Here is a 56,577-nt window from a genome sequence, read left to right on the forward strand (position 1 = left end):
GGCGCCACCCCGCGCCAGTACGCCATCGGCGCGTCGTACGACCTGGAAGTCGTCAAGCTGGCCGCCGCTTACGGCCGCACCACGGACGGCTGGTTCGTTGGCCAGGACCTGCCGGCCGGTACGCCGTTCAGCGATGAATTCGGCATCAACCGCTTCGTGGACGGTTTCAAGGCCAATTCCTACATGCTGGGCGCAACGATCCCCGTCAGCGCAGCAGGCAGCCTGTTCACGTCGTGGCAGCACGTGGCCCCGTCCAACGACAAGCTGACGGGCGGCGACGCCAACATGAACGTCTACAGCGTGGGCTACACCTACGACCTGTCCAAGCGCACCAACCTGTACGCCTATGGTTCGTACGGCACGGACTACGCGTTCATCGACGGCGTCAAGAGCACCGCCGCCGGCGTGGGCATCCGCCACCAGTTCTAAGCGTGTGCCGGGCCGGTCCGCCTGCGCGGCGCCGGCCCACCCCGCCGCCCGGGCCGCTACCGCGCCCGGGCGCGCTCCAGCATCTGGACGATCTCTGTCTGCCCGCGCTGGCGGGCGTGCTGCAACGGCGTGCGGCCGTCCTTGTCCGGCAGATTCACGTCCGCGCCCCCCTCTATCAGCAGCGCCACGATGGCCTGATGGCGTGGTCCCCCGTCACTCAGGATGATGGCTTCCAGCAGCCCGGTCCAACCCAACCGGTTGACATGGTTCGGATCCACCCCGGCCTGAAGCAGACGTTTGACGACCTCGACATGGCCCCGCTCGCAGGCAGGTATCAGCGCCGTGCCGCCGTAGCGGTTGGTGCTTTTCAGGTCCGCGCCGTGCGTCAGCGTCAGTTCCAGGATCTCGCGATACCCCTGCGCGCCCGCCAATAGATAGGCGCTGTCCTGCATGCCGTTCTTGGCGTTCACGTCCGCGCCAGCCTGGATCAGCGCCGCCGCGGCCGCTTCGTGGTTGCCCTGCGTGGCGCGCAGGAGCGGCGTGTTGCCCTGCCCGTCCCGCGCCTCGAGCGGCGCGCCTGCGGCCAGCAATTGGCGCACACGCGCCGTGTCGCCCTTGCCGGACGCCTCCAGCAGTTGCGCGCCCCGGTCGTCCGCCGCCGCACCGAAGCCGATTGCACTGAGCGTCAGCGCGAAGCAGATGCGCCAGAAGTTGATATAAGCCATTGCCGGCAGCCTCCCTGGTTTTTCCGGTATCGCGCCACGGTCCTGCGCCGGGCGCGCTGCCATTATCTCCCTGCTGCGGGCCGTGCAAGCTATGCTCGGTCAGATTCATGGTGACGTGCAATGCGCAGGAAACACGCGTCCGGCATGATCGGCCTCCCTCACTGATCGCAGCCCCCCACGAACTGTCATGCCTTCTCGTTCCCCTTCCGCGTTCTCGCCCGTATTCCGTCCGCAAACGCGCCTTGCCCGCGCGCTGGCCCTGGCGTTGCTGCCGCTGGCCCTGGCCGCCTGCAATGGCGGCGGCGACGATGACGATGACGCCGTCCAGCCGCCTGTCGCCGAAACCCCGGCGCCGCCGCAGACGCCCGCCCCGGAACCGCAACCTGAGACGCCCCCGCGCAATACGGCCTACCTGCAGACCAAGCCGGGCGACGTGATCCAGGTCCGCATCGAGGAACTGCACCCCACCCAGGCCGCGATCGGCTATGACCAGATCTATTACAAGCTGGGCCGCTGGCAGGGCGATTTTGACCGCGCCACCTGGGCGGCCGATCCGGTGCTGCAGCTGGATTACCTGAACCGCACAGTCGGCAAGAAGTTCGACGATTACTGCGAAGACGTGGGCGGCGCCGAGCGCGCGCAGAAGTTCCAGAGCATCGCCGAGGCCCGCGCCGCCCGCCTGGACCAGCCCGACACGTTCGCCTGCCTGGACGCGCCCGGCACGAACACGGCCAACCTGAAGACGGTGGTGGTGGGCTGGGACGGCAACCTGTACCTGACCGACGGCCACCATACGTTCTCGTCGCTGCGCGAGATCTTTGACGGCGGCCCCAAGCTGCCGGTGTGGGTGAAGGTCGACGCCAACTACAGCGACCTGACGACCGCGGCCGCCTTCTGGCAACGCCTGGTGGACGAGCGCCGCGCGTGGCTGCGCGACGGGCAGAATCAGCCCATCACCGTCGACCAGCTGCCCACGCGCCTGGGGCTGTCCCATGCGCAGGAACCCGGCGGCATGCAGGAAGACCGCTATCGCTCGCTGGTGTACTTCACCCGCGACATCGCCTACAGCAACGGCAACCTGCCCGAGTTCGCGGAATTCCTGTGGGGCGACTGGCTGCGCCGGCAGGCCGCGGCGGGCCAACTGCCCGGGTTGGATCAGTACAAGATGCAGGCGCCGGCCACGCCCGCCGAGATCCTGGCGGTCAGCACGCTGAACAAGGACATCCTGCCGACCGGCGCCAGCGACAGCTACGCCGCCGCCGTGCGCGATGCCTCGTTGAAGATGAGCGCGTTGAACGACACGGATATCGTGTTCGAGGACCGCGATGCCGCCAGCCTGGGCCGCATCGTGCTGGCGCCCAACGCGGCCAGCGGCTCGCCCACCAAGACCGCGCGCGACACCTTGGAAGAACTGCCGCGCAACGACGTCAAGACGTCAGACCGCACGCCGCGCGGCGCGGGCAAGCTGTGGTTCGCGGTGAATTACCGCACCTGCGGCAAGCCGGCGGCGGGCACCTGCTGGGGATGGTGATGTGAAAAAGGCCCGCGCAGGCGGGCCTTTTCGCATTGGGCCGTCAGGACCTCAGAGCACTTCCTTCGTATTTTCGGCCTTGGCTAGCTGCTGCATTGCCAGGGACACCTTCTGGGCGACTTCCAGGCGTTCGGCGGCAGACATGGCGTCGTACTCTTCCTTGGAAATGCCCAGGCTTGCCAAGGCCGCGTAGAACATCTTGTCCTCGATCGACATCGCGGCGTAGTCCATGAACTCCTGCTCGGCCTGCGACGGCGCGGATTGCGCCGCACCCGAGACGCCACGGCCCATGGCCGAACGGTTGCGCTCGGTGGCGTCGGCGAACGCCGCGCGAAAGCCCTCGCCGGCAGTGGCGTTGGCGTTGCGGGCGGACGCGGGTTGGCCGGCGCCGGCATTGATACCCAGGAAATTCACGCTACTCATGGAGGCTCCAAAGGGAATGGCGGTCAGGGTGCCAACATACTCGCCGGACGCCGCCCCGGAAGGCCCGGTCAGGCGCCCGAACGGCCCGCTTCTCGCGGGATTGCCGCGCGACCATTTTCAGCGTCCTTCGAGTATCTTGTGCCTCTTGCAAACCTTTCAGAGATCCCTCTCATGAGCATCGACCCCTCCGCCGCCAGCCAGCCTGCTGCCGCCGCACCCACCGCGGACGCCTTCCTGCAGTTCCTGGTCAACCTGGTCAACAACGGCAGCCAGATCGAAAGCATTGGCGTGACCTTGCAGATGGGCGGCATGCTGGTGTCCGGCTCGATCGTTTCGGGCGCCGAGTACTTCGACACCTTCGCCGCCAGCTTTTCGGGCTCGCTGGCGTCGATGGACGATGACACGCGCCAGACCGTGCACGCTTCGCTGGCCGAGCTGGGCGATGTGTTCCGCCTGCCGCAGCCCGTCGACCCGCTGCCCAACTACATCCACCTGGCCGACGCGCTGTTCTTCACCGCTGACGGCACGCCCATTGCTGGACAGCCGACCCTGTGGCGCGGCCGCACCAGCGCCGTGGACGGATTCATCCTGGGACGCATGCAGTCCGACGCGTCGGCCTGATCCGCATGACGCAAACCGTACCGCCACCGATCGAGAGCCAGGACATCGACCGCAAGGCGATGCAGGCCCTGATCGAGGCTGCCCCGGGCGTCCCGCTGTCATTCGTGGATTGCGACTTCCAGGAGGCGGACTTTTCGCGCCTGGACCTGCGCGGCTTTCAATTCAGCGGCTGCGCGATCGCCGGCGCCTCCTTCCAAGGTGCAGACCTGACCGACACGCAATGGCTGCGCTGCCGGGGCGGGTCGGCCAATTTCGCCTCGGCCGACGCCAGCGAGGCCTCCTTCCAGAACTGCGACCTGAACAATGCCAACTGGCGCCGTGCGCGGCTGGCCAGCGCGCGCTTGCGGGCATGCAAGCTCACGGGTTCGGATTTCGATGGCATCGCGTGCCTGGGGTGGTCGCTCGAGGAATGCCTGCTGGTCGGCGCCCTGCTGCGCGGCGTGTCGTTTCGCAAGTGCAACCTGCTCCAGCTCGATTTCTCGGACGCGGACCTATCGGGCAGCGATTTCCGCGAGACGGTCTTTCACGGCGGCAGCCTGCGCAACGCCACCCTGAAAAACGTTCACTTCGAAGGCGCGGACCTGCGCGAGGCCGATCTGGGCGGTCTGGATCTGACGGCCGCCGCGCGGCTGGCGGGCGCCACCATCTCCAAGACCCAGGCGGCGGCGCTGCTGGCTGAACTGCGGATCAGCGTGGTCTGACGCCTTTCCGGTGCTCCGCGCGCTTGCGCGGGCGCGGGCCGGCGTTGCGGCGCGTTGATTCAGCCGGGTCGCCGGAAGCGCGCCCGAGCCGCCTCGATCTGCCCGTGGCAGACGCAGCCGCTCATGTGCTCGTTCACCATCCCGACGGCCTGCATGAAGGCGTGGATGGTGGTTGGCCCGACGAACGTCCAGCCGCGCCGCTTCAACGCGCGCGAGAGTTCGATCGACGCCTCGGATGTGGGATTGTTGTCCCAGTAGTGCCGGTCCACGGCCGCCGGACGCGTCTGCGGCTGCGGCTCGTGCGACCATAGCCAGCCGGCGAGCGACCCGGTTTCATCGGCCAGTTCGCGCGCGCGCTGCGCGTTGTTGATGGCCGACACGATCTTGGCGCGGTTGCGCACGATGGCGGCATTGCCCATCAGGCGCTCCACGTCGCGCTCGGTATAGCGCGCCACGCGTTCCATGTCGAAATCGTCGAACGCCTCGCGGAACGCATCGCGCTTGCGCAGGATGGTGATCCACGCCATGCCGGCCTGAAAGCCTTCCAGGCAGATCTTTTCGAACAGCCGCCGGTCGTCCGCCACGGGCCGGCCCCATTCATGATCGTGATAGTCCGGCATGGACAGCTGCCAGAAGCAGCGCGGCACGCCGTGCTCGTCGACGATCAGGCCAGGGTCGGGGCTACCGGCGTCCGGGGTGCCGGCGTCCGGCTTGAGCGGATCCCCGCCAGTCTGCCTGGCAGCGCTCATGGCTTGCGGGGTACCGGGCAGCTGGTGTCGCCTTCCTCGCACGCGAGGTACGCGCGCAATTCCTTGGTGCGGGCCTGCGTGAGCTTGTCCAGGCACTGGCTCAGCACCATCGGATACGCGCTGCCGCCCGTAACGCCTGCTGACGAAAACGCGCATTCGGCATCGCGAAAGAAGAGCCACGCCTTCTGCGCGGCCTGCAATTGCGTCAAGGCAGCCTTGCTGTCTTTCAGACGCTCGGTCACTTCCTTGTACGCGGCGTTCAAGTCGGCGTCGGACTTGCGATAGGCCTGGTCCGCGCACAGGTTCATGTCGGTCTGGGTCGAGGCCTGGTCACACTTGAGCACTTGGGCCTGCGCCCCCGCTGCAAGCAGGAGCGCTGCGGCGGCAAACACGATACGCATGGGAGTTCCTCCTGTATCCGGTGGGTGGTGGGTGTGGGTGATTGCCGTTAGGTCGGCAAATGCCTGGGGGAAAGTGTCGCACGGATGCCGGCCCGGCGCAGCGCCGCCGCTCGTCGCCTAAGATAGGGCCCATGAAGATCCAATTGCTTTCCGATTTGCATCTTGAAACCGATCCCACCTTCGTGGCACAACCTTCGCCCGGGGCCGACCTGCTGGTGCTGGCCGGCGACATCGGTTCGTATCGCCAGGGCTCACGGCTGGAGCGGGACGATTTCGGCCTGGGCGACTATTCGCCCCGCCAAGGTTGGCCCACGCCTGTTCTCTTCGTGCCGGGCAACCACGAATACGACAACGTGGATTTCGACGAGACGCATGAGCGCCTGCGCGACCTGTGCGAGACCCTGGGCATCCAATGGCTGGAACGGGAGACCACGGTGATCGGCGGCGTGCGGTTCGTGGGCACGACGCTGTGGACGGACTTTGACGCGCTTGCCGCGCCGGACGACGCGCTGGGGGAAGTCCTGAAAAAACGCGCCAAGGCTTTCCGGGCTGCGGATTTCTATCTGGAAAAGGCCGAAATGCGCCGCCACGGCGCCCCCTTCATGGCCGAACAGATGCGTGAGCAGGGCCTGGCCTGCCAACAATGGCTGGACACCGCGTTGCGCGTGCCCTTTGACGGCACGACGGTCGCGATCACGCACTTTGCGCCCACCCTGGCCAGCGCCGATCCGCGCTACGGGGTCACGCCGGGGACAGCGGGATTTTGCAACGCGCTGGATGGGTTGCTGCCGCTGGCCGACGTGTGGATACACGGACATCTGCACTGTCCGCAGGACTACGTGAAGGACGGCTGCCGGGTGATTGCGAATCCGCTGGGGTATGCAAAGAAGGGGGAACAGGACGGCTTCGCGCCGGGAAAGTTGTGGGAAATGCCGGCCTATCGCCGGCCGTGATCGGCAACCTTGCAGGGCTCACTTGGCGACGTGAAGCGCGCGAAATACGCGTGCCTTGTCTGGGCGCTGAACCGTGCTTGCGCATCGATGCACACATCGACGCGACTGAACTTGCCGTGGATTTGCTGACTTTTGAGATGGACGGATGGCGTGCTTACATCGATCCATGAATTTGGCGACGCGAACATCGCGGTCGGAAAGATGATTGACTCGCCGGGATGCATGATCTCCCGTCTGATGCGATCGTTGTCATTGAAGAAAACCAGCACCGGCGCTTCGGCGTCTTGCGCGTAGTGAACGACAACAGGAGGCGCCAGAAAACCCCAAAGGATAAGACTCGCGCATAGCGTTGCCAATAAAGCACACAGGGCGGCACATAGCTTCAGAAGAACGCGCCCCGGGTAACCGGCGCTAATCGCCTTCATCTACCCGGACTACCGTTGTCGTTCGGTTCGTGCGCCGTAGGCTCGCAGGGTTCGCTTGGCTCGCTAAACCGCGCAAAAAAGCCATGTCGAATGGTGGTTCGTTGTACCTTCGCACCCGGACCCACGTACACATCCACTCGGCTGAACGGGCCGTTTACTTCCACATAATCCCCGCTTTCCGCTGGCAAGCTGACCGAGGTCCAGTAGTCGGAAGCGTGATGCCAATCGGTGTAATACATCGCCGACTCACCGGGGTGTAGCGTTCTTCTAGCGAGGTACACGTCGGTATCGTAGACATAGCCTATCGGGGAACCTCCCGCAGCCGAATAGTGAATAACCACGACCGGTCGGCAGAAATACCAAAACAGCGTCAGCGCGCAAAGCAATCCTGCCACCGTGGCGCAGCCGATCTGGATGTAGGACGAAAACCCCTCCATCACCGTGCCGCCATGGGTGGTCTTGTCGCCTACACGAATGATCGGGCGCCCTGTCATCATGGCTCCTGGCAATTGCTGATGCATCGGAGTTTGAGCGCCGAAGAAAGCGGCTTGAATCAGATAAACACGAAAATGGCCTGACGCATTGGCATCCCTTCATGCAAAGCAAAAAGCCCACCGCTTTCGCAAGTGAGCTTTTGCACGTAGACCGCTGCGGACATCAATAGCGTCCGATCAGGGCATTGAGTTCTTTCTGCCCTGCACGCCTTGCTCGCCTTGCTCGTTCAAGGCGCCGGATTCGGATGCCGCGCGTGGATCTGATTGATCGCGTCCAGCACGTCCGCCGGCAAGGTCACGTCGACGCTGTCGATGTTTTCCTTGAGCTGTTCCAGCGACGTCGCGCCGATCAGGTTGCTGGTGACGAAGGGGCGCTGGTTGACCCAGGCGAGCGCCAGGTGCGTCGGCGAGATGCCGTGTGCGCGGGCCAGTTCCACGTATTCGCGCGTGGCGGCTTCGGCCTGGGGGTTGCTGTAGCGGGTGAAGCGCGAGAAGACCGTCAGGCGGGCGCCGGCCGGCTTGGCGCCGTCCAGGTACTTGCCGCAGAGCATGCCCATCGCCAGCGGCGAATACGCAAGCAGGCCCACGCCTTCGTGGTGCGTGAATTCCGACAGGCCGATCTCGAACACTCGGTTCAGCAGGCTGTAGGCGTTCTGGATCGAGGCGATGCGCGGCAGGTTCTGGTTTTCGGCGTGGCGCAGGAACTGGCTGACGCCCCACGGCGTTTCGTTGGAAACGCCCACGTGACGCACCTTGCCGGCGCGCACGAAGTCCTGCAGCACGGACAGGGTTTCCTCGATCGGCACGGTGTGCTCGTCTTCGACCCACGGGTAGTTCAGCTGGCCGAACGTGGCCGTGGTGCGGTCGGGCCAATGGAGCTGATACAGGTCCAGGTAGTCCGTCTGCAGCCGCTTCAGGCTGGCGTCCAGCGCCTCGGTCAGGTTCTTGCGGTCCAGGAAGGTCTTGCCGTCGCGGATGTGGCCGGGACGCTTGGGGTCGCGCACGGGGCCGGCGACCTTGCTGGCCAGCACGATGTCTTTGCGGCGGCCCGTCTTGGCCAGCCACGTGCCGATGTAGGTTTCAGTCAGGCCCTGCGTTTCGGGCTTGGGCGGCACCGGGTACATTTCGGCCACGTCGACCAGGTTGACGCCGCGCTCCAGCGCGTAGTCCAGTTGTTCGTGCGCCTGCGCTTCAGTGTTCTGCTCGCCCCAGGTCATGGTGCCCAGCCCGATCAGGCTGACGTCCAGGTCGGTACGGCCGAGTTTGCGGTATTTCAAGTTCTGCTCCGTGCGGGGTCTTCAAGTTGGGAAGCGACACCTTACTCCAAGATGTTGGCATTTCGCTGACGGGCGGGGCGTCAGGGCCACGCCCGATTGCCGCCGCCGCGCAATCGGCTTACGCTGATGCGCACATCCAAACCGGGGGAAGACGGCATGCTGCGGGAAGTTGACGAAGTCATCATCTTTTTCGTCGTGCTCATCATTTTCCTGGCCGTCATCGAGCTTGCCTACCGGCTCGGCCGCCGGCTGCGCAAGCCGGCCGACGAGGCCGCCAAGACGCACATCACCGCGCTGCAGACCGCGCTGCTCGGCCTGTTGGCGTTGCTGCTGGGGTTTACGTTCGCCATGTCGGTCACGCGTTTCGAGACGCGCAAGAACCTGGTGCTGGAAGAGGCCAACGCCATCGGCAACGCCTATTGGCGATCGCAGCTCATTCCCGCCGAACACCGGCCTGCGGTGGCCAAGATGCTGCATGAATACGCCTCGGCGTCGCTGGACTACCACCTGGCCGATCAGGATTCGCCGCGCTTTGCCGCCGCCAACGCCACCGCGCGCCGCATCGAACGCCAGATCCGGGCGGCGGTCGCGGCCCGGGCAGAGAACCCGCCGACCATCTCCACCATCATGTTCATCCAGGCCATCAACGACATGGCGCAGATCAACGAGAAGCGGCGCGTTGCGCTGGAAAACCACGTGCCGGAGCCGGTGTACTACCTGCTCTTCATCGTAGCCGCCGGTTCGATGGCCTACATCGCCTACGGCACCGGACTGTACGGACGGCGGCGGCCCGTGTCGACCGGCATGTTCGCCGCGCTGATCGCGCTGGTGCTGACCTTCATCCTGGACATCGACCAGCCGAGCGGCGGCTTGATCGAGGTGGGCCAGGAAAGCATGGAGCGCATGCGGGACACGCTGGCCGACGAAATGCGGCAGCAGCCCTAGCCGCGTTCAGGGCCGGTCGATGACCGCCATGTTTCCTCAATCGAAGAAAGGCCGCAGAAACTGCGCCGTGACGCCGGCGTTGCCGCGGCTGACCGCCTGCGGCGTGCCGGCTGCCACGATCGCGCCGCCTGCCTCGCCGGCGCCGGGTCCGACGTCCAGCATCCAGTCGCTGCCCGCCACCACGCGCAGGTCGTGTTCCACCACGACCACGGTGTTGCCGGCGTCGACCAGGCCGTGCAATTGCGTCATCAGTTTGTCCACATCCGCCGCGTGCAGGCCCGTGGTGGGCTCGTCCAGGACGTACAGCGTGTTGCCGCGCTGGCTGCGTTGCAGCTCGGTCGCCAGCTTGATGCGCTGCGCCTCGCCACCGGACAGTTCCGTGGCGGGCTGGCCCAGGCGCAGATAGCCCAGGCCGATTTCGGAGAGCAGCGTCAGGGGACGCGCCACGACGGCTTCGTCCTTGAAGAACGCGCGTGCCTCGTCCACGGTCATGTCCAGCACCTGCGCGATGTTGCGGCCATTCCATTCGACTTCGAGCGTCTTGGCGTTGTAGCGGCTGCCGTGGCACGTGGGGCACGGCGCATACACGCTGGGCATGAACAGCAATTCGACGTGGACGAAGCCTTCGCCCTCGCAGGTCTCGCAGCGCCCTTGCGCGACGTTGAAGGAAAAGCGGCCGGCGCCGTAGCGCCGCGACCGGGCGGCCTTGGTGCCGGCAAACAGCTTGCGCACGTGGTCAAAGAGGCCGGTATACGTGGCGAGGTTGGACCGCGGCGTGCGGCCGATGGGCTTCTGGTCCACATTGACCAGCCGCTTGATGGCTTGCGCGCCGGCATGGAGGCGGCCCGTCGTGCGCGGCAGGTTGCCGGGCTGTGGCAGGTCGCTGTCGGGTTCCTCGGCGGGCAGCGCCTGGCCCAGATGTTCACCCACCAGTTCGACCAGCGCCTGGCTGACCAGACTGGATTTTCCCGACCCGGACACGCCCGTCACCGCCGTGAATGCCCCCAGCGGAAAGCGCGCGTCCACGCCATGCAGGTTGTTGCGGTGAATGCCGCGCAGCTCAAGCCACCCGGTGGGCTCGCGCGGCGTGCGCCGGCTGGCGGGCCGGGCATCGAACAGATATTTGGCCGTGACCGATTCCTTGACCTTGCGCAGGCCGTCTGGCGGACCGCTGTACAGCACCTGCCCGCCATGCTGGCCTGCGCCGGGTCCCACGTCCACCAGCCAATCGGCGCGGCGCAGCGTGTCCAGGTCGTGCTCCACGACGAAGAGCGTGTTGCCGCCCGCCTTGAGCTGGTCCAGCGCGCGGTGCAGCGCCTGGCCGTCCGCAGGGTGCAGGCCCGCCGAGGGCTCGTCCAGCACGTACACCACGCCAAAGAGGTTGGAGCGGATCTGCGTGGCCAGCCGCAAGCGCTGCAATTCGCCGGGCGACAGCGTCGGCGTGGACCGGTCCATCGCCAGATAGCCCAGGCCCAGCGCCTGCAGCGTGCCAATGCGCTCGACCAGGTCGTGCGCGATGCGCTGCGCGGCAATGCGTTTCTCGGGCGATGCGTCCGGCGTACGGCGCACGTCGCTGCTGCCCGCATGCGACAGCCCGCCCGCCGCCACGCGGCGCGCGTTGGCGCGCACCCCGGCGGCCTTGCTGCGGGTCGTGCCCGCCGTCCCGGCCTGTTCTTCGAAGCGCCCTTCAGCGGCGGGCGTCAGGATCTCGGCGATGCGGGCCAGCGGCAGTTGCGACAGGCTGCCGATGTCCAGGCCCGCAAAGGTCACGGACAACGCCTCGCGCTTGAGACGCCGGCCGCCGCATTCCGGGCAGGGCGCGCCGGTCATGAAGCGGGCCACGCGCTTTTTCATCATGGCGCTTTGCGTGGTGGCGAACGTGTGCATGACGTACCGGCGCGCGCCGGTGTAGGTGCCCATGTAGCTGGGCTCGGCCTTGCGGCGCAGCGCGGCGCGCGTCTCGGCGGGCGTGAAGCCGGCGTAGACGGGCACGGTGGGCTGCTCGTCGGTGTACAGGATCCAGTCGCGATCCTTCTTGGGCAGGTCGCGCCACGGCTTGTCCACGTCGTAGCCCAACGTCACCAGGATGTCGCGCAGGTTCTGGCCATGCCAGGCGGGCGGCCACGAGGCAATGGCCCGCTCGCGAATGGACAGCGACGGGTCCGGCACCATGGACGCCTCGGTCACGTCGTACACATACCCCAGGCCGTGGCAATGCGGGCAGGCGCCCTGCGGCGTGTTCGGGGAAAAGTCCTCGGCATACAGCATGGGCTGGCGCGCGGGATACGTGCCGGCACGCGAGTACAGCATGCGCAGCATGCTCGACAGGGTCGTCACGCTGCCCACCGTGGAGCGCACGTTGGGCGTGCCGCGCTGCTGTTGCAGAGCCACTGCGGGCGGCAGGCCGTCGATGGCGTCGACGTCGGGCACGCCCACCTGATCGATCAGGCGGCGGGCATAGGGCGACAGCGATTCCAGGTAGCGGCGCTGCGCTTCGGCATACAGGGTGCCGAACGCGAGCGAGGATTTGCCCGACCCGGACACGCCGGCGAACACGACGAGCGCGTCGCGCGGGATGCTGACGTCGACGTTCTTCAGATTGTGTTCCCGCGCGCCTCGCACGCGGATGCAGGCATCGGGGCCCGGCTTCGAAGGTGTCTTGCGCTGGCTCATGGCCCAAATAGTAATAGACCGAAAGGCGATTGACGCCGGCAACGCGCTGCTTTAATTTCGCATCACGCGAATGGGCACGAGCGGCGCAACAGGCCGCCCTTGCCGGGCTACCGGCTCGTTCGGCGGGACCGCGCTGCTTCCGACTGCCGGGCAGGCTGCATCCCATGCGGCAGGACACGAGGACCCCATTTCCAAGGGCAAATCATGGTGATCCCGATAACCGTCCTGGTCGTGGGCGCGGGCCCGGCCGGCCTCTTGACCGCCGCCGAACTGCAGCGCCGCGGCGTCGACTGCCTGCTGATCGATGCGCACGAACGTCCGCTGGACTGGGACCGCGCCACCGTCGTACATCCGCGTTCCCTGGAAATCCTGGATACGCTGGGCATCGTCGATCCCCTGCTGGCCGCGGGCGTGAAACAGCGGCGCGCCCGCATTCATGCAAACGGCAGCGAGCTGGGCGTGATCGACCTGGAACTTGCTGGCAGCCGCTATCCCTTCAACATCGGCATCTCGGAAGAAGTCACCGAAACCGTGCTGGCCGACCATCTGGAGCGGCTGGGCGGCAAGGTCACGCGCGCCACGAAGCTGGTGGGATTGCAGGAACGGGAAGACGGCGTGCTGGCCACGGTGGAGCGCGGCGGCAAGCTGTCGCAGGTGCTGGCGCAATGGGTCGTTGGATGCGACGGGCATCACAGCACCGTGCGGATGCTGACCGGCATCGCGCAGGACGGCCACGACATCAACCAGCCTTGGGCCGTGTTCGACGCCGCCATCCGAGACTGGCCAGAGGCCTTCGAGGCAAATTACGCCTACCTGGACGAGATTCCCGTCATTCTGACCGCCCTGCCGGGCGAGCGTTGGCGCGTCTACCTGCGGCCCAGCTCGGCAGAATCGGACCTGGTCGCGGACGCGCTGTCGACGCTACGGCGCTACCTGCCCGGCGCGCAATTTGACGACGTCTCGCACCCGGCGCGCTTCGAATGCCACACCAAGGTCGCGCGCGCGTTCCGCTCGGGCCGCGTGCTGCTGGCGGGCGACGCCGCGCACACGTGCAGCCCGGCGCAGGGGCACGGCATGAACACCGGCCTGCAGGATGCCTTCAACCTGGGCTGGAAGCTGGCGCTGGTGTGCCAGGGACATTGTTCGCCCGCGCTGCTGGACAGCTATCACGCGGAACGGCGGCCGGTGGCGGACATGGTGATGGCGTCGGGCGATGCGGCCGAGAGCGCGCAGATGACGCATGGCCAGCAGGCGCGGCGCGCGCGCGACGGGGCTATCCGCGCTGCCTTCGGCAACCCCGAGGCGCGGCATCGCGAGGCCGTGTCGGAAGCCGAACTGGATATCGACTACGCCGGATCACCGATCGTCATGGGAGACCGGCACGAGGCCATCTGGCCGGGACAGCGGCTGCCGGACCACATCGACGTGCGGTATTCCACTGGCGGATTGGGCAAGCTGCATGACTACGCCAAGCGGCGCGGCCACACGGTCCTCCTGATTGGCGGACCCGGCACGGCGCAGCAAGCGCTGTCGGACCTGCGCCGCGACCTGCAGGCGCTGTCGGACGGGCACATCATCGAGGTGGTCGTGGCCCTGACCGCCAGCCAGGCGGTTACGGAGGTGGACGCTTACCTGGATCCCGCCGCGGCGGACCGCCTGGGCGTGGCCGACATGGTGCTGCTGGCGGTGCGGGCAGATGGGCATGTCGGCCTGCGCGCCGACGCGCGCCACGCCGAGACGCTGTCGGCTTACATCGAACGGCTGCGGGCCTGATGGGAAAGCCCATCGCGACCTAGGGAAATCCCCAGCAAAATGCTTGTCGATCCGGGTGTTGGCGGTTCGTCGTAGTCATGCACCCACCCTCACTTCAAGGCGGACTACACCATGACTACCGGAACCGTACGACACCTTCGCGTCCTGCGCACAACCCCCGAACGCGTCTATCGCGCCTTCATCGAGCCCGATGCGATAGCCAAGTGGCTTCCGCCCTATGGCTACACCTGCTCGGTCCAGGAACTGGACGCGCGCGTGGGCGGCCGCCACAGGATGGCGTTCCACAACTTTGCCACCGGCCACGAAGAGCCGTTCGGCGGTGAGTACCTGGAGCTGGTTCCGGGCGAGAAGATCCGCTACACGGACCGCTTCAACGATCCCAACCTGCCGGGCGAGATGACCACCACCGTCACCCTGCGGCAAGTGTCGTGCGGCACGGAACTGGTCATCGTGCAGGAAGGCATACCCGAGGTCATCCCGACCGAGATGTGCTACCTGGGCTGGCAGGAGTCGCTGCTGCAACTGGCGCAGCTGGTCGAGTCCGATGCGCCCGACGGCCCCGTGCGCGACTGACGCCGCCGCAGCGGGCGGCGTCGACTCCGATACGTTTGTTCATGTTTTGACACCATCAGGTCGCGCGTAACGGTGCGACTGCCTACAAAATGTGGCGCGCCCCCGGAGGGCGTTGCGCGGGGCCGTAACATACGGCCCCGCGCGCATCCCACAAGAAGGAAGAATCGTGTCAAAAGTGCTTGCCCTGCTGCTTTGCGCCGCCCTGCCCGCCGCGGCAATGGCCGCCCCCGATACCGAGCCCTTGAAGCTCAACGCGGACAACAAGCTGTACTGCAACGCCCAGACCGACTGGTGCGTGGGCATCAAAACGGATGGCGCATTCGGCGAAAACGGTCCCTTTGCCACCAGCAGGACCCTGCGTGCCGACTACCGGTTCTGGGATTCGCCCGACATCCCGGACTTCAAGGATTTCACCGTGTGGCCGGAACTGATCCGGCTAAGCGAAGAACGGGCGCTGGTGGGCGTGGTCGGTCCGGCCGAGCCGGACTTCGAGGCGTCCACGCCGTTCTCAGGCGGCGGCTTCTCGCGCCGCGACCTGTATCTGTACGACGTCAACCTGGGCGAACAGACCGGCGCCAGCCTGGTGCTCGTCATGCCGTACACGGCCGACGCGTCGATCCGCGCGTGCTTCAACGAGGCCGACCCGCAAAAGCGGGCCGGCCAGTGCAGCGACATCTACGAGTTCAAGGCGTCGCTGAAGGCCGTGCCGGGCAAGGAACTGCCCGATCTGCAGGTCAAGACGCAGGCGACGCGCTCGCCGGCGGGCGCCAGCCGCTACGAGGACTCCAGCACGCGCCCCGCGCTGACCCAGGCCCAGCTTGCGCCGCAGACCGACAGCCAGTGCAGCTACACCGTGACCTACGCGTGGCAACCGGGCACATCGTCCTACGAGCCGTCCAAGCCGCTGCCTGACTGCACGGAATTCCTGTCCGCCGACCCGACCGCGAAAAAATAGTCGCGCTTACTCGGCATACCCCGGATTGCGCCGGTCCAGCCGGCGCAGCAGGCCCGGCCACGCAAGTTGGGCCTTGCGGGCACGGTCGGCGGGCGACTCCACCGCCGCGCGCGCCAGGATGTCGGCCGGAATGTGGGTCAGTTCGCCGCCCGCCTGCGCGCGCACCTGCACCATGCAGGCCGCTTCCAGGCGGTGCATGGCCTGAAAGGCTTCCGCCATGCTCTGCCCGACGGTCAAGAGGCCGTGATTGCGCAGGATGAGGTAGTTGTTGGCGCCCAGGTCGCGCACCAGGCGCGGCTGCTCGTCGGGGTTGAGCGCCAGGCCCTCGTAGTCGTGATAGCTGAGCGAGCGCAGCACGATGAACGCGAATTGCGACAGCGGCAACAGGCCGGCCTTCTGCGCCGACACGGCCACCCCGTTGATCGAATGCGTGTGCAGCACGCACATCGCGTCCTTGCGGGCCGCATGGATACAGCTATGGATGGTGAAGCCCGCGGGGTTGATGTCGTATTCGGACTCCATCACCTTGTTGCCGTGCAGGTCGATCTTGACCAGGCTGGACGCGGTGATTTCATCGAACATCATGCCGTAGGGATTGATGAGGAAATGCTCCGTGCCCGGCACCTTGGCCGTGATGTGCGTGAAGATCAGATCGTCCCACCCGAAAAGCGCCACCAGCCGGTAAAGCGCCGCCAGATCCTTGCGGACCTGCCATTCCGTTTCGCCGACCTGTTCGCGCACGCTGGCGCCCTGCTTGCCTGCCGTATCCATCCTGTCTCCGTATTGTTGGTGTCTGCCCGAGGCCACTGCCCCGGGATCCGTCATGCACTGTATTCCTTTTCGCGCGCAACGCGCAGCGGGGCGCCGGACACGCGTCCGTCTGGTGAAACAGCCCCGGACCCATTAACCTGTGAGCCACGCCCCAGGAGACGTCGAGCATGCTGCCTGCACTTTACGGTCATCCCTTTTCCTCGTACACCCAGAAGGTGCTTGTCGCGCTGTACGAAAACGCGACGCCCTTCGAATTTCGCGGCATCGGGCCGGACTCGCCCCAGCATGGCGCCGACTGGCTGCAGCGCTGGCCGCTACGCAAGTTTCCGCTGCTGGTGGACGGCGGCCGCAACATCGCCGAATCCAGCATCATCATCGAATACCTGCAGCTCGCCCACCCCGGGCCGGTCCGGCTGATTCCCGACGACCCGATGGCCGCGCTGGACGTGCGCTTTCTGGACCGCTACTTCGACCTGCACGTCATGTTCTGGATGCAGCACGCGGTCAACGGCGCGCTGACCGGCGACCCCGCCAAGCGCGACGAGGCGCTGGCGCTGACCGCGCAGAAGCTGGAACCGGCGTACGCCTGGATCGACGCGCTCCTGGCCACGCGCACGTGGGCGGCGGGCAGCGACTTCACCCTGGCGGACTGCGCGGCGGCGCCCGCGCTCTTCTACGCCGACTGGACGTATCCGATCGCCGATGCCTATCCGCACCTGCGGGCCTACCGCGCCCGGCTGCTGGCGCGGCCGTCATTCGCGCGGGCGGTCGATGAAGCGCGGCCGTACCGCCCGCTGTTTCCGCTGGGCGCGCCCGACCGCGATTGAAAACGCCGCGCCCCCCGCGGCAACATGCGAGAATCCCCGCCATTCCCTCCCCGATGAGGACGCACCGTGCAGCAGACCTTGCATCGACACCTGCCTTCCTTCTTCCGGTCGCACCTGGAATCCCTCTCCGGCGTCGGCCTCATGCTCGGCACGTTGTTCTTCGCCGCGGCGCTGACGCCCACCCTCATTCCCCGAACGCACGTCACCCAGGGCGTCCTGGCGGGCGCCTGCCTTGCGGCCGGGTATGGCCTGGGCGTGCTGTGGCATTGGCTGTGGACCTACCTGGAACTGCCCTCGCCCCGCGGCCGTGCCGCGTGGGTCATCAATGCCGTCATCGGCCTCTTGTGCGTGGCGGTGGCGATCGTGTTTCTTGGCCGCGCCGCCGAATGGCAGAACACCATCCGCGCGCTGATGCAGATGGAGCCCGTGACCAGCGCCCATCCCATCAAGGTCAGCCTGATCGCCCTGGCCACGTTTGCCGTGCTGCTGGCGCTGGCGCGGCTGTTCAAGCTCATCGCCCGCTATCTTTCCCGGCAGGTGCGGCGCGTCGTGCCGCGGCGCGTGGCCAACGTGACGGGCGCGCTCATCGCCATCCTGATCTTCTGGCTGCTGGCGACCGACGTGTTCTTCCGCGGCGCGCTGCACGTGCTGGACGCCTCGTTCCGCGAGTTCGACGCGCTGCTCGAGCCCGAACGCCCGCAGCCCACCGCGGACCTGAAGACGGGCGGCCCCGCCTCGTTGATCCGCTGGAACGAACTGGGCCGCGCCGGCCGCGAATACATCGCCTCCGGCCCCACCGCCAGTGAAATCCAGACGCAGTCGGGACGCGAGGCGCTGGAGCCCATCCGCGTCTACGTCGGCCTGCGCGGCGCGGCAACCCCACAGGCGCGCGCGCAGCTCGCGCTGGACGAGATGAAGCGGGTGGGCGCCTTTGACCGCTCGGTGCTGGTCGTGATCACGCCCACGGGCACGGGGTGGGTCGACCCCGCGGCCGCGGACTCGCTGGAATACCTGCTGAACGGCGACGTGGCCAGCGTGGCCATGCAGTATTCGTACCTGTCCAGCCCGCTGTCGCTGCTGGCGCAACCCGAATATGGCGCGGAAGCCGCGCGCGCCCTGTTCCAGGCGGTGTATGGCTACTGGACCACGCTGCCCAAGGACCGGCGGCCGCGTCTGTACCTGCACGGCCTGAGCCTGGGCGCGAAGAATTCCGCGGGGTCGGCCGAACTGTTCGAGATGATCGGCGACCCGATCCAGGGCGCGCTCTGGAGCGGCCCGCCCTTTGAAAGCCGCGTCTGGCGCACCATCACCGATGCCCGCAATCCCGGCTCGCCCGCCTGGTTGCCCGAACTGCGCGATGGCGCCTTCGTGCGCTTCATGAACCAGAACGGTTCGCCGGTGCCGGCTGACGCGCCGTGGGGGCCGATGCGCGTCGTCTACCTGCAATACGCGAGCGACCCGGTCACATTCTTCGACTATCGCGACCTGTATCGTCCGCCCGCGTGGATGAACGCGCCGATGGGCCCGGACGTGTCGCCGGAACTGCGCTGGTATCCCGTGGTGACCATGCTGCAGCTTGCGCTGGACATGGCGGTGGGCACCGCGACGCCGATGGGGTATGGACACGTCTACGCGCCGCAGCATTATGTCGACGCCTGGGTCGCGGTGACCGGCGTGTCCGGCTGGACGCCCGACGCACTCGAAGGCCTGAAGGCCTATCTGCTGGAGCGCGCGCAGGCGGCAATGGAAGACGAAGACGGCGACGAAGGCGCCTACGAGGGACGCGGAGGCTAGGCGCGGCAGGCGCGGCTCATGAATCACCCCATGCAGGATCGATTGACGTCGTTCTTCTTTTCGCGCGATGACGCCTTGCGCAGCCGCAGCGTCAGCGCGCGCCTGCTGGCCGCGAACCTGGACGTGCCCGCGCCGCCCGCGCGCCTGACGGCCGATTGGGACCGCGAGATCCGGACCCGGCTGGCGCTGGAGCCGGGCGACGTCGAGCAGATGCCGCTGTCGCGCACCCGCGCCCGCTGGCCGGAGTTCGGCCTTTGCGTGCAGGCCATGCGCGACTGGACGCGCGCGCTGGGATTGGGCGACGTCCTGGCGGCCAGCGACATGGCGCTCATGGCCTGCCGCGGCGCGCGCTATCACCACGACGGCAGCCAATACGGCGGCGCCGCGTTCTGCAATCTGTTCCTGTCCGACGACAAGGGCCTGGACGTGCATTTTCCCGGCACCGGGCACCGCATCCCGCTTACGCGCGGCGTCGCCATCGTCTTCGACACCTGCCAGCCCCACGCCGTCATCGCCCGCCACGCCAGCGGCTACGACGAAGCGGACTTCCCGGATGCGCGGGATCTGTCGCAACTCTTTCTGACCTGGGAACTGCCCATCGAAGACCCGGCGGTGGCGCAGGCGCTGGGGATCGCCTTCGATATCGAGCCGGCAATGGCGTCGCGGCTGGACGAAGAAGCGGTGTGGGCGGGCGGCCGCCGCGTCAGCGTGGACCCCGAGCGCGGCCATTGGCAACCCGCGGCGCGGGCCCCCTGACCCGTCGGGTATATTGACCGGCCCACGTCTCAGGGTCTCCACGCAGATGTCCTTTCCCTTTGCACGCACGCGTCCGTTCCGGTTTGGCGTCCTGATGCTGGCCATGCTGTGGCAGGCAAGCAATGCCGGCGCCGCCGAGCGCACCGTCTATACCGGCACGCTGCAAGGCGTGGGCGACATCGTGATGGAGCTGGACAGCGCCACGGCCGGCAACGCACTCACGGGCCGCTACTTCTATCCCAAACATGGCGTGGACATCCCGCTGAAAGGCAGCGAAGCCGCGCTGCAAGAGCCCATGACCATGGCTGCCGCCTCGGCGCCCGGCGCGCTGCCGGCCGCCACCTGGCAAGGCAAGCGTGACGCGCAGGGCTATCACGGCGTGTGGATCGACACGCGCACGGGCAAGCAGCGCCCCTTCACGCTGCAGCGGGTCGCGCAATACGACGCCGGGGCGTTGGCACGCGATGGCAGCATCGGCTTTGACGAAGACATCGACGCGGCCCGCGTCCCCTACGACACGCTCAAGCTTGCCGGTCACGCCGTGCCCGTGGGCGCCGACGTGGGCAGCGCCACCGTGGCATATCGCATGTGGCGCGACCCGCGCACCCAGTTCAGCTATCCGCGGCTGTCGCGCCATCCGGACGCGCAGGTCATGGCGCGCGTCAATCACCTGCTCGAGCAACGCCATTGGCGCATGAGCCACGCGGCCTTGGCCTGCAAGGCCTCGGCCTACACCAGCGGCAATCCGTCGGCCGGCACACTGGCCAACTACGAGGAAGAAGTCGTGGCCGTGCCCTGGCTGTCCCGCGCCATGATGACGGTGACCGAATCCGGCAGCCTGGATTGCGGCGGCGCGCATCCGAACAACCACTTCGACCCCTACACGTTCGACCTGCTGCGCGGCGAAACCCTGGATTGGAACCGCGTGTTCGATGCCTACCAGCCGGGCAGCCGCGAGCCTCGCCCCGCGCTGACGACGCTGGTGGGCCAGGTGCAGAAAACCCTCGCCGCGCGCGACGAGGCCGGACTGACCGAGGACCGTTCCAAGGAAGGCTGCTGGGACCTGTGGCCGGCCTACCTTGCGTTGGGCGCGACGACCCCCGGCGCGCTCAGCCTGTCGGTATCCGGCGTGGGACATGCGTCGGGCGTGTGCCTGGGGACGCTGGCGCAGGTGCCTTTTGGCGACCTCGCGCCGTACCTGAAGCCGGGCGGCGAGGCGTATCTGGTGCAGGACTGAGCGAGACGCTCAGCGCCTGAATCCGCCGCCGCCCCTGAATCCGCCAAACCCGCCGCCAAAGCTGCGGCCCTCCATCCCGCGCCCCTGCCATCCGCCTTCGCCACGGCCTTGCCAGCCGCCCGCGGATTCGCCCATGCGGTTCTGCCAGCCGCCGTTCATGCCGCCCGCCGGCTGCGTCGAATAATCGCGCGCCTGGCGCTGCGCGTTCAGGTAGTTGGACTGCGTGTTCGGCTGGACCGGCTGCCAGCCCGAGGACGTGTGCTGCTGCCAGCCGTTGTCGTTGTGTTCGTACACGTTGCCGTTGTGGTCCGCATACACGTTGCCGTTGTTCCACGCCATGCCGCTGCCGGTGTCGCGGTTGTAGGTGGCGCCGCGCCGGTCGACGCTGTCCGCGCCCTGTCCCGCCGTGCCGGTCGCGCCGGCGGCGGAATACGTGGTGCGGCCGGTATCGGCATTGGTGCGCACGTTCTGCCGGCCCGCGGCCCATTGGCCGTCGTCGTTCTCGACCGCGCCTGCCCGGCCCGCGCCCGAGGCGCCGGTGACCGGGTCGGTGTAGGCGCCCCGGCGGCCCGCCGCGGCATTGCCCGTGTATTCGTTGTAGGCCGCGCCGCGCGTGCCTTCGAAGGCGGCGCCGGTTTGCGGGTTGTAGCCTTCCGCGTGCGCACCCTGCCATTCGGTGCCCGTCCAGCCATTCCACCCGGCCGCGTGGGTGACCGTGCCGGAACCGCCCCACGCGCCGTAGACGTCCACCTTGTTCACGTCGACGCCGCCCCAATAGGGCGCGCCGTAATACGGGCCCCAGTAAGGCGCCGCCCCGCCCCAGGCTTCGGCCGCGGCAAACCCGAAGGCAAAGCCCGCCGCGGAATCGAAGGCGGCGTTGTAGCCATAGCTGGGCGGATAGCCGACCCAGGTGTTTTGCACAATCGTGGGCGGGTAGGAATAGCCCGTGCCGTAGACAACCGTGCCGTCGGGCGCGACGACCACGCCCATGTAGCCCGGCGAATAGCCGAACACCACGCTCTGCGGCGTCGAGCCATAGACCTGCACGTAGGTCACGTAATGCAACGGCGAAGTGGCGGGAATGGCGTAGATGGCCGCGGGCACATGGTCGGCCACGCGCCACGGTCCGGTGGGCGAATCCGACACGAACCACACCGCATGCGACAACGCGTAGTAACGGCCTTCGGCCTGGATGACCGGCACCTGCGAATTGGCCGCGTAATGCAGCGTGGTGCCCTCGATGGGCCGCAGCACCGGCGCGCCGCCGGCGTATTCGACCTGCAGCCGGGCAGCGCTGCGCGACACGGTTGCGGTCTGCGGAATGGTCGACGCGATGACGGCTTCGCGGGCCTGCGGCGTACCGGGCACCGACACCAGCACCCCGCCCTGCGGATCGCGCGCCGGGATGCGCGCGAAGTCGCGCGGCAGGTCCTTGCCGGGCACATACGACCACGGTCCTTCCAGCCGGGGGCCGCGGAACCAGCGGCCCGACACAAGCAGGTAATAGCGGTTGTCGCCCGGATTCATGAACACGGCGTGGTCGGCATTGGTGACCGACAGCAGCGAGGTCCCGGGCACCGGCCGCAACTCGGCCTGGCCGATCGTGATCAGAAGCTCCGCCGGCACCGTGGACACTTCGATATCGGGCGCGCGATGCGGCGCCTTGCCGTCATGCGGCATCAAGGGGTCCGCCGCAGGGCCGCGCCGCGCGGCGTCGGCGGCGGCCAGCAGCGCGGGCGACGGCTGCGCCACGGTGCGCCAGGGCCCGTTGATGTCGCCCGCGTCATACCAGTGGCCTGCCGCCTGCAGGTACAGACGTCCGGCGTTGTCGCCCAAGATCAGGGCGCGCGTGTTGACGACCCGGCGCCAGCCCGGCGTGCCGGGCAGCGCCGTCCACGCGGGCGGGCCATCGACCAGCACCAGGATCGCCGGGACCGTGCGGTAGATGATGCGCGGCGGCGTGTTGTTCACGGGCACCGTCTTGGTAGCCGGGTTGTTCTGCGACAGCGCATAGCTCAGCTGCAACCCGTCCAGCGGCGTCACCACGCCATTGGGCGGAATGCGGGCCTCCAGCTCGCCGCGCAGCCGCGCGGCCTCTTGGGGCGCCGTTGGCACCTGCACGCGTTCGATGCGGATGTCCGACAGGCGCACCAGCCCCGCGGGCTTGTTCACGTCGGCGCGCGCGGAGAACTCCGCCACGCCGTAGGTCGGGTTGCCCTTGGCCGGCCCCACGGCGACGGCCATGCGGCCGGTCAGGCGGTCGGCGGTCCAGGTGTCGATTTGCGGCTGGTAGAGCTCGACCCGCGCGCCGTCCGGCGCGGTAAAACTGCGCGGCCATTGAAGCGCGCGCGCGGCGGAAGAATCGGGTTGGGGTTGGCCGGCGCCAGGCTGCGCGGCGGCGGACTGGAACGCGCCCGGCGGGGTCGCGGCCGAGGCGCCGGACTGGCCCGGACTTTGCGGCTGCGCGGCGGCGCCGAAGGCCAGCGTCGTGCCTGCCGCCACGCCCAGCATCAGGCGTGCGATGCGCCGGCGGCGGCCGGTAGCGCGGGACGCGGCGGGCAAGCGGAAAAACCAGGCATGCAGGTGCAGCAATCGGGACACGCAATGCATATCACGCTCCTTGAGGTTCGGACCGCCTGCACAGCCGGCCGGGGTGTCCCGCTGCGCAAATGAGCAAGCGAGAAAGCGAGTGCCGCCGCTTCGGGTTATACGCCAGCGGGCCCCGGCATTCAATTGCCGGAAGACCCGAGCTGACCACACCCTGAATAAGAAACAGATCGTTAATGCCGTTAAAAAGCTATTGATCGCATCAGGCAGAAATTCTATAACTCGTTCCTACCAGGGCTTGCTGCTTTTGCCCGATTGCCTTTCCGCTGCAATCCAACTAGAGCGGCGCAACGCCCGCCAACCCGCGCAAGCCTCGCGCGAATCGCCAGCCCTTTCTTGCCCCTCTCCCGGGCGCGCTGGCGGCTCTCTAAGCCTCTCCTGCGGCAAGGACGTCCCGTCCGGACAGCCGCGTGAAGGAGCAGCTCATGGCCCTTACCCTGTCCCATCCCGGGGTTTACATCCAGGAAATCCCCAGCGGCGTTCGCACGATTGCCGGGGTCGCCACCTCGGTCGCCGCCTTCCTGGGCGCGGCCCCGCGCGGTCCCGTCAACAAGGCGGTCCGGATATTCAGCTTCTCCGACTATGAGCGCGCCTTTGGCGGGCTTGCCGACGATTCCGAGCTTGGTTATGCGGTGCGCCAGTTCTTCGTGAACGGCGGCACGGATGCCTGGGTCGTGCGGGTGGTCAAGGAAGCGTCGCCCGCGCAGCGCGTGCTGCGCAGCGCCACGGCGGTGGACGTGCTGACCGTGCGGGCGCTGGACCCCGGCGTGTCCGGCAACAGCATCCAGGTGCGGGTGGACTACGCCACCGCCGTGCCGTCCAGCACCTTCAACATCCAGTTCATCCGCGGCAGCGACGGGCGGGCGGAAAGCTACGCCAACGTCTCCCTGAACGCCAAGGATCCGCGTTATCTGCTGGATCTGGTGCAGGGCGTGTCGCAGCTGGTCAGGCTGGAGCGGATGCTGTCGCAGGGCGCGCTGGACGCGCTGCCGGCGGGCACCAGCGTCAGCGGCTCGCTGGGCGACGTGCAGACGCTGCTGGACGCGACGCACACCGATTTCCGCGTGGCCGTGAACGGGCTGGAGCCCGTCGGCGTCAGCATCGCGCTGCCCGGCGACATTGCCGGCGGCACGGCGACGCAGCGCCTGACCGCACTGGCCGCCGCAATCCAGGCCAAGGTGCGGGCGCAGGCGATGGGCCGCCCGGCGCTGGCCAATTTCACGGCGGCGCGCAGCGGCAACACCCTTGTCATGACGTCCGGCGCGGGCGGCGAAAACGCCAGCGTGCGCGTGCTGCCCGGGGCGCGCAACAACGCCGCGGGCGTGCTGATGCTGGGATCGCTGGCGGGCGGCGTCGAGACCGACGGCGCAGCCATCATCCGTCCCGCGCCCACCCCCGACGCGGCCACGCTGACCAGCGACACGTTCGGCGCGACCGATCTGGACGCGCTGCCCGACGCCACCCACACCAGCCTGCGCATCACCCTGGATGGCCTGGGCCCGGAACTCGTGAGCGTGGGCGACGCCGCCGCCGCGGGCGGCTCGCTGGCCGCCAAGCTGGAAGACGTGGCGGCGCGATTGCAGGCCGCCGTGCGCGCGCTGCGCCCGGGCACGCCCGCCTTCCGCGACTTCACGGCGCGGGTGCAGGGCAGCACGCTGGTGCTGGCCAGCGGCTCGCGCGGCATGGGCTCCACCATCGCGGTGGCAGCGGCGCCGGCCAACGATCTGGCGGCGTCGCTGCACCTGCTGGCGGGTGCCGTCGCCTCGCCACCGCCAGTCGACGCGCTGCTGGAAGGCGGCACCGAAACGCCTTACGGGCCGGACGACGTCTATGCCGCGTTCGTCGGCAGCCGCGCGCTGCGCCAGGGGATATATGCGCTGGAAGACGCCGACATCTTCAATCTGCTTTGCCTGCCCGCCATCACGCACGGCGGCGTCCTGGCCGATGCCGCGTCGTACTGCGAAGAGCGGCGCGCCTTCATGATCGTGGACGCGCCGCCCACGGCCACCGACCCCGCCTCGATGGTGGCGGTGGCCAATGGCACCGCCCTGCCCAAGTCCGATCACGCGGCCGTCTACTACCCGTGGACGTACGTGTCCGATCCGCTCAAGAACGGCAAGCCGCGCCTGGCGCCGCCCTGCGGCACCGTTGCCGGCCTGTATGCGCGCACGGACGGCAACCGGGGCGTATGGAAGGCCCCCGCGGGCACCGACGCCAACCTGACCGGCGTCGTCTCGCTGGCCACGACGCTGACCGATGGCGAGAACGGCAGCCTGAATCCGCTGGGGGTCAACTGCCTGCGCACGTTCCCGGTGTACGGCGCGGTCTGCTGGGGCGCGCGCACGCTGCGCGGCGCCGACCAGCTCACCTCCGAATACAAGTACGTGCCCGTGCGGCGCCTGGCTCTGTACCTGGAGGAATCGCTCTACCGGGGCACGCAGTGGGTGGTGTTCGAACCCAACGATGAGCCGCTGTGGGCGCAGATCCGCCTGAACATCGGCGCGTTCATGAACACGTTGTTCCGCCAGGGCGCCTTTCAGGGCAGTTCGCCGCGCGAGGCCTATCTGGTCAAGTGCGACCGGGAAACCACCACGCAGGACGACATCAATCGCGGCGTGGTCAACATCCTTGTGGGGTTCGCGCCGCTCAAGCCCGCCGAGTTCGTCGTCATCAGCATCCAGCAACTGGCCGGCCAGATACAGGCTTGAGCCCGGCGTGCGGCGGCGCCGCTTGCGGCCCGCAACGCCCGCCGACCAGGGTTACCAGGAGATTGCCATGGCGCAGTTCACCGTCAATCCGCAGCGCTTCGACCCGTACAAGAATTTCAAATTCCGGGTGAAGTGGGATGGCCGCTATGTGGCCGGCATCAGCAAGGTGTCGGCGCTCAAGCGCACCACCGAAGTGGTCGAGCACCGCGAAGGCGGCGACCCGTCCAGCGGGCGCAAGTCCCCCGGCCGCAGCAAGTACGAGGCGGTGACGCTGGAGCGCGGCGTCACGCACGACCGCGAGTTCGAGCAGTGGGCCAACAAGGTGTGGAACTTTGGCTCGGGGCTGGGCAGCGAGGTGTCGCTGAAGAACTTTCGCAAGGACATCATCATCGAGGTCTACAACGAAGCCGGGCAACTGGTGCTGGCCTACAAGGTGTTCCGCTGCTGGGTGTCGGAATATCAGGCCATCCCGGATCTGGACGCCAACGCCAACGCCGTCGCGATTCAGACCATCAAGCTGGAAAACGAAGGATGGGAGCGCGACTACGAAGTTGCCGAGCCGTCCGAACCAAGCTTTGTCGAGCCGGCTTGATGGAGCGCCGCGATGAACGCCCTGATCGAATCGCAGATTCTTGCGCTGTGGGAGGCAGGCCGTGACCGCCACCCGATAGATCGGGGCCTGCGCGCGCTGGCCGTGGCGATGCCCGGCGAGGAGGTGGCGTCACGGCCGGTCGGATGGCGGACGCTGGCATTGCTGCGCCTGCGGCGCGCGACATTCGGCGCACGGCTGCCGGCCTGCGCCGATTGCCCGGCGTGCGGCGCGGCGATGGCGTTTGACCTGGATCTGGCCGCCCTGATCGAGACCCTGCCCGCGCCGCCGGAGCGCGGGTCCGCCGAGCCCATGTTCGACGCGCACGGCGCCGCCTGGCGTCTGCCCAGCAGCCGGGACCAGGCGCACGCGGCGATGGCCGCCGACAGCGAAGCCGCGCTCGCCCTGTTGCTGCGCGCGTGCCGCGTCGGTGCACCACCCGAGGCCAGTCTGCCGCAAGGCGCGGCGCTGGAAGACATCGAAGCGCGCATGGAGGCGCTGGACCCCGCCGCCAACATCGCGCTGTCATTGCGCTGCGCCGACTGCGCGCACGCCTGGACGGCGGCGTTGGATGCCGACACCTGCCTGTGGGACGACATCAGCCTGTGCGCGCGCGGCCTGTTGCGGGACGTGCATCGCCTGGCGCGCGCCTACGGCTGGACCGAGCCGCAGGTGCTGGCGCTGGGCCCGGCCCGGCGCGCCGCCTACCTGGCGATGGCTGACAGCGAGGCCATGCCATGAGCGGATTCCTGCGCCAGCTGGCCAGCCGCAGCCTGGGCACCGCCCCGCGTCTGCGCAGCGCGCCTTCGCCGCTGGCTGCGGCGCTGCATGGCGTCGTGCCGCGGGATCCGTTGCGCGCCGACGCGCAGGATCAGGACGGTCACCTTGCCGGGCACGATTCGGCCGCGCAGGCCGGCAGGGGCTTGGCGGACACCGGGAACCGTCTGGGGCAGCGGTTTTCACAAGGGGCGGCCTTCGGCGCATACCCACATGCCGACGAGGCGGCGGACGTGCATGCACGCGCCTCCGGACGCGAAGCGGCGATGCCGCAGGGGCACTTCATTGCGAACGCGCCAGTGACGCATGCCGGTATGCGAACGTCCGGCGCGCCGCAGCGCACGGACGCGGCGCCCCCGCCATTACGCAGCCCGCTCCTGCCCGATCCGGGCGATCAGGATTCAATCTCCCTTGAGGCGCAGCGGCCCGTTTCCGCAAGCGTGGCGCCGCCCGCTGACGCCGTGTCCGCAACACCGGTGGTGGCCGCGCAGGCGGTCACCAATGCCGCCCACGCATCGAACGCCCACGCATCGGCCGCCCCCAATGCGGCCGCCGCACAATCGCCGCCCTTCCCTGCCGCACGGCGCGACGCCGCATCACCAGCGTCTCGTCCCGCCGCGCAATCGTCCGCGCCCGACGTGCACATCACGATCGACCGCCTTGAGGTCGCGCCCCCGCCGCCCCCGCGCGCGGCGGCGGCCCCGCGATCGTCCGCGCTCTCATTGCGCGACTACCTGGCCGCGCGGCGCGCGGGGCTGCCATGAGCAACGCGTTGGCCATCGCGGCGGTCACGGCCGTCATCAAGGACCTGCTCGACTCGGGCATGATCGACCACGCCGTGACGGACACGCTGGGCGCGGGCGTCAAGGTGTCCGCGCTGGCCCCCGACGCCGTGTCGCTGGACAACCAGGAAGACCCGCAGCTGAACCTGTTCCTGCATCAGGTCACGCCCAACGCCGCGTGGCGCAATGCGGCGCTGCCATCGCGCGATGCCGCCGGCGATCGCATCGCCAATCCGCCGCTGGCCCTGGATCTGCACTATCTGCTGACGGCCTATGGCCGCGCCGAGCTGCAGGCCGAAGTGCTGCTGGGCTACGCGCTGCAACTGCTGCACGAGTCGGCCGTGCTGCCGCGCGAGGCCGTGCGCCGCGCGCTGGATCCGGACGTGGTCGACGGCGCCATCCTGCCCACGGTGTACCAGAGCCTGCGCGGCGCGGACCTGGCCAGCCAGATCGAACTGTTGAAGATCACGCCTGCGGCGCTGGGCGCCGAAGAGATGTCGCGCCTGTGGTCCGCGCTACAGGCCCACTACCGGCCGACCGCGGCGTTCCAGGTGTCGGTGGTGCTGATCGAATCGCGCCGGCCCGCGCGCGGCGCCCTGCCCGTGCTGACCCGCGGCGAGGCCATCCCCGGCTCGCCGCGCGACCGGGGCGTGCTGGTCTTTCCCGGCCTGACGCCGCCGCTGCCCACGCTCTTGTCCGTGCAACCGGCGGGCAGGCAACCGGTTGCCGTGCCCGGCGGATCCGTGACGCTCGTGGGGCATCATCTGGACGGCCTGGCGCGGCGGGTGACGCTGCGCCATTCCACGCTGGACGCCGAGCGCGACGTGCCCGTCGAGGCCGGCACGGATACCTGGCTGCGGCTGACGATGCCGGCAGACCTGCCTGTCGGCCTGTACCGCGTGCATGCCCACGTGCAGGCCGCCGATACCGGCCTGCCGCGCGACAGCAATCAGCTTGCACTGGTGCTGGCGCCCGAACCCGTGCTGCCGCCGGCCTCGGCCACGCGCAACGGCGGCACGGTACGCATGACGCTGGGCATCGCGCCCCCGCTCTTGCCCGGCCAGGCCGCCAGCCTGCTGTTGGGAGACCGGGAACTGCCCGCCGAACCCGCCGCCGCGCCCGCCAGCGCGCTCATCTTCGAATGGCGTGACGCGCCGCCAGCAGGTACGCGCTTTCTGGCGCGACTGCGGGTGGACGGCATCGAAAGCCCGCTGGTGGACCGCGAGTCGGTCCCCGTCCGCTACCTTGACCGCCGGATCGAGCTGCCATGAACGCGCGCGCGCCCACCGGCTGGACCGAAGCCAACCAGCAATTGCTGGCCGCGGAGTTCACGCGGCTGCGCACTCGGCTGCGCAAGCCCGGCAGCCGGCCGCCCCGGCACGGCGCGCAACAGCTGGCCCAGGCGCGCGCCGCCATGGACGGCGACGCCGCCATCGACCAGCTGACGGCCATCTTCGGCCTGTCGGCGTTCGAGCGCGACCTGCTGCTGTTGTGCGCTGGCATCGAGATGGACGCGGTGCTGGCGGACCTTTGCGCCCACGCCAACGGCCGCAGCGGCGGCCAGCGCCACGCCAGCTTCGCGCTGGCGCTGGCCGAGCTTGAAGGCGCGCACTGGAGCGCGCTGTCGCCGCAACGCCCGCTGCGCCGCTGGCGTCTGCTGGACGTGGACGACACCGCCGACTTGAGCACGGCGCGGTTGCGCATCGACGAACGCGTGCTGCACTACCTGGCCGGGTTGAACGAACCCGACGCGCGCCTTCGCCCGCTGTTGCGTCCGGCGCTGCCCCTGCCCCACGCCGCGCCCGCGCACGCGGAGGCGTCGGAGCAAATCGCCGCGCAGGTGGCCGCCGCGCAAGGCAAGCCCTTGCCGGTGTTCGTGCTGGAAGGCGACGATGCCGGTGCGCACGAGGACGTGGCGGCGCGCGCCGCGCATGCCGCCGGGCTGGCGTGCCTGGCGCTGGCCGCCGAAGACGTGCCGGCGGACGCGGCCGAGCGCAACGCCATGCTGACGCTCTGGCAGCGCGAGGCCGTGCTGCTGGGCGCCGGCCTGTATGTCGATGCGTCCGACGGCTTGCCGCCCGCGGCGCGGCATATGGTGGAACAGGCCGGCGGCCTGTGCCTTGTGGGAGTGCGCGAGCCGGTCGCCTTGCGGGCGGCGTCGCGTCACTACCCCGTGACCCGGCCGCAGGAGGCGGACCGCCGAACCTTGTGGCGGCAGGCATTGGGTCCGCAGGCAGCCGCGCGTGCGGGCCAGGCGGTGGACCATGCCGCCAGCCAGTTTGGACTGGACTCGCGCACCTTGCAGCTCACCGCCGCGGCGCTCGCCCCCGCGCTGCTGGCGGACGGCGCCGATCCGGCCGCCGTGCTGTGGCAGGGTTGTGCGCAGGCCAGCCGCCGCCGGCTGGACGGGTTGGCGCAGCGCCTGACGCCCGCAGCAGGCTGGAACGACCTGGTGCTGCCCGAGCCGCAGTTGGCGGTATTGCGCCAGATCGCGGCGCATCTGCGCCAGCGCTACCGCGTTCATCAGGATTGGGGATTTGCCGCCGCGCAGTCGCGCGGCCTGGGCGTTGCCACCCTCTTTACCGGCGAAAGCGGCACCGGCAAGACCATGGCCGCCGAGGCGCTGGCGCGCGAGACGGGGCTGGACCTGTACCGCATCGACCTGTCCGCCGTCGTCAGCAAGTACATCGGCGAAACCGAAAAGAACCTGCGGCGCCTGTTCGAGGCCGCCGAGGACGGCGGCGCGATTTTGCTCTTTGACGAAGCCGACGCGCTGTTCGGCAAGCGGTCGGAGGTCAAGGACAGCCATGACCGCTACGCCAACATCGAGATCAGCTACCTGCTGCAACGCATGGAGTCCTACCGCGGCCTGGCGGTGCTGACCACCAACCTGAAGTCCAACCTGGACAGCGCATTCCTGCGGCGGCTCCGCTTTGTCGTGCAGTTTCCGTTTCCCGACCAGGACCAGCGCGCGCGCATCTGGCGCGGCGTGTTCCCGGCCGCCACGCCCACCCGCGACCTCGATCCGCGCCAGCTGGCGCGGCTGAACCTGACGGGCGGCAGCATCCGCAACGTCGCGCTGAACGCGGCCTTCCTGGCCGCCGACGCCGGCTCCGATGTCACCATGGCTCACGTGCTGCAAGCCGCGCACGCCGAAGCCGCCAAACGCGAACGGCCCCTGGCCGACGCTGAAACAAGGGGATGGCCATGAAATCCGCAATCCATCTGCATATCCGCGCGCTCAGCCTGCCCAGCCACGATGCCGCCCAGCGCAATGCGTTCGTGGCCGCGCTGGTGCACGAACTGGTGCGGCGCGCCGCACAGCACAACGGCGCCGCCGCCGATGGCAGCGCCGATCAGGTACGCACCATGGCGGACGGACCGCAGCCTGCGCAGACCGGCGCGCAAGCGGGGCGCGCCATCGCCGACACGTTCCACCTCAAGCATTGAGCCTGACCATGCGCACGGCTTTGTTCACGCCGCAACCTGACACCGCGCCGCCGCGCTCGCGCCTGGTGCTGCGCCGCTGCGCCTGCGGGTGCGGCGGCAAGAACGGCGGCAAGTCCGGCTGCGCGGCCTTGCCGCTGGGCGGGCGCGCGAAGACGGCGGTGCCCGATCAGGTCGAGGGCGTGCTGCGCAGCCCCGGCGAGCCGCTGGCCGCCGCCGACCGCGCGGAATTCGAGCAGCGCTACGGCCACGACTTCAGCCGCGTGCGCATCCACGCCGACGCCCGGGCCGCGGACTCGGCGCGCGCGCTGCATGCGCAGGCCTACACCGTCGGCCCGCACGTCGCCTTCGGCGCCGGACGCTATGCTCCGCGCACGCGGCAGGGCCGCGAACTGCTGGCGCATGAACTGGCGCACGTGGTGCAGCAGCAGGCGCGCTACCGCCCCGGGCTGCCGCTGGAACTGGGCGCGGCCGACTCGCCGCTTGAAGCGCAGGCCGACCGCGCGGCGCACAGCCTGTCCCAGCCCATCGCCGCGCCAGGACTGGCGCAAACCGTGCAGCGCGCCGGCATGGGCGACCTGCGCGTGGCCGAGGCCGAAGCACGCAAATGCCCCGGCACGCACACCATGCCGGACGACGTGTACGACGCGGTCAACGACGCCTGGTCCAAGTCCGGGCACGGCGGCGACACCGTGCAGGAGCACGGCGGCCGCATCGTGTCCGACAAGGACGGCAAGCGCGTCATCCGCACGGGCTCGGGCGGCGGCGGCAGCATCAGCCTGCCCGCCGAGAAAAAAGGTGATTACACCCTCGGCACGTACCACACGCATCCCTACAGCAGCGCCGAAGGATCCAAGCTGGGCGTGGCGTTCTCCGGCGCGGACGTGGCCAACTTCATGGCCGGCAACCAGGGCTGGGTCAAGTACATCGGGGCGGGTAGCTGCCACTACGCGCTGAATGTCCAGGATTACGAGGCCGTGTACGACTGCCGCAAGCGCAATGTCGACTTCAAGACGCGCTGGAACGACGCCTTTGCCGCCGCCACCGGCACGTTCCAGGCCAAGGTCGAGACCGCCGTGCGGGCATCGGTGGACGGCTGCGGCGTCTGCTTTTACCGCGCCTGCCGGCCCGACGCCGCCAGCGCGGTCCCCAAGAACATGAGCCTCATCTAGGAGCCGTCATGCAAGACTGGATTGGCAAGACCGTGGGAGAGGTGCTCGACCTGTGCCAGACGCGCTATGCCGACGTCACCATGGTCGACGAGCCGCCGGGCAAGCTGCGCGCCGTCGAGATCGATTGCGTGGCGCGCGTGCCGGTATCGCGCTTCGTGCTGGAGTTCGACTACCGCCCGGATCTGTTCAGCGCGGCGCGCAACTGGCCCGAATCGCTGGTGGGCGCGCAGCGCATCACCGCGGTGCGCAACGCCGCCGAGCCGCAGGCCTACCCATGAGCGGACCGCTTTCGCCCCGCCTGCTGCGCGGCGGCATCATCCTGATCGATCCGTCCAGCGGGGCGGTGCAGCGCGTGATTTCGCTGCAGTACAACCCCGAGACGCTGACGCGATCGCTGCAGCCGCAAAGCGTGGACGACGGCGGCGCGGCGGGCGAGCCGCTGCGGCTCAAAGGGCCGCCGGCCGAGACGATCCGGCTGGACGCCGAGCTGGACGCGACCGACCAGCTGGAGTTTCCGGACGAACACCGCGACGCGCGCGACACCGGCATCCACGCGCAGCTGGCGGCGCTGGAGACCATCGTCTATCCGGACAGCGCCGCGCTCATCCGCAACAACCAGATCGCGAATCTGGGCACGCTGGAGATCGCGCCCACGGTCGCGCCGCTGAGTCTCTTCGTCTGGAGCCGCGAACGCGTGGTGCCCGTGCGCGTGACCGATTTCTCGATCACCGAAGAGGCCTTCGACGCGCGCCTGAACCCGATCCGCGCCAAAGTCTCGCTGGGCCTGCGCGTGCTGCATGTCGGCGACCTGGGCTTCGGCGACAAGGGGGGCCATCTGTACCTGGTGTATCAGCAGCGCAAGGAGCGGCTGGCCGCGCTGGCAGGGCTGGGCGACCTGGGCTCCGTCGGACTGGAGTCCCTGCCATGAGCGTCGAGCGCTTTCCCGCCAACAGCCGCTATCAGGGCGTGCCCACGGCTGAAATGCCGGGGCCCGACGGCCGGCCGCTCGTCTACCTGCGCCGCCGCTTCCTGCCGGACCCGGCGGCGCTTACCGCGGTCGGCGAGGTGGCCGTTGCCCCCGGCGACCGGCTGGACCGGCTGGCCGCGGCGGCGCTGGGCGATCCGCTGCAGTTCTGGCGTCTGGCGGACGGCAACGACGCGCCGCGCCCGGCCGCGCTGGAGACGCCCGGCCGCAGCCTGCGCGTGACGCTGCCCGCCGCGCTGGGCGCGCCGTTCAATGGTCAATTCGGAGGCGGCGATGCTTAGCGGCGTGCACCTGACGCTGCTGGTGGGGCCCGGCCTGCCCGTGCCCGCGCCGCGGCCCATCATGGACGGCCTGGAGCGCGTCGAGGTGTCGTCGTCGGCCGACGGCCCGGGGGGCTTTCAGCTGTCGTTCACCGTCAGCAACCGCTCGCCGCTGCATACGCTGCTGGTGATCGCGGGCGGTCAGGTGCCGTGGCTGCGGGTCATCCTGATCGCCACGCTGAACGGACTGCCCACCGTGCTGATGGACGGGCTGGTCACGCGCCAGGAAATCACCGACGGCAACGCGCCCGGCCAATCGCGCCTGACCGTCACGGGCGAGGACCTGACGGTGGCGATGGACAAGCAGGACATGAGCGGCCTGCCCTACCCGGCGATGCCGCCACCCGCGCGTGTCGCAGCCATCATCGGCCGCTACGCGCTGTACGGCATGCTGCCGCTCGTCGTGCCGTCGCCGTTCACCGATGTGCCGATCCCGGTCGAACGCATCCCCCTGCATGAAGGCACGGACCTGGCCTACGTGCGGCAGCTGGCCGCGGAAGTCGGCCACGTGTTCTACATCGAACCCGGGCCGCTGCCCGGCGCCAACGTGGCGTACTGGGGCCCCGAAATCCGGCTGGGGCCGGTGCAGCCGGCGCTCAACCTGGGCATGGACGTGCACAGCAATGTCGAGTCGCTGTCGTTCTCGGTGAACCAGTCGGACGCCGCGCTGCCCGTCATCTTCATCCAGAACCCCCTGACCAAGTTTCCGATTCCCCTGCCCGTGCCCGACATCAGCCTGGCCAGCCCGCCGCTGGGTCTTTTGCCGCCGCTGGCCAAGGGGCTGACGCTGCTCAAGGACACGGCCAAGCTGTCGCCGGCCGCCGCGCTGGGACGCGGCCTGGCCATGGCCGCCGGCACCACCGCCGACGCGGTCACCGCCGATGGATCGCTGAACGTGCTGCGCTACGGCCACGTGCTCAAGTCGCGCCAGCTTGTAGGCGTGCGCGGCGCGGGCGTGGCGTTCGACGGCCTGTACTACGTCAAGCGGGTGGACAGCACGCTCAAGGCGGGCGAGTTCCGCCAGCAATTCTCGCTGGCCCGCAATGGCCTGATCTCGACCCTGCCTCTGGTGCCGCCATGACAGACCCCCAACGCCACTACGGCAAATTCCGCGGCGTGGTGATCAACAACGTCGATCCGATGCAGATGGGCCGCATCCAGGTGCAGGTGCCCGACGTGCTGGGCCTGGGCGTCTCAAGCTGGGCCATGCCCTGCGTGCCGTTCGCCGGCCAGCAGAGCGGCGTCTTCGTGGTGCCGCAGGTCAGTTCGGGCGTGTGGGTGGAGTTCGAGCAGGGCAAGCCCGACTACCCGATCTGGGTCGGCGGATTCTGGGGATCGGCGGCCGAAGTGCCCGCGCTGGCGCTGGCGGGCCTGCCGGTGTCGCCCAGCATCGTGCTGCAGACGGGTGGACAGAACACGCTGATGATTTCCGACCTGCCCGGCCCCACGGGCGGCATCCTGCTCAAGACCAAGACCGGCGCGATGATCTCGATCAGCGACGTGGGCATCACGCTGTCCAACGGCCAGGGCGCGACCGTGATGCTTGCCGGTCCGGCCGTCAACATCAACCAGGGCGCCCTGACGGTGACCTGACTTTGAATCACAGGAGGCGCAGCCATGCCCGGACCCTTGCTGCATCTAGGCGCCACCGTGCAGTGTTCGCACGGCGGCCAGGCCGTTCCCCTGTCGCCCAACCCGCGCGTGCTGTTGTCGGGCCAGCCGGCCGTGACCATCCTGTCGACGTATTCGATCGCGGGATGCGCCTTTCCGCCCCCGCCCTCGGGCAATGGCCCCTGCGTCACCGGCATGTGGTTAAGCGGCGCGACACGTGTGCTGATCGGCGGACAGCCGGCCGCGCTGCAGGCCGGCGCGTCGATCTGCACGCCCACCGGCACGCCCATGCTGGCGCTGCAGGCGCAGGCGCGCGTCGTGGGCATGTAAGGCGCACCGCCATGGCCATCCTGCGCTTTCCGTTCGAGCCCGACGAGCGCGGCCGCAGCCGCGATGCCGATGACGCCGAGCACGTGCGCGACATGATCGAACAGGTGCTGTTCACGGTGCCCGGCGAACGCGTCAACCGGCCGGACTTCGGCTGCGGTCTGCTGCAACTGGTGTTCGCGCCCAACAGCGACACGCTGGCCGCCGCCGTGCAGATGAGCGTGCAGGGTGCGCTGCAGCAGTGGCTGGGCGAGCGCATCGCGGTGGAGTCCGTCAACGTCGCGCATCGCGATGCCACCCTGCAGGTGGACGTGCAGTACGTGCTGCGCCAGGGCCAGCAACGGCGGCTGGCGCGCTTTACCCGGGACGTGCCATGAACCGCCAGTTCCGCAGCGCCAACCCCCGCCGCCTGCAACTGCTGCGCGCCCAGCAGCCGCCCGGCGACAACGGCATCGCCTTCGTCGAGATCGATGCGGCCGACCAGCGCACGCTGCGCGTGGTGTGCGTGCATCCGGTGTCCGGCATCGGCCGCGCCCACGTGCGCATCGAAGGCGGCACGCGCATCCGCGGCATTGCGCTGGCTGCTGACCCGGTGCTGTCGGGCAATGAGATCCGGCTGAGCGTGGACAAGGCCGGCGACTTCTCGTGGTACACGCTGGCGCTGGTGAACCCCGCCGATCCCGACGCGCCCGCGCCGGGCTTTGACCTGTGCCTGTCCACCATCGAGATCAACTTCAAGGCCGGATGCCCGTCGGAATTCGACTGCGCCGATGCGCGCGCGTGCGATGCGCCCGCGCCGTCCGAGCCGCTGCTCGATTACCTGGCCAAGGACTACGAAAGCTTCCGGCGGCTGATGCTGGACCGCCTGTCGCAAAGCATGCCCGACTTCACCGAGCGCAATCCCGCGGATTTCACCGTGGCGCTGGTGGAAACGCTGGCCTATGCCGCCGACCACCTGTCGTACGCGCAGGACGCCGCCGCCACCGAGGCGTACCTGGACACCGCGCGCCGCCGAACCTCATTGCGCCGTCATGCGCGCCTCTTGGACTATCCCTTGCATGACGGCTGCAACGCGCGGGTCTTCGTCACTGTCCAAGCCCACGCGGCGGGCGAAGGCAAGGTCATCCCTGCCGGCACGCCGCTATTGACCAGTTCCCCGGAAGCCGCGCTTGCGGCTCCCGTGCGCCGCCGCGACGCGCTGGACGGGCTGCCCGCGCCCGGCATCGAAGTATTCGAGACGCTGCACGACCTGCTGTTGCACACCGCGCACAGCCGCATCTTTCTGCATGACTTCGCCGACCCGGCGTACTGCCTGCCGCGCGGCCAGACGCAGGCGGCGCTGGTGAACGATCCGCCGCTGGCGCTTGCGCCCGGCGACGTGCTGGTGTTCGAAGAGACGATAGACCCGTTGACGGGCCGCAAGGCCGATGCGGACCGCACGCATCGCCACGCCGTGCGCCTGACCGAAACGCGCACCGGCCGCGACGACCTGACCGGCACCGACCTGCTGCTGATCGCCTGGCATCCGGACGATGCGCTGCCGTTCCCGCTGTGCGTGAGCCAGGAGTTCGACGAGGGCGGCGCGCTGGTCAAGCGCGCGGTATCGGTGGCGCGCGGCAACGTGGTCCTCGCCGATCACGGCATGCAGCGCGATTGGACGCCGTTGCTGCCGGATACCGCGACGGCGCGCGATGCGTTTGCCGCGCGGCCCTATCGGCCGCGCCTGCCAGACGCCGGCCTCGCCTGCGCCGAGCCCTACCGGCATGCGCTTGCCGTGGCGGGGCCGCTGCCCGCCAGCGCGGCGCTGGCCCAGGACCCGCGCCGCGCGCTGCCCAGCGGCATGTCGCTGCAGGCAGACGACGCCGATCAGCCCGGCGACGTGCCTGCGTCGGCCAGCCCGCCGTGGTCGCCCCAGCGCAGCCTGCTGGCCAGCGCGCGCGACGCGCGCGAATTCGTCGTCGAGATGGAACACGACGGCGCGGCGTGGCTGCGCTTTGGCGACAACCGCTATGGCGCCGCGCCCGCGCCCGGCGAACGCCTGCTGGCGCGTTATCGGCTGGGCGGCGGTCCGCAAGGCAACGTGGGCGCGGAAGCCATCGGCGCGCTGGTCACCGACGATCCGGACCTGATGCTGGGCGTGGCGCGCGTGCGCAATCCCCTGCCCGCGCAGGGCGGCGCGGCGCCGGAGCCGGCCGATGCGATCAAGCTCAACGCGCCCGAGGCCTTCCGGGTGCAGGAGCGCGCGGTCACCGCCGACGACTATGCGCGGCTGGCGCAGCGCCATCCGCAGGTGCAGCGCGCGGCGGCCCGCCTGCGTTGGACGGGCAGCTGGCACACCGTCTTCCTGACCGTGGACCGGCGCGGCGGGCTGGCCGTCGATGCGCCGTTTCGCGCCGCGCTGCGCGCCTTCATGGAACGCTTCCGGCTGGCCGGCCAGGACCTGGAGTTTTCGGACCCGGTGCATGTGCCGCTGGACATCCTGGTGCGCGTCTGCGCCGCGCCCGGCCACTTCGCCGCGGACGTCAAGGCGGCGCTGCGCGACGCCTTCTCCGCGGGCCTGGACCGCGCGGGCCGGCCGGGCTTCTTTCATCCCGACCGCTACACCTTCGGCACGCCGCTGGCGCTGTCGGCGCTGATGCGCGCCGTCATGGCCGTGCCGGGCGTGGCGTCGGCGCGGGCAGAACGCTTTCAGCGCTGGGGCCGCGACCCGGCGGGCGAACTGGACACTGGCCGTCTGATGGCCGCGCCGCTGGAAGTGCTGCGCGCCGACGGCGATCCGAACTTCCCGGAGAACGGCCGCATCGACTTCCTCGTGGAGGGCGGATCATGACGACTCGCGACGACTGCGGCTGCTGCGCCGGGCAGCCCGCGCTCACGCCGTCGGACCTGGCCAATCCGCCCGGCCAGTCCGCCTTGCGCCTGCGCATCGGCACACACGGCCGCTTTCTTGCCAGCCTGACGGCGGACCTGGCGCGCTCGCCGGCCCTGGCGGCGCTGACGACGCGCGATCGCGATGACCCCGTCATTGCCCTGTTCGACGCCTGGGCGGCGGTGCTGGACGTGCTGGCGTTCTATCAGGAACGGATCGGCAACGAGGGCTACCTGCGGACCGCGACCGAGCGCCGGTCGGTGCAGTCGCTGGCGCGGGCCATCGGCTACGAACTGCGGCCAGGCGTGGCGGCGACGACGTGGCTGGCGTTCTCGCTGGAAACCGCGCCGGGCGCGCCCCCGCGCGCCCGCATCGAGCCCTGGACGCGCGCGCAAAGCGTGCCCGCGCAGGACGAACGCGCGCAGACCTTCGAAACCCTGCAGGCCGTCGAGGCGCGCGCCGCCTGGAACGCGCTGGAACTGGCGTGGCTGGAACCGGCGCCCCCCCGCTTTGGCGCGCGCACGCTGTGCCTGGCCGGCGCGGCCACGCGCCTGAAGGCCGGCGACGCCGTGCTCGTCGTCGGCGACGAGCGCGCGCGCGATGCGGGCAACGAGAATTGGGACTTCCGCCGCCTGACACAGGTCCGCGAATACGTGCCCGGTCCCGGTGAAGACGGCGCGCCCGCCTATACGCTGATCTCGCTGGAGCGGGGCCTGGGCAGCGCCGCGCCGCACGTGCAGCCCGCCGCGCGCAACCCGCGCTGCTTCGCGCTGCGCACGCAGGCCCGCCTGTTCGGCTACAACGCGCCCGATTGGCGCGCCATGCCTGCCACGCTACGCGCGGCTTACCTGGGCATGGCCGACGACGCCAAGCCGTCATTCAGCCAGTTTCCGCAGTGGCCGGGCTATACGCTGGCCGAGGTGTCCGATCCGCCCGGCGCCAGCGGCCCCGGCGCCGGGCTGTACGGTGAGTATTACCGTGGCCGCACCTTCAGCCAGCGCGTGATGACCCGCACCGATCCGCAGCTGGATTTTCATTGGGCCGCGGGCGGCCCCGGCGACGGCGTGCCCGCGGACAACTTCTGCGTGCGCTGGACGGGCTGGGTGCGCGCCCCGGACAGCGGCAGCTACACCTTTCACGTCACGGCCGACGATGGCGTGCGGCTGTGGGTGGACGGCAACCTGCTCATCGACCAGTGGCGCGAACAATCTCCCACCGAATACAGCGCCAGCGCGCGGCTCGCGGCGGGGCGCAAGCACGACATCCGCATCGAATACTACGAGGCGGGCGGCGACGCCACGTTTGTGCTGGCGTGGTCCGGACCGGGCCTGGCGCGCCAGACGATTCCCGCGGCCAGCCTGTACCCGGGCGACGTGCACGGCGTGCACCTGGACGCCTCCTATCCCAAATGGGTGGCCGGCGGCTGGACCGTGCTGTCGATGCCGGGCTATGAAGAGCTGTACCGCATTGCCGACGCGGGCCCCGACGCGCGCACGGGCTTTGCGCTGGCGGGACCGACCACGCGCCTCACGCTGCGGGGCGAGCGCGTGCGCGAGCAGTTCAACGACGCCCTGCGCGAGACCACGGCCTACGGCGAATCCGACCCGCTGGACTGGGGCGTGCGTCCGGCCTCGGGGCTGACGCAAGGCCACACGCTGGTGCTGGCGTCGTATGAGCCCGACCTGCCGCAAGACCGCATGCTGGCGGTGTCGGGCCTGATCCTGACCGAGACCGATGCCGTCAACGTTGCGCCGCGCGAGCGGCTGCTGCGCGGCGACGCCGTGGCCAACGTGCGCGTGGCGCGTGACCGCGCAAGCGCCGACCTGGAATTCGAGGATGGCGCGCGCGCCACCGTCACGCTGGCCGACGCCAGCGACATCGTGCGCATCCAACGCAACGACAGCGCTGGCGGCCGCACGACGCTCGTGCTGGACGCCGACCTGGCGCACGCCTATCTGCCCGCCACGGTGCGCATCAACGCAAACGTCGCGCCTGCCAGCCACGGCGACAGCCGGCAGATGCGCATCCAGCCGGAGGTGCTGGGCAGCGGCGCCGGCAACCGCGCCTTCCAGCGCTTCACGCTGCAGCAAAAGCCGTTGACGTTCGTGCCCGCGCCCACCGCCAGCGGCGCGGCGAGCAGCCTGGAGGTCCGCGTGGACGGCCTGCTGTGGGACGAGGCGCCGCGCATCACCGCGCTGGCGCCGGACGACCGCGCGTATCTGCTGCGGGTGGACGACAGCGGCGGGGCCACCGTGCAGTTCGGCGACGGCCTGCATGGCGCGCGTCTGCCGTCCGGATCGGGCAACGTCCAGGCGCGTTATCGCGTGGGCCTGGGCCGCGAAGGCAATGTCGCGCGCGGCCAGCTGAGCGTGCTGCTCACGCGCGCGCCCGGCGTCAAGGCGGTCGTCAATCCCGCGCCCGCGACCGGCGGCGTGGACCCCGAAGCGGGCGACGCCGCCCGCCGCAATGCGCCGCTGCGGGTGCGCACGCTGGACCGCATCGTGTCGCTGCGCGACTTCGAGGATTTCGCCGCCGCCTTTACCGGCATCGGCAAGGCGCAGGCGGTATGGCAGTGGGACGGCGAGCAACGGCTCGTGCACCTGACCGTCGCGGGCGAAGATGGCGCCGCGCTGGATCCGGCCGGCGCGTTGTATCGCAACCTGCTCGCGGCCATCGACGCGGCGCGCCCGCCCTACCAGCCGCTGAAGGTGGCGCCGTGCCGCTACCTGGACTTCGGCCTGCGGGCGGGCCTGGGCATCGATCCGCGTTTTGAAGCGGCGACCGTGTTGGTCGCCGCCCGCGCGCGCGTCCTGGACGCCTTCGGCTTTGCCGCGCGGGCGTTCGGCCAGCCGGTGCACGGCGCCGAGGTGCTTGCCGTCTTGCAGGACGTGCCGGGCGTCGCGTGGGTCGATCTGGACGCACTGGTGCTCAACGCCGGCCTGGACGGCGCGGGCGCGCGGCGCAGCAACGGTCCGGACGCCCTGCTACCGGCGCGCACCGCGCGTTGGCAACAGGGCGCCCTGCAGCCTGCCGAGCTGCTGCGCCCGGATCCCGCCGCCATCGACTTGTCGGAGCGCACATGAACACCCGCCTGGATGCCGACGCCCTGATGGCCCTCCTGCCGGCGTTCTACCGCGAACGCGACGCCGCCGCCGGCGGGCCGCTGCGTGCGCTGCTGGACGTGCTGGCGCGCCAGGGCGCGCTGGTGGATGCCGACGTGGACCGGCTCTACGACAACTGGTTCATCGAAACCTGCGAGGACTGGGTGGTGCCTTATCTGGGCGACCTGCTCGGCGTGCGCGCGCTGTATCCCGTGGGCGCCGCCTTTTCGCCGCGGGCGCTGGTGGCCAACACGCTGCGGCTGCGCCGCCGCAAAGGCACGGCGCTGGTGCTGGAAGAATTGGCGGCAAACGCCACCGGCTGGCCAAGCCGTGTGTCCGAGTGCTTCGAGCGCGTGGCCACCACGCAGCACGTCAATCACCCGCGCGCGCACGCGCTGCGCACGCCCGACCTGCGCGATTCGCGCGCCATGGAACGTGTCGACGGCCCCTTCGGCGCCGAGCTGCACACCGCGCACGTGCGCGCGCTGCCGGCCGGACGCTACAACTTGCCCAACGTCGCGCTCTACCTGTGGCGGCTGCAGTCGTACACCGTGCAGCGCGGCGATGCGGCGCGCGCCACGACGCACGACGGCTTCTACACCATCGACCCGCTCGGCCGCGACCAGCCCCTTTTCAACCGCCCGCGCACCGAGACCGACATCGACCACCTGGCCGAGCCGATCAACGTGCCCGAACCGCTGTCCTGGCGCGATCTGCATGCGGAACTGCAAGCGCGCCGCCAGGCCCTGACCGATGGCGACGCGCCCCCGCAAGGCTGGTTTGCCGACAGCGCCGCCGGCCCCGTCGTGCAGGTGTGGCTGGACGGCCAGCCGGTTCCCGCCGAGCATCTGGTGATCTGCAATCTTGCGCCCATTCCCGGCGTCGCACCCGAAGCATGGCGCCGGCCCGACGCCGCCCTGCTGTTCAAGGCGCGCAAGCCCGGGCGGCCGGACCGCAGCTTTCCCGGCGCGGGCGGCGTGCTGGTGGGCCTGGATCCGCACCGCGGTCGGCTGGCCCTGCCGCCGGGCGTCACCGCGCAATCGGTGCAGGTGCGCTATGCCTACGGCTTTCCCGGCGACATCGGCGCGGGCCCCTACGCCCGCAGCACGGCCGACGGCGATGACGCGGGTAATGACGCCGATGGGGCGTTCGACAACGCGTTCGACACCCTCCTGCGCGTGCCCTCGGCGGCAACGCCCACGCTGACGGCGGCGCTGGCCGCGGTGCTGGCGGGCCAGCGGGTGCGCATCGTGATCGACCACGACGGCACCGAGACCCTGGCCCCCGATCTCGTGCTGCCCGACACGCGGTTATCGATCGAGGCCGCGCCGCTGCGCCGTCCCGTGCTGCAAGGCGATTGGCGCGTGCGCGGCAACGCCAGCACCCGCATCCGGTTCGACGGGCTGCTTCTGGATGGCTGCTTGCGGCTGGAAGGCGCGCTGCGCGCCGTTGCGCTGCGCCACTGCACGCTGGTGCCGGCGCGCGGCGGCGTGCGTCACACGGGCGCCGCGCCCGAACTGGAACTGCGGTTGACGCGCTGCATCTGCGGGCCCGTGCGCTGCGCGTCGCCGCTTGCGTCGGTGGAGATCGACGCAAGCCTCATCGACGCGCAAGGCAGCGCCGCGGCCGCGGTCGACGTGGACGACAGCGCCCTGCGCATCCTGGCCAGCACGCTGTTCGGGCGCGTGGCCGCCGGACGGCTGGACGCGTCCAACACGTTGTTCGGCGGCACGCTTGCCATCAACCGCCGGCAACAGGGCTGCGTGCGCTATTGCCACGTGCCCATGCCGTCCGTCACGCCGCGCCGCTACCGCTGCCAGCCCGATCTGGCCATGCAAGACCTGACCGGCGCGGCCGCCAAGCGGGCGGCCGCGCGTGTCGCCCCGTCGTTCACCGCCACCACGTTCGGCTCACCGTCGTATGGCCAACTGGCCCGCAGTTGCGCGGCCGAGATCCGCGAGGGCGCGGACAACGGCGCCGAGATGGGCGCCTGGAATTTCCTGCTGCAGGCCCAGCGCGAAGCCAATCTGCGGCAGGCGCTGGACGAGTATCTGCGCTTCGGCCTCGAAGCGGGATTGATCCCTGTGAACTGAGCCCTCTGTCTTCGGGAACAACATCATGAAAGCCGATCTCAGCCGCCTCACCTTCGACCCCGCCCGGCGCTACCGGGCCGTCCGCATGCAGCAGGGCCGCGTGCAGATGGATTCGGACTGGAATGAGCAGCAGGACATCCTGAACCGGCGCATCGAAACCGAAACGGCGGACACCATCGGCCCCGTGGGCGTGCCGCTGGCCGCGGCCGGCTTCGCGCTGGCGCCTGCCGGCAAGGACCTGTCGCTGTCAGCAGGCCGCCTGTATCTGGACGGCCTGCTTTGCGAGAACCCACAGCCCGCCACCGTGGCCAAGCAGCCCGACATGCCCCCGACGGCATCGCCCGTGCTGCCCGCCGGCGCGTCCGCCCTGCCGCTGCCGCCGCCCGCGCTGACACCCGCCGACATCGACGGCATCGTCGTGTTCGGCTCGGGCGGCCAGGCCGCCCCGCCGCCCGAAGGCCTGTACCTGGCCTATCTGGAAGCGTGGCAGCGCCACCTGTGCACGCTGGACCTGCCAGCCGGCGACACCAGCATGCGCGAAGTCGCGCTGGGCGGCCCCGACACCGCCACCCGCGAAAAGACGGTCTGGCAGGTCAAGCTGATGCAGGTGGGCGCGCCGGACGCCGCCCTGACCTGCCTGTCCGCGCTGCCCGCGTGGGACGCCCTGACCGCCGCGCCCGATGCGCGCATGGCGGCGCGCGCCGAGGCCAGCGTGCCGCCCAAGACGCCGTGCCAACTGCCACCCGACGCCGGCTACCGCCTGCTGGAAAACCATCTGTACCGTATCGAGATCCACCAGGACGGCGCGGGCGCGGGCGCGGGCGCGGGCAAGGCGCGCTACAAGTGGTCCCGCGAAAACGGCAGCATCCTGTCGCGCGTCGTGCGCTGGCTGGACGATCCCGTGGCCAACGAGTTCGAAGTCGCCAGCATCGGCCGCGACGACGTACTGGCCATCACCGCGGGCTGCTGGGTGGAGTTTCTGGACGACACGCACGAATTGCTGGGACAGCCGGGGCCGCTGGCGCAGGTCGTGCGCACCGACGGCAACACGGTCACGATCGATCCGGCCAGCCTGATCGGCCATGCGCTGGACGCCGCCCGCTTTCCGGCCAACCCGCGCGTGCGCCGCTGGGACGGCGTTGCGGAAATCACGCCCGCGCCCATCAACAGCGCCAACGCGGGCTGGGTGGAACTGGAACAGGACGGCATTGAGATCAAGTTTTCGCCCGGACGCCTGCGCGTGGGCGACTATTGGCTCATTCCCGCGCGCACCGCCACCGCGTCGATCGAATGGCCGCAACTGCCCGACGGCAAGCCCGCCTTCAACGCGCCCGCGGGCGTGCTGCGCGCGTTCGCACGATTGGCGCTGCTGCGCTGGCAGGCCGGCGCGTGGACCGCCGTCAGCGACTGCCGCCCGCTCTTTCCCGCGTTGACGGAACTGACGCAGCTTTACTACGCGGGCGGCGACGGCCAGAGCGTCAAGCCCAACCCCGCGATGACGCCGGACGTGGTGGCGTTGCCGTCGGAACTGCGCGCGGGCGTGGCCAATGGCAGCCTGCCGGTGGCGGGCGCCGTCGTGCGCTTTACCGTGGACGCTGGCCGGCTGCCGAATGGCGCCGCCACCCAGGACGTGACGACGGGCGCCGACGGCATCGCGTCGATTGCCTGGTCGCTTGCGTGCGACGCCGCCCGTCCCGTGCAACGCGCCACCGCGCAATTGCTGCGGGCGGGCCAACCCGCGCCCGACCCCTATCTGCCGCTGCGCTACACCGCCACCCTCGCCCTCGCCGCCGAGGTCGCCTACGACCCGAGCCGCTGCGCGGACCTGCTCGCGGAACAGGCCTATTCGGTGCAGGAGGCGCTGGACGCGCTGTGCCGGCGCACGCACGGCGGCGGCTGCTGCCTGACCGTCGGCCCGGCGGGCGATTTCCCGACACTGGACAAGGCGCTGCGCACGCTCATCGGCCAGGACCGCATCGACATCTGCCTGTGCCTGACGCCGGGCGAGCACAAGCTGGACGACGACCTCATCATCAAGGGGCCGCGTGTGCGCCTGATGCTGCATGGCTGCGGACCGGCCAGCCGGCTGATGCTGGACGAGCGCCTCTTCAGCCTGGATGGCTTTGCCAGCGTGTCCGTGGCCGACCTCGCGATCGCGCGCCGCGGACAGCCGGGCGCCATCGCCTTCAACCAATGCGCCGACCTGCGGCTATCGCGCGTCGATTGCACGGGTCCGGCTGGTCCCGGCAACAGCCTGGTGCGGGTCGACGGCAGCCGGCGCGTGCACATCGAGGCGTGCCGCCTGTATGCCGCCGGCCGCGGCGCCGCCGAACGGCTTGACCAGCTCTTTACCCGCGCGCCGACGCTGGCCGCGCTGAAGCGGGCGCTGGCGCCCGATGCGCTGCTGGACGATGACGACAATCGCGCCGCCCTGGCGCTGTCGCGCCAACCCATGGACGCGCGCAAGGCAATGACCGCCGAGATCGCGGCCTTGCTACGCGCGGGCACGGCCGGCAATGCGTTGACGGTGACCCCGCGCGTCCAGGCGGCGCTGACCACGCTGGCCACGCAGGTCGGCCGCGAGACGCCGGTGGCCAAGCGCCTGCGCCCGGCCATCGCCGCGCTGGCCGCCGCACTGCTGGCCGATTCGCAGTCGTGCGCGCTGGCGCTGCTGGATAACGACGCGGACACGACCGTGCGCGACAACCGCCTGCGCGGCGGCATTGCGCTCTTTGCGGAATCAGGGGATTTTCCGGAATTGACGACGGACCAATTGAAGCTGCTGGGCGGCGGCATCCGCACCGGCAAGATGGTGCCGGAAGGCGACGGCACGCTGACCCTGCAAAGCAATCACCTGCCCAGCATGCGGCTGGGCGCCGAGGCCGCGCGCGCCATGCTCACCATCATCCAGACCGGCGGCGAGTTTGCCGCGTGGCGCTGCCTGCGCGCCGCCGACAACGCGCTGGAGGCCTACAGCCACTTTCCGGCGTTCGACGCGGCAGTGACGGGCAACAACCTCCTGACCAACGGCGACGCGGGCGCGCTTATCGCCACGCAGGCCAAGGTGATCGGCAACTTCGCCCACAACGATTTCCGGTTGTTCGTGTCAGGCGCCAATCCGGAAAGCCTGGCGAACGGCGGGTTGAACGTGGTGACGGTGTGAGCGTGGACGGCGGCGTCGTCACCACTGCATCGAGGCGCCGACCCCGGCCGTGGGCCCGCCCGAGGCAATGCCCACGCCGGCCTTGACCTTGACGCGGTCATTGACGCGCGCCGACGCGCCGACCGCGACGGCCTGGTAGCCGCGATACGTGGCCGCGCCGATGCCGAGCGCGAACCGCTTGCCGGGGTCGACTTCCGGCACCATGGTCAGCGCCGTCGTGGCGGCGATGCCCGAGTAAGCATTGCGCGCCACTTCGTCAATGGCGCGGTTGGTCTGGTCGATGCGGTTGTCCAGCCGGGCCAGGCCTTCGCGGTTGCGCTGCACGCCGGTGTCCAGCGAACCCAGCGCGTCGCCGACGTTGTAATACGTCTGACCGTCAAGCTGATACGACGGACCGGTAACGGCGCCGGTGGCAGCATCGATATGCGCGCCGCCACCCAGGCTGGCCACGACGGGATTGAGTTGTCCCACATTCACGGCATCGGTGACTTGCGTACCCGCGGCGACGTGGGTGACCTGCCGTTCGGCGCCTTGCGCCCCCATGGACACCGTGTTTGCGCGGTCGGCCACCGAGCCCGCGCCCAGCGCGACGCTATTTGCCGCGGTGGCCGAGGCGTTGGCGCCGATTGCCACGCCGTTGGACGCGGTGACGGTGGCGTTGGCGCCGACCGCTGCGCCCAATGTGCCCGCGCCGACCACGGCGTCGTCGCTGCCATCGTTGGCGCCATCCGCCCGCACGTAGGCGTTGGCGGCATTGAGCTGACCGACCTGTTGGGAAATTGCGTAGAGCTGGCTGCCGTTCACGGCGTCGGTGCTGGTTGCCGAGATGACGCCATTGGCCACGCCCGTGACGGTGCGCGAGCCGTCCGTGCCAGCCATGTCGATCACAGTGCCGCCCTTGCTGGCGGCCACGGTGATGGCGCCGCTGACCGGGTCCTGCCGGACCAGGCCGACCTCGCCGTTGTTGAGGCTGGTGGTCAGCGTGTTCAGCGTGGCCGTGTTCTGCGCGACCGCTGTGCCCAACGTCGTGATGGTCGCGCTATTGGACTGCACCTGCAGATTGGTCGCGTAAAGCTGCGAGCCATTCACGGCGTCAAGGCTGGTGGACGACAACACGCCGGCGCCCACCTGGGTGATCCGGTTTCCGTTCATGTTGACGGTGTTCAGCATGGAGATGCCGTTCTCGCCCTTCAATTCCAGGGTGCCATCGTCGTACCCGGTAATCCTGGCCGTCGATCCGGCGAAGCCTGCCCCGGTGCCGAGGGTATGACTGTTGTTCAGGGAGAACGCCTCGCCGAGATTGCTACAGAACAGGCTGGTTGCGGGGCTTTGATGCGCATTTACGGTGATCCCGGCCGCGGTGACGGGATTGCATAGCTGCAACTCCCCATCCGCGCGGACGGCCGGCGCCCAAACCAGGCTGACGGTGCCGGCCAGCAGTAGCGCTACCGCAGATAGGGTGAGACGCCTGCCGCTTCTGTGGCAGCGTCGACGGTGCAAACGGGCGGCGTGCTGCACGCCCCCCAGAATGATGTGGGTTTCTTTGAAGGCGATGGAGAGATCGAGGTTCATGGCGTATATCCCGCGCAATCGCGCAGTCGTTATGAAATATTCAACGCAAGGAAATCCGCCTAACCCATTGAGAGATAAGCGAATTTTCTTTCAATCTACCGACCCGCCGAAACCCGAACCATCGAAGTTTTCTTATATTGAGATACAGCATTACGACAAATATCAATAATCCCCAAAGCCGTCGCATTCCCATATACGGAATGCAGATAGCGCCGCGTCAGGGCGCCGCAACAACCCGACATGCAAATGACAGGTTCGGCCCTCTACAATGCCGCTGTTGCATCGCAGCATTCCGCCATTCCTCTTCTGTAGTCTCCATGTCCCATACCGTTTCCGCGCAGCACCGGCCCGCCCTGGTGCTGCTGGCGCTTGCCATTGGCAGTTTCGCGATCGGCACCACCGAATTCGCGACGATGAGCCTGCTTCCGTATTTCTCGCAGTCGCTGGGCATCGATGCCCCCACCGCCGGCCATGTGATCAGCGCCTACGCGCTGGGCGTGGTGGTCGGTGCGCCGATCCTTGCGGTGCTGGGCGCGCGCATGCCGCGCCGCCGGTTGCTGATCGCCCTGATGGGCCTCTTTGCCATCGGCAACGGCCTGAGCGCCATCGCGCCCAACTATCACTGGATGCTGGTCTTCCGCTTTCTGAGCGGCCTGCCGCACGGCGCCTACTTCGGCATCGCCTCCCTGGTGGCCAGTTCCATGGTGCCGGCCAACCGCCGCACCGTGGCCGTGGGCCGCGTGTTCCTGGGCCTGACGGTGGCCACCATCATCGGCGTGCCGATGGCCAACTGGCTGGGCCAGGTCATCGGCTGGCGCTGGAGCTTCGGCCTGGTGTCGCTGCTGGCGGTGCTGACCATGCTGAGCGTGCGCGCCTACGCCCCGGACACGGCCGCCGATCCGCACGCCAGCCCGCTGCGCGAACTGAGCGCGCTGGGCCGCGGCCAGGTCTGGATCACGCTGGCGATTGGCGCCGTCGGATTCGGCGGTCTGTTTTCCATCTACACCTACCTCGCGGACACGCTGACCGCCGTCACCCAGGTGTCGCCCGCGACCGTGCCGCTGGTGCTGAGCGCCTTCGGCGTCGGCCTGACCGTGGGCAACATGGTGGTGCCGGTCTTCGCCGATCGCGCCGTCATGCGCACGGCCGGCCTGCTGCTCTTGTGGTCGGCCGTGGTGCTGGCCCTCTTTCCGCTGATGGCCCACAACGTCTGGCTGATCACGCTGAACGTGTTCCTGGTGGGGGTGGGCGGCGCGCTGGGCACCGTGCTTCAGACACGCCTGATGGACGTCTCGGGCGACGCCCAGGGGCTGGCCGCCGCGCTCAACCATTCGGCCTTCAACACGGCGAACGCGCTGGGCCCGTTCCTGGGCGGCCTTGCCATCGCGGCCGGGTTCGGCTGGACCTCCACCGGCTGGGTGGGCAGCCTGCTTGCCATCGCCAGCATGCCGCTGTGGCTATGGGCCGTGATGCTGGAACGCCGGGCGCGCACTGCGCGCGCGAACAAGCTGGTCGTCAGCACCGAATCGGCCCGCTGAACACGTCCCCCATTTCACGGAAGGTGTCTGACACCCAACGAGAACGACGTCATCCTGCAATGTCGTCTCAAGGGTGTCAGACACCTTCCTAAAACGTCCCCCATTTGGCCTGTCACAAATCGTCGGCCCCGCGCCACACCGGGCAAGCGCCTATTGCAGCCCGCGTTCACGTCGCAGCTATACTTTCCGCACTCTTTACCACCTCAAGACGCGCTGCACCTCCAACCTGCAGCGCTTTTTTTATGCTCGCTTTGACTGCCTTGCTGCGCCCGCTGTGCCAAGCGCTTTGCTGCCTGGCCGCAGCCCTCTTTTCCGCCCAGGCCTGGGCCGCTCCCCCGACGCTGGCCCAGTGCCACGGGATCAAGGACCTGGCGTTCGTCGCCCATCTGGATGACGACCTGCTTTTCATGAACCCGGACGTCGCCTCCAACATCGAGGCGGGCGGCTGCGTGCGCGTCGTCTACCTGACCGCCAGCGACGCGGGCGAAGGCGAAGGCTACATGCTGGGCCGCGAGCGCGGCGTGCGCGCCGCCTACGCCTACATGGCGCGCGAACCCGACGCCTGGAAGGAAGACACCGGCATCGTCGCGGGCCGCCAGATCGCGCGCTTCACGCTGCAGGGCAATCCGCGCGTGCAGCTCTGGCACATGCGGCTGAAAGACCCGTGGCTGGGCAAGGGCTGGGGCAGCCTGACGCCGCTGAGCCGCACCGAATCCGAACCCGGCCAGAACGTGGACACGCTGGGACCGCACGCCGAGGTCTATACCCGCGAACAACTCGTCGACACGCTGGCCGAGATGATCCGCCAGTACGGCCCCACCACGGTGCGCCACCTGGACGACACGATCAGCGTGCCCTACACCCAGCTGTGCTGGCGCTGCGCCGGCCACGGCCACCCCGACCACATCGCCAGCGCGCGGCTCGCCCGCGAAGCCATGGTGCGCGCGCCCGGCAACTACGCCGAGACGGGATACATCGATTACCCCAGCCAGGAACGCGCCACCAATCTTGCCGACGCGGAAATCGCCAGCAAGTCCGTGATTTTTCAGCACTACGCCTGGAACGACTACCACTATTGCGCCGGCCCCACCGGCTGCAAGGAACCGGCCGGCCCCGCCGCCGCGTGGGTCCAGCGCGCCTACTACGTGTCGCGTCAGGACGTCGCGCCGCAGGTGTACCCGGACGGGCGCGGCGGACTTGTCGTGTTCGCCGCAGGCGAAACCAATGCCGCCGTCAACAGCTGGGATTCGGCCGAAAAGCGCTGGCACACGCTGGGCGGACGCACCACCGGCCCCGTGGTCTCGTTTGCCCATGCCGACGGCACCGCCGGCCTGATGGCGCGCGATCCGCTGGGCGGCGTATGGGCCAACAAACAGCGCCATGACGGCACGTGGCAGGGCTGGCAGGCGCTGGGCGGTTTGCGGGTCACGCAGATCCCGGCGGTGGCGCCCCGTGGCGAAGCCGCCGCCGTCGCGCTGGGTTATGACGGACTGCTGCACTGGATCAGCCCGTCCGGCATCGACGGCAGCTGGAGCACGTGGCAGGCGCTCCCGCCGCTAGAGGGCGTCACAGGTTCGCCGGCCGCCGCCCGCGGCGCCGACGGGCGCTATGTCGTCTTCGCCGTTGCCGCCAAGGGCGAGCTTTTCTATACCCGCCAGCTGCCTGCCGCCAAGGGCCACCGGTCGGAATGGCAAGGCTGGCGCCGCGTGACCGCACCGCAAGCCGCGGGCGGCCTGGCTGCCATCCGCAACCACGAAAACAGGGTCGAGCTTTATTTCCGGCAGCGCGCCAACAACCACCTGACCAAACTGGTGGAAGCGGGCGACACCACCGACCTGGACATGGACTGGAGCGCGCCGGCGGACCTGGGCGTGCCCTTCATCGGCCGACCGGCCATTCAGGCCGACACCGCCGGCAACATCGTGCTTGCCATCCTGGAGCGCTCCGGGGGACACCTCTGGCTGCTCGAACACGGCAAGCTCGCCAAGATGGATGCCGAAGCGGCATCGCCGCCCGCCATCAGCCTCATCGACGGCGCGCTGTACGTTGTCGCCCGCGCCGCCGGCGCGCCGCAGCGCTACGAGGTGCTCTCGCGCCGCGGCGGCACGTGGTCCGCCAGCCTGACGCTGGACGGCGTGCCCGCCACCGGCGGCGGCCCGTTCGCGTCCGTGGCGGCGCGGCCGGCCGATCTGCCCAACCTGGGCGCGGCCAGCGCCGGCAAGGCCGTGGTTGTGCGCCCGTCCGCGTCGGAACCGGATGCGCTGACGGTCGAGCGCATGCCCGCGCAGACCTCACGCGTGGCCACGCCAACCCGCGTGCAGTGACAAGGCGGGCGCGCCGCGCAGGCACGCCGCTTGCTGCCCTCCGGGCGTTACAACCCGGAGGATCCAACCATGTCAGACGACCTGAGCAAGCGCGGCCCGCAGGACCGATCCCGGATCAACGTGAACGAGGCGCATGAGCTGCGCTATTGGACCCAGGCGCTTGGCGTCACCGAGGCCCAACTGCGCGACGCGGTCAAGGCCGTGGGACCGTCGGCTACCGCGGTGCGCGAACATCTCGGTAAATAGCCGGTGCCGGGGCCCGTGCGCGGGCCCCGGCAAGCCGTGATTGCCCCGCGCGGCATCCGGCCAGATGCCGCGCGGGCCATTGCCGCTCAAGCGGCCATCTTTCCGCACATGTCGGCGCATTCTCGGCACGTGCGCGCACAGTCGGCCATGCCGTCCATGCCTTCGCAACTGGCCGCGCAGTCATCGCAAATTGCGGCGCAGGCGCCGCAAACCACCTTGTGGTTTTCAACGCCCACCAGCATCGCGTGCGCGGCGGTGCGGCATATCTCGCTGCACCCCATCATCAGCCTGAAATGGTGAGGCTCGACGTGCTCGCCGCCGGCCTCCAGGCAATGGCTCATGGCGGTCTTCACACACATGCGATAACAGGCCAGGCAGCTATCGATGCAGCGTTCCATATCGTTCATTTCGGCAGTCATGTCGGCTCCTTGCGTGGTGGCAATGCTTGCGGGTCAGCACACGGCGTTCCCACAAGGGCGCACATCCAGGGGGCCGGCAGCGTTCCCGCCATTACCCAGCCTTCCGTTGCGATTTGCGCGCCAGGAACGGCGCCATGTAGCGGCGCGGCTCATCGGTAGTGAACGCCTCGCCGAAGGCGTCCACGCTGCGGTCCAGACCGGCCTGGATCGAGGACTCGGTCCAATAGCGCAGCAAGGCCTTCTGCGAGCGCACCGCGGCTGGCCCGCTTGCCGCGATCGGCGCCACGGTGCGTTCGACCAGCGCGTCCAGCTCGCCGGCCTGGCACAGGAATTCCAGAAAGCCCCAATCCCGCGCCTGCGCGGCGTCCACCGTTTCGCCGGTGAGCAGCAGCCAGTTGGTCGGACCCTGACCGATGAGCGCGGGCAGCAGCACCGCATGGATGACCGACGGAATGCCGACGCGCACCTCGGGCATGCCGAACACGCCATCCGCCGAACCCAGGCGGATGTCGCAGGCGGCCGCCAGCTCCATGCCGGCGCCCAGACAGAATCCCGGCAACCGTGCGATGGTCGGCACCGGGATATCCGCCACGGCGTCGCACAGGTCGCGCAGCCGCGTGATGAACGCGCGCGCCCCCTGCGGGTCCAGCTCGGCCATCTCCTGGATGTCGGCCCCGCCCACGAAGGCCCGGTCACCCGTGCCGCGGATGACCACCGCGCGCGCGTCGTCCTGCGCCGCGATCCAGCGCGCGGCCTCGGTCAGGCCAAGCGTCACGGCCGAGGCCAGGATGTTCAGGCTCTTGGCGTCGTGGATCTGCAGGGTGTAGACGCCGCGCGAATCGCGGGTCACGCGGGCGTGGGGGAACGTGGGGATGGGCGCAGTCATGAAGTCTCCGGCTAGAAATGTTTGCCGTCGATGCTGCCGGCGGCTTTGGATGACAATAAACCTCTCGTACACTTGCCGCATGCTACGACTCGACAATCTCAGCAAGCGCTACGGCGACCATATCGTGTTCCAGGGCCTCTCGCACGCCTTCGCGCCGGGCTGCGTGGCGCTCTGCGAAGAAGACAGCACCGGAAAATCCAGCCTGCTCGGCATCATTGCCGGCGCGCTCGCGCCCGATAGCGGCGACGTCCTTATCGACGGCCACTCGCTGCGCGACGCGCCGCTTGCGGCGCAGTCCCGACTGGCCTATGTGCCGGACAACTGCATGGCATTTCCCGAGCAGACGGGCCGCGGCCTGCTGCAACAGGTGGCGGCAGCCAGGCACGTTGCGCTGGACGACGCCGTGCTGGACCTGGCCCATCGGCTGGGATTGGCGCCGCATCTGGACAAGCGTTTCGAGCAGATGTCCACGGGCACGCGGCGCAAGGTCTACCTGACGGCCGCCGCGCTGGGCGACCCGGCGGTTGTCGTGGCCGACGGTCCCAGCAACGGGCTGGATGCCCAGGCGCGCGGCGTGCTGGCCGACGTCTTCAAAACCTGGGCGCAGACGCGCGTCGTGCTGTTCGCCAGCCATGACCCCGATCTGGTGCAGGCGTGCGGCGCCCGCACGGTCAACGTGGCCGACCTGCGCTGAGCAACCGGCTGCCCGGCGCAGCGGTCAAAAGCGGATGGTCACCCCCGCAATGGGCCCCTGCAGGACCACGTCGTATTTGAAGCCGTTGCGCTCGTAGTCCACGCCCATCGCCCGGTAGCCCACCGTCGCCGACACCGATTTGTTGAAGCTGTAGCCCACGCCAAGACCGAGGTCCCAGTCCGCCTGCGCGCCCCCGGCGCCGATCATGCCCCAGCCCGTCAGATAGGCCTTGGGATGAAAGTTGTAGGTGCCTCGCACGCCTACCATGGCGTCCACCCACGTGGCGCTTTCGCTGTGCTTGCGGCCGTCCGTGAATCTGCCCTTGAAGGTGACGTCCGAATCCACCGACCAGACGCGCAGGCCGCCCACCACGTCCAGACTGTGCTCCGACCGGTCGAGCACCGAGTAGCCCGCGCCGATCAGGCCGGTGAACGATTCGTTCTTCACGTCCACACTGCTGGCCAGGATTCCCCTGGGGGTGTCGCCTTGCGCACCGACCTTCACGTACAGCAGATCGCCAAAGATGCTGTATCTGCCCTTGCGTGCATCGCCCATCAGCATGGCGGCAAAATCCAGGTTGTCCAGGATCTTGTCGAAGCTTGCATTGATGTCCACCGTCGGCAGGCGGCGATGCGTGACGGTGCCCGACAGCGCCGGCGCCCACAGATACGGCGAGACCGAGAATTGCCAGTCGTCCGAAACCGCGGCGGCCGAGGCGGGCGCCACGGGGGTTTCGGCCGCGAGGGCGGCCCCTAGCGGGAACGCCGCGCATGTCAGGCAGACAGTGATGTGCTTTTTCATCGCGAGATCCCAAAGGCCCGAAGGCATGTTCCATGGAAGTCGCCGCGCTCCGGTCAAGCGCGGCGCGCGTTGCGACGCCGTGACCGCGTCAGCTCACCCGCCGCACCGGCGGCACCGTCCACGACCCGTTGATGATCGACGGGTCGCTTTCGTTGGGCCAATACAGGCGCATCATCAGGATGAATCGGCCCTTGGGCGCGGGCAGCCAGTTCGATTCCAGCTCGGGGCCCGGCGATTCGTTCTGGATCAACAGATCGATCGTGCCGTCGGGTTTTCGCTTGAGCGGCTGGCGTTCGCTGATGGAGTAGCGATTCAGCGGGTTATCGACAAAGAAGTAGTTCTGGTCATACATGGTCAATGACCAGAACCCCGACACGGGCGGCGTCAGGCCTTTCTTGAACGTCAGCACGTACTTCTCGGACCCGTTGTATTCGCGCAGGATCGCCCCGTTGGACGACCGCAACGAGGTCGGGTAGATGGCGTCCTGCGGCCGGTTCGCACCCAGCCCGATGG

Annotated in this window: 50 protein-coding genes and 1 pseudogene (2 of these 51 cut by a window edge); 36 read left to right on the forward strand and 15 right to left on the reverse strand. The window is 69.2% G+C overall.

The window, feature by feature from the left end:
• Positions 1-429, forward strand: partial view of a porin gene (locus tag H4P35_RS21560; protein WP_226846950.1) — the final stretch only. 678 nt of this gene lie to the left of the window's left edge; only the last 429 of its 1,107 coding nucleotides appear in the window; the start codon falls outside the window, past its left edge; its stop codon occupies positions 427-429.
• A gap of 56 nt (positions 430-485) precedes the next feature.
• Here the strand turns inward: H4P35_RS21560 and H4P35_RS21565 are convergent, their stop codons facing one another.
• Complete coding sequence (locus H4P35_RS21565) at positions 486-1,154, reverse strand: ankyrin repeat domain-containing protein (RefSeq protein ID WP_226846951.1); 669 nt, start codon at positions 1,152-1,154, stop codon at positions 486-488.
• A 187-nt stretch (positions 1,155-1,341) separates the two neighbouring features.
• On the opposite strand from H4P35_RS21565, the gene H4P35_RS21570 reads away from it, so the two are divergent.
• Positions 1,342-2,685, forward strand: a complete 1,344-nt coding sequence (locus H4P35_RS21570) for a ParB/Srx family N-terminal domain-containing protein (RefSeq protein WP_226846952.1) — start codon at positions 1,342-1,344, stop codon at positions 2,683-2,685.
• A gap of 51 nt (positions 2,686-2,736) precedes the next feature.
• On the opposite strand, the gene H4P35_RS21575 is transcribed toward H4P35_RS21570, so the two are convergent.
• Complete coding sequence (locus H4P35_RS21575) at positions 2,737-3,108, reverse strand: hypothetical protein (protein ID WP_056326184.1); 372 nt, start codon at positions 3,106-3,108, stop codon at positions 2,737-2,739.
• Positions 3,109-3,279: 171 nt separating this feature from the next.
• Between H4P35_RS21575 and gvpU the strand changes: the two genes are divergently transcribed.
• Both gvpU and H4P35_RS21585 read left to right on the forward strand, forming a co-directional pair.
• Entirely contained in the window at positions 3,280-3,729 is a 450-nt protein-coding gene (gene gvpU / locus H4P35_RS21580; RefSeq protein ID WP_180097963.1) for a gas vesicle accessory protein GvpU, read from the forward strand.
• 5 nt (positions 3,730-3,734) lie between these two features.
• Entirely contained in the window at positions 3,735-4,430 is a 696-nt protein-coding gene (locus tag H4P35_RS21585) for a pentapeptide repeat-containing protein (protein WP_226846953.1), read from the forward strand.
• Between the two features lie 59 nt (positions 4,431-4,489).
• Here H4P35_RS21585 and H4P35_RS21590 read toward each other — a convergent pair whose 3' ends face one another.
• Both H4P35_RS21590 and H4P35_RS21595 read right to left on the reverse strand, forming a co-directional pair.
• Positions 4,490-5,179 carry a DNA-3-methyladenine glycosylase I gene (locus H4P35_RS21590; RefSeq protein WP_370638938.1) on the reverse strand — a complete coding sequence of 230 codons (690 nt, stop codon included), beginning with the start codon at positions 5,177-5,179 and terminating at the stop codon, positions 4,490-4,492.
• Positions 5,176-5,580 carry a lysozyme inhibitor LprI family protein gene (locus tag H4P35_RS21595; protein ID WP_056326179.1) on the reverse strand — a complete coding sequence of 135 codons (405 nt, stop codon included), beginning with the start codon at positions 5,578-5,580 and terminating at the stop codon, positions 5,176-5,178. The genes H4P35_RS21590 and H4P35_RS21595 overlap by 4 nt, the downstream gene beginning before the upstream one ends.
• Positions 5,581-5,711: 131 nt before the next feature.
• On the opposite strand from H4P35_RS21595, the gene H4P35_RS21600 reads away from it, so the two are divergent.
• Positions 5,712-6,533, forward strand: a complete 822-nt coding sequence (locus H4P35_RS21600; protein ID WP_226846954.1) for a metallophosphoesterase — start codon at positions 5,712-5,714, stop codon at positions 6,531-6,533.
• Here H4P35_RS21600 and H4P35_RS21605 read toward each other — a convergent pair.
• The 3 genes from H4P35_RS21605 to H4P35_RS21615 form a co-directional block, all read right to left on the reverse strand.
• A complete protein-coding gene (locus H4P35_RS21605; protein WP_226846955.1) occupies positions 6,518-6,958 on the reverse strand; it encodes a hypothetical protein in 441 nt (146 codons plus the stop codon). The genes H4P35_RS21600 and H4P35_RS21605 overlap by 16 nt on opposite strands.
• Positions 6,955-7,479 (reverse strand): hypothetical protein, encoded by a 525-nt coding sequence (locus H4P35_RS21610; protein WP_226846956.1) that lies wholly within the window; start codon positions 7,477-7,479, stop codon positions 6,955-6,957. The genes H4P35_RS21605 and H4P35_RS21610 overlap by 4 nt, the downstream gene beginning before the upstream one ends.
• 200 nt (positions 7,480-7,679) lie before the next feature.
• Positions 7,680-8,729, reverse strand: coding sequence for an NADP(H)-dependent aldo-keto reductase (locus H4P35_RS21615; protein WP_226846957.1), 1,050 nt, complete (start codon positions 8,727-8,729; stop codon positions 7,680-7,682).
• Between the two features lie 126 nt (positions 8,730-8,855).
• Between H4P35_RS21615 and H4P35_RS21620 the strand changes: the two genes are divergently transcribed.
• The gene (locus tag H4P35_RS21620) at positions 8,856-9,674 is read left to right on the forward strand and encodes a hypothetical protein (RefSeq protein WP_226846958.1); all 819 of its coding nucleotides are present in this window, start codon (positions 8,856-8,858) and stop codon (positions 9,672-9,674) included.
• Between the two features lie 36 nt (positions 9,675-9,710).
• Here the strand turns inward: H4P35_RS21620 and H4P35_RS21625 are convergent, their stop codons facing one another.
• Positions 9,711-12,347: an excinuclease ABC subunit UvrA gene (locus tag H4P35_RS21625; protein WP_226846959.1), complete on the reverse strand. Its 2,637-nt coding sequence runs from the start codon at positions 12,345-12,347 to the stop codon at positions 9,711-9,713.
• A gap of 204 nt (positions 12,348-12,551) precedes the next feature.
• Between H4P35_RS21625 and H4P35_RS21630 the strand changes: the two genes are divergently transcribed.
• From H4P35_RS21630 to H4P35_RS21640, 3 genes are all read left to right on the forward strand, one after another.
• Complete coding sequence (locus tag H4P35_RS21630) at positions 12,552-14,120, forward strand: FAD-dependent monooxygenase (protein WP_226846960.1); 1,569 nt, start codon at positions 12,552-12,554, stop codon at positions 14,118-14,120.
• 111 nt (positions 14,121-14,231) lie between these two features.
• Positions 14,232-14,693 carry an SRPBCC family protein gene (locus tag H4P35_RS21635; protein ID WP_056326165.1) on the forward strand — a complete coding sequence of 154 codons (462 nt, stop codon included), beginning with the start codon at positions 14,232-14,234 and terminating at the stop codon, positions 14,691-14,693.
• 166 nt (positions 14,694-14,859) lie between these two features.
• Complete coding sequence (locus H4P35_RS21640) at positions 14,860-15,648, forward strand: hypothetical protein (RefSeq protein ID WP_226846961.1); 789 nt, start codon at positions 14,860-14,862, stop codon at positions 15,646-15,648.
• A gap of 6 nt (positions 15,649-15,654) precedes the next feature.
• On the opposite strand, the gene H4P35_RS21645 is transcribed toward H4P35_RS21640, so the two are convergent.
• Positions 15,655-16,419 (reverse strand): class II aldolase/adducin family protein, encoded by a 765-nt coding sequence (locus H4P35_RS21645; protein ID WP_056326159.1) that lies wholly within the window; start codon positions 16,417-16,419, stop codon positions 15,655-15,657.
• Positions 16,420-16,586: 167 nt separating this feature from the next.
• Here H4P35_RS21645 and H4P35_RS21650 point away from each other — a divergent pair, with 167 nt between their 5' ends.
• The 4 genes from H4P35_RS21650 to H4P35_RS21665 all read left to right on the forward strand — a co-directional run bounded on the left by H4P35_RS21650 (position 16,587) and on the right by H4P35_RS21665 (position 21,033).
• Entirely contained in the window at positions 16,587-17,246 is a 660-nt protein-coding gene (locus H4P35_RS21650; RefSeq protein WP_226846962.1) for a glutathione S-transferase family protein, read from the forward strand.
• Positions 17,247-17,312: 66 nt separating this feature from the next.
• Positions 17,313-19,040 (forward strand): alpha/beta-hydrolase family protein, encoded by a 1,728-nt coding sequence (locus H4P35_RS21655; RefSeq protein WP_226846963.1) that lies wholly within the window; start codon positions 17,313-17,315, stop codon positions 19,038-19,040.
• Between the two features lie 18 nt (positions 19,041-19,058).
• Positions 19,059-19,796, forward strand: a complete 738-nt coding sequence (locus H4P35_RS21660) for a hypothetical protein (RefSeq protein ID WP_226846964.1) — start codon at positions 19,059-19,061, stop codon at positions 19,794-19,796.
• Positions 19,797-19,842: 46 nt separating this feature from the next.
• Positions 19,843-21,033 (forward strand): hypothetical protein, encoded by a 1,191-nt coding sequence (locus H4P35_RS21665; RefSeq protein WP_226846965.1) that lies wholly within the window; start codon positions 19,843-19,845, stop codon positions 21,031-21,033.
• 9 nt (positions 21,034-21,042) lie between these two features.
• On the opposite strand, the gene H4P35_RS21670 is transcribed toward H4P35_RS21665, so the two are convergent.
• Entirely contained in the window at positions 21,043-23,643 is a 2,601-nt protein-coding gene (locus H4P35_RS21670; protein ID WP_370638939.1) for a carbohydrate-binding family V/XII, read from the reverse strand.
• A 422-nt stretch (positions 23,644-24,065) separates the two neighbouring features.
• On the opposite strand from H4P35_RS21670, the gene H4P35_RS21675 reads away from it, so the two are divergent.
• From H4P35_RS21675 to H4P35_RS21765, 19 genes are all read left to right on the forward strand, one after another.
• The gene (locus H4P35_RS21675) at positions 24,066-26,348 is read left to right on the forward strand and encodes a phage tail sheath subtilisin-like domain-containing protein (protein WP_226846967.1); all 2,283 of its coding nucleotides are present in this window, start codon (positions 24,066-24,068) and stop codon (positions 26,346-26,348) included.
• A gap of 67 nt (positions 26,349-26,415) precedes the next feature.
• Positions 26,416-26,940: a phage tail protein gene (locus H4P35_RS21680; RefSeq protein ID WP_056326957.1), complete on the forward strand. Its 525-nt coding sequence runs from the start codon at positions 26,416-26,418 to the stop codon at positions 26,938-26,940.
• 12 nt (positions 26,941-26,952) lie between these two features.
• Entirely contained in the window at positions 26,953-27,678 is a 726-nt protein-coding gene (locus tag H4P35_RS21685; RefSeq protein WP_226846968.1) for a hypothetical protein, read from the forward strand.
• Positions 27,675-28,478, forward strand: coding sequence for a hypothetical protein (locus tag H4P35_RS21690; RefSeq protein ID WP_226846969.1), 804 nt, complete (start codon positions 27,675-27,677; stop codon positions 28,476-28,478). The genes H4P35_RS21685 and H4P35_RS21690 overlap by 4 nt, the downstream gene beginning before the upstream one ends.
• The gene (locus tag H4P35_RS21695) at positions 28,475-29,767 is read left to right on the forward strand and encodes a DUF4255 domain-containing protein (RefSeq protein WP_226846970.1); all 1,293 of its coding nucleotides are present in this window, start codon (positions 28,475-28,477) and stop codon (positions 29,765-29,767) included. The genes H4P35_RS21690 and H4P35_RS21695 overlap by 4 nt, the downstream gene beginning before the upstream one ends.
• The gene (locus tag H4P35_RS21700; RefSeq protein ID WP_226846971.1) at positions 29,764-31,707 is read left to right on the forward strand and encodes an ATP-binding protein; all 1,944 of its coding nucleotides are present in this window, start codon (positions 29,764-29,766) and stop codon (positions 31,705-31,707) included. Before H4P35_RS21695 ends, H4P35_RS21700 begins: the two co-directional genes overlap by 4 nt.
• Positions 31,704-31,946 (forward strand): hypothetical protein, encoded by a 243-nt coding sequence (locus tag H4P35_RS21705; protein ID WP_152382444.1) that lies wholly within the window; start codon positions 31,704-31,706, stop codon positions 31,944-31,946. The genes H4P35_RS21700 and H4P35_RS21705 overlap by 4 nt, the downstream gene beginning before the upstream one ends.
• An 8-nt stretch (positions 31,947-31,954) precedes the next feature.
• Complete coding sequence (locus H4P35_RS21710; protein WP_226846972.1) at positions 31,955-33,115, forward strand: DUF4157 domain-containing protein; 1,161 nt, start codon at positions 31,955-31,957, stop codon at positions 33,113-33,115.
• Between the two features lie 8 nt (positions 33,116-33,123).
• On the forward strand, positions 33,124-33,393 hold the full coding sequence (locus H4P35_RS21715) for a hypothetical protein (protein ID WP_056326128.1): 270 nt from the start codon (positions 33,124-33,126) through the stop codon (positions 33,391-33,393).
• A complete protein-coding gene (locus tag H4P35_RS21720; protein ID WP_056326125.1) occupies positions 33,390-34,043 on the forward strand; it encodes a hypothetical protein in 654 nt (217 codons plus the stop codon). The genes H4P35_RS21715 and H4P35_RS21720 overlap by 4 nt, the downstream gene beginning before the upstream one ends.
• A complete protein-coding gene (locus tag H4P35_RS21725; RefSeq protein WP_226846973.1) occupies positions 34,040-34,381 on the forward strand; it encodes a LysM domain-containing protein in 342 nt (113 codons plus the stop codon). Before H4P35_RS21720 ends, H4P35_RS21725 begins: the two co-directional genes overlap by 4 nt.
• Positions 34,374-35,501: a hypothetical protein gene (locus tag H4P35_RS21730; RefSeq protein WP_226846974.1), complete on the forward strand. Its 1,128-nt coding sequence runs from the start codon at positions 34,374-34,376 to the stop codon at positions 35,499-35,501. Before H4P35_RS21725 ends, H4P35_RS21730 begins: the two co-directional genes overlap by 8 nt.
• The gene (locus tag H4P35_RS21735; RefSeq protein ID WP_056326117.1) at positions 35,498-36,013 is read left to right on the forward strand and encodes a phage baseplate assembly protein V; all 516 of its coding nucleotides are present in this window, start codon (positions 35,498-35,500) and stop codon (positions 36,011-36,013) included. The genes H4P35_RS21730 and H4P35_RS21735 overlap by 4 nt, the downstream gene beginning before the upstream one ends.
• A 24-nt stretch (positions 36,014-36,037) precedes the next feature.
• On the forward strand, positions 36,038-36,361 hold the full coding sequence (locus H4P35_RS21740) for a hypothetical protein (RefSeq protein ID WP_056326115.1): 324 nt from the start codon (positions 36,038-36,040) through the stop codon (positions 36,359-36,361).
• An 11-nt stretch (positions 36,362-36,372) separates the two neighbouring features.
• Entirely contained in the window at positions 36,373-36,735 is a 363-nt protein-coding gene (locus tag H4P35_RS21745; protein ID WP_226846975.1) for a GPW/gp25 family protein, read from the forward strand.
• Complete coding sequence (locus tag H4P35_RS21750; RefSeq protein WP_226846976.1) at positions 36,732-39,188, forward strand: putative baseplate assembly protein; 2,457 nt, start codon at positions 36,732-36,734, stop codon at positions 39,186-39,188. Before H4P35_RS21745 ends, H4P35_RS21750 begins: the two co-directional genes overlap by 4 nt.
• Positions 39,185-42,310 carry a putative baseplate assembly protein gene (locus H4P35_RS21755; RefSeq protein WP_226846977.1) on the forward strand — a complete coding sequence of 1,042 codons (3,126 nt, stop codon included), beginning with the start codon at positions 39,185-39,187 and terminating at the stop codon, positions 42,308-42,310. The genes H4P35_RS21750 and H4P35_RS21755 overlap by 4 nt, the downstream gene beginning before the upstream one ends.
• Positions 42,307-44,421 carry a phage tail protein gene (locus tag H4P35_RS21760; protein WP_226846978.1) on the forward strand — a complete coding sequence of 705 codons (2,115 nt, stop codon included), beginning with the start codon at positions 42,307-42,309 and terminating at the stop codon, positions 44,419-44,421. The genes H4P35_RS21755 and H4P35_RS21760 overlap by 4 nt, the downstream gene beginning before the upstream one ends.
• Positions 44,422-44,446: 25 nt before the next feature.
• Entirely contained in the window at positions 44,447-47,584 is a 3,138-nt protein-coding gene (locus tag H4P35_RS21765; protein WP_226846979.1) for a DUF6519 domain-containing protein, read from the forward strand.
• Between the two features lie 18 nt (positions 47,585-47,602).
• Here H4P35_RS21765 and H4P35_RS21770 read toward each other — a convergent pair.
• Positions 47,603-48,667: pseudogene (locus H4P35_RS21770) on the reverse strand (YadA family autotransporter adhesin); the annotation flags it as partial.
• Positions 48,668-49,473: 806 nt separating this feature from the next.
• Here H4P35_RS21770 and H4P35_RS21775 point away from each other — a divergent pair.
• The 3 genes from H4P35_RS21775 (at position 49,474) to H4P35_RS21785 (ending at position 53,264) form a co-directional block, all read left to right on the forward strand.
• Positions 49,474-50,694 carry an MFS transporter gene (locus H4P35_RS21775; RefSeq protein ID WP_226846981.1) on the forward strand — a complete coding sequence of 407 codons (1,221 nt, stop codon included), beginning with the start codon at positions 49,474-49,476 and terminating at the stop codon, positions 50,692-50,694.
• Positions 50,695-50,936: 242 nt separating this feature from the next.
• The gene (locus H4P35_RS21780; protein WP_226846982.1) at positions 50,937-53,018 is read left to right on the forward strand and encodes a PIG-L family deacetylase; all 2,082 of its coding nucleotides are present in this window, start codon (positions 50,937-50,939) and stop codon (positions 53,016-53,018) included.
• Positions 53,019-53,087: 69 nt separating this feature from the next.
• Entirely contained in the window at positions 53,088-53,264 is a 177-nt protein-coding gene (locus H4P35_RS21785; protein WP_226846983.1) for a DUF3606 domain-containing protein, read from the forward strand.
• Positions 53,265-53,350: 86 nt separating this feature from the next.
• Here H4P35_RS21785 and H4P35_RS21790 read toward each other — a convergent pair whose 3' ends face one another.
• Positions 53,351-53,683, reverse strand: coding sequence for a four-helix bundle copper-binding protein (locus H4P35_RS21790; protein ID WP_226846984.1), 333 nt, complete (start codon positions 53,681-53,683; stop codon positions 53,351-53,353).
• Between the two features lie 91 nt (positions 53,684-53,774).
• Positions 53,775-54,569: an enoyl-CoA hydratase gene (locus H4P35_RS21795; protein ID WP_226846985.1), complete on the reverse strand. Its 795-nt coding sequence runs from the start codon at positions 54,567-54,569 to the stop codon at positions 53,775-53,777.
• Between the two features lie 79 nt (positions 54,570-54,648).
• Here H4P35_RS21795 and H4P35_RS21800 point away from each other — a divergent pair, with 79 nt between their 5' ends.
• The gene (locus H4P35_RS21800) at positions 54,649-55,263 is read left to right on the forward strand and encodes an ATP-binding cassette domain-containing protein (RefSeq protein WP_180097932.1); all 615 of its coding nucleotides are present in this window, start codon (positions 54,649-54,651) and stop codon (positions 55,261-55,263) included.
• Positions 55,264-55,287: 24 nt separating this feature from the next.
• Here H4P35_RS21800 and H4P35_RS21805 read toward each other — a convergent pair whose 3' ends face one another.
• Both H4P35_RS21805 and H4P35_RS21810 read right to left on the reverse strand, forming a co-directional pair.
• Positions 55,288-56,064: a hypothetical protein gene (locus H4P35_RS21805; protein WP_180097931.1), complete on the reverse strand. Its 777-nt coding sequence runs from the start codon at positions 56,062-56,064 to the stop codon at positions 55,288-55,290.
• An 88-nt stretch (positions 56,065-56,152) separates the two neighbouring features.
• A protein-coding gene (locus tag H4P35_RS21810; RefSeq protein ID WP_180097930.1) for a DUF1254 domain-containing protein crosses the window boundary here: on the reverse strand, positions 56,153-56,577 show its end. It continues 1,030 nt past the right edge of the window; 425 of the gene's 1,455 nt are visible here — the last part of the coding sequence; its start codon lies beyond the right edge, outside the window; it ends in the stop codon at positions 56,153-56,155.

The organism is Achromobacter sp. 77 (assembly GCF_020541125.1).
Lineage (GTDB): Bacteria > Pseudomonadota > Gammaproteobacteria > Burkholderiales > Burkholderiaceae_B > Achromobacter > Achromobacter mucicolens.

What these genes read in the sequence shown, in the direction of transcription:
- H4P35_RS21785 (WP_226846983.1), top strand. Translation starts at nt 53,088, where the DNA reads ATGTCAGACGACCTGAGCAAGCGCGGCCCGCAGGACCGATCCCGGATC.
- H4P35_RS21725 (WP_226846973.1), top strand. Translation starts at nt 34,040, where the DNA reads ATGAGCGTCGAGCGCTTTCCCGCCAACAGCCGCTATCAGGGCGTGCCC.
- H4P35_RS21620 (WP_226846958.1), top strand. Translation starts at nt 8,856, where the DNA reads ATGCGCACATCCAAACCGGGGGAAGACGGCATGCTGCGGGAAGTTGAC.
- H4P35_RS21665 (WP_226846965.1), top strand. Translation starts at nt 19,843, where the DNA reads ATGTCCTTTCCCTTTGCACGCACGCGTCCGTTCCGGTTTGGCGTCCTG.
- H4P35_RS21715 (WP_056326128.1), top strand. Translation starts at nt 33,124, where the DNA reads ATGCAAGACTGGATTGGCAAGACCGTGGGAGAGGTGCTCGACCTGTGC.
- H4P35_RS21680 (WP_056326957.1), top strand. Translation starts at nt 26,416, where the DNA reads ATGGCGCAGTTCACCGTCAATCCGCAGCGCTTCGACCCGTACAAGAAT.
- H4P35_RS21690 (WP_226846969.1), top strand. Translation starts at nt 27,675, where the DNA reads ATGAGCGGATTCCTGCGCCAGCTGGCCAGCCGCAGCCTGGGCACCGCC.
- gvpU (WP_180097963.1), top strand. Translation starts at nt 3,280, where the DNA reads ATGAGCATCGACCCCTCCGCCGCCAGCCAGCCTGCTGCCGCCGCACCC.
- H4P35_RS21720 (WP_056326125.1), top strand. Translation starts at nt 33,390, where the DNA reads ATGAGCGGACCGCTTTCGCCCCGCCTGCTGCGCGGCGGCATCATCCTG.
- H4P35_RS21755 (WP_226846977.1), top strand. Translation starts at nt 39,185, where the DNA reads ATGACGACTCGCGACGACTGCGGCTGCTGCGCCGGGCAGCCCGCGCTC.
- H4P35_RS21635 (WP_056326165.1), top strand. Translation starts at nt 14,232, where the DNA reads ATGACTACCGGAACCGTACGACACCTTCGCGTCCTGCGCACAACCCCC.
- H4P35_RS21750 (WP_226846976.1), top strand. Translation starts at nt 36,732, where the DNA reads ATGAACCGCCAGTTCCGCAGCGCCAACCCCCGCCGCCTGCAACTGCTG.
- H4P35_RS21780 (WP_226846982.1), top strand. Translation starts at nt 50,937, where the DNA reads ATGCTCGCTTTGACTGCCTTGCTGCGCCCGCTGTGCCAAGCGCTTTGC.
- H4P35_RS21570 (WP_226846952.1), top strand. Translation starts at nt 1,342, where the DNA reads ATGCCTTCTCGTTCCCCTTCCGCGTTCTCGCCCGTATTCCGTCCGCAA.
- H4P35_RS21585 (WP_226846953.1), top strand. Translation starts at nt 3,735, where the DNA reads ATGACGCAAACCGTACCGCCACCGATCGAGAGCCAGGACATCGACCGC.
- H4P35_RS21745 (WP_226846975.1), top strand. Translation starts at nt 36,373, where the DNA reads ATGGCCATCCTGCGCTTTCCGTTCGAGCCCGACGAGCGCGGCCGCAGC.
- H4P35_RS21795 (WP_226846985.1), bottom strand. Translation starts at nt 54,569, where the DNA reads ATGACTGCGCCCATCCCCACGTTCCCCCACGCCCGCGTGACCCGCGAT.
- H4P35_RS21630 (WP_226846960.1), top strand. Translation starts at nt 12,552, where the DNA reads ATGGTGATCCCGATAACCGTCCTGGTCGTGGGCGCGGGCCCGGCCGGC.
- H4P35_RS21650 (WP_226846962.1), top strand. Translation starts at nt 16,587, where the DNA reads ATGCTGCCTGCACTTTACGGTCATCCCTTTTCCTCGTACACCCAGAAG.
- H4P35_RS21760 (WP_226846978.1), top strand. Translation starts at nt 42,307, where the DNA reads ATGAACACCCGCCTGGATGCCGACGCCCTGATGGCCCTCCTGCCGGCG.
- H4P35_RS21645 (WP_056326159.1), bottom strand. Translation starts at nt 16,419, where the DNA reads ATGGATACGGCAGGCAAGCAGGGCGCCAGCGTGCGCGAACAGGTCGGC.
- H4P35_RS21565 (WP_226846951.1), bottom strand. Translation starts at nt 1,154, where the DNA reads ATGGCTTATATCAACTTCTGGCGCATCTGCTTCGCGCTGACGCTCAGT.
- H4P35_RS21735 (WP_056326117.1), top strand. Translation starts at nt 35,498, where the DNA reads ATGACAGACCCCCAACGCCACTACGGCAAATTCCGCGGCGTGGTGATC.
- H4P35_RS21625 (WP_226846959.1), bottom strand. Translation starts at nt 12,347, where the DNA reads ATGAGCCAGCGCAAGACACCTTCGAAGCCGGGCCCCGATGCCTGCATC.
- H4P35_RS21695 (WP_226846970.1), top strand. Translation starts at nt 28,475, where the DNA reads ATGAGCAACGCGTTGGCCATCGCGGCGGTCACGGCCGTCATCAAGGAC.
- H4P35_RS21575 (WP_056326184.1), bottom strand. Translation starts at nt 3,108, where the DNA reads ATGAGTAGCGTGAATTTCCTGGGTATCAATGCCGGCGCCGGCCAACCC.
- H4P35_RS21730 (WP_226846974.1), top strand. Translation starts at nt 34,374, where the DNA reads ATGCTTAGCGGCGTGCACCTGACGCTGCTGGTGGGGCCCGGCCTGCCC.
- H4P35_RS21710 (WP_226846972.1), top strand. Translation starts at nt 31,955, where the DNA reads ATGCGCACGGCTTTGTTCACGCCGCAACCTGACACCGCGCCGCCGCGC.
- H4P35_RS21600 (WP_226846954.1), top strand. Translation starts at nt 5,712, where the DNA reads ATGAAGATCCAATTGCTTTCCGATTTGCATCTTGAAACCGATCCCACC.
- H4P35_RS21705 (WP_152382444.1), top strand. Translation starts at nt 31,704, where the DNA reads ATGAAATCCGCAATCCATCTGCATATCCGCGCGCTCAGCCTGCCCAGC.
- H4P35_RS21610 (WP_226846956.1), bottom strand. Translation starts at nt 7,479, where the DNA reads ATGCATCAGCAATTGCCAGGAGCCATGATGACAGGGCGCCCGATCATT.
- H4P35_RS21660 (WP_226846964.1), top strand. Translation starts at nt 19,059, where the DNA reads ATGAATCACCCCATGCAGGATCGATTGACGTCGTTCTTCTTTTCGCGC.
- H4P35_RS21800 (WP_180097932.1), top strand. Translation starts at nt 54,649, where the DNA reads ATGCTACGACTCGACAATCTCAGCAAGCGCTACGGCGACCATATCGTG.
- H4P35_RS21595 (WP_056326179.1), bottom strand. Translation starts at nt 5,580, where the DNA reads ATGCGTATCGTGTTTGCCGCCGCAGCGCTCCTGCTTGCAGCGGGGGCG.
- H4P35_RS21805 (WP_180097931.1), bottom strand. Translation starts at nt 56,064, where the DNA reads ATGAAAAAGCACATCACTGTCTGCCTGACATGCGCGGCGTTCCCGCTA.
- H4P35_RS21590 (WP_370638938.1), bottom strand. Translation starts at nt 5,179, where the DNA reads ATGAGCGCTGCCAGGCAGACTGGCGGGGATCCGCTCAAGCCGGACGCC.
- H4P35_RS21740 (WP_056326115.1), top strand. Translation starts at nt 36,038, where the DNA reads ATGCCCGGACCCTTGCTGCATCTAGGCGCCACCGTGCAGTGTTCGCAC.
- H4P35_RS21775 (WP_226846981.1), top strand. Translation starts at nt 49,474, where the DNA reads ATGTCCCATACCGTTTCCGCGCAGCACCGGCCCGCCCTGGTGCTGCTG.
- H4P35_RS21685 (WP_226846968.1), top strand. Translation starts at nt 26,953, where the DNA reads ATGAACGCCCTGATCGAATCGCAGATTCTTGCGCTGTGGGAGGCAGGC.
- H4P35_RS21790 (WP_226846984.1), bottom strand. Translation starts at nt 53,683, where the DNA reads ATGACTGCCGAAATGAACGATATGGAACGCTGCATCGATAGCTGCCTG.
- H4P35_RS21700 (WP_226846971.1), top strand. Translation starts at nt 29,764, where the DNA reads ATGAACGCGCGCGCGCCCACCGGCTGGACCGAAGCCAACCAGCAATTG.
- H4P35_RS21670 (WP_370638939.1), bottom strand. Translation starts at nt 23,643, where the DNA reads ATGCATTGCGTGTCCCGATTGCTGCACCTGCATGCCTGGTTTTTCCGC.
- H4P35_RS21675 (WP_226846967.1), top strand. Translation starts at nt 24,066, where the DNA reads ATGGCCCTTACCCTGTCCCATCCCGGGGTTTACATCCAGGAAATCCCC.
- H4P35_RS21605 (WP_226846955.1), bottom strand. Translation starts at nt 6,958, where the DNA reads ATGAAGGCGATTAGCGCCGGTTACCCGGGGCGCGTTCTTCTGAAGCTA.
- H4P35_RS21765 (WP_226846979.1), top strand. Translation starts at nt 44,447, where the DNA reads ATGAAAGCCGATCTCAGCCGCCTCACCTTCGACCCCGCCCGGCGCTAC.